This is a genomic window from Olleya sp. KKT75, from assembly GCF_055635485.1.
In genome coordinates this window covers 1,433,943-1,491,613 of sequence record NZ_CM145759.1, presented here as the reverse complement: position 1 = coordinate 1,491,613, position 57,671 = coordinate 1,433,943, and the positions used below count along the sequence as shown (strand labels likewise).

Here is a 57,671-nt window from a genome sequence, read left to right as displayed (position 1 = left end):
CTGGAATCAACCATCTACAGACGAGTCTGAGAATTTATATACAATTTCTGACGAGGTTGCATCAAGAGCAAACTCTGCTTCAAAACGCGCAAGAGATACTTTTGAGATTTTAAAACCTGAAGAGGAAAAACTAAGCCAATGGGACAAAATTATGTCCAATGCTTATGTAGTGCCTTTCACTATTTCGTTTATTGTAATTTGTATTTTAGAATACTACTTTAGTCGCGAAATTTATCGTGATATCTTACCACAAGCCCCTTGGGTAATTGGGATTGGTATTATTTTTATATCTATAGTTATTGCTGAACTTTTAGTAGGTATGTTAAGTTCTCATACAAGAAACAGACGTTTTTTTGAGGACAAAAAGATAAGCGCTAATGCGTCTACACCAGATTCTGATATTGTAAGAGGTGTATTTAAGCATGCTAGAGGTCAATTTATCTTTGGTGTTATTTTATTTATCGCAATTGGAGGTGCTATTTTCTATTTTTCTAAAGAACGTGTTGCCAGAGAGATTGCAGCAGGAATTAGAGAATCAGCTTTCGGAATTCAAGATATCCTACCCGTATTATTTTATGTTTTAGAGGTATTGGCTGGACTATTTGTATTTTACTTATTTAAGCGCTCTGTAGTGGCTTATAAAAACTATAGTAACAGAAAAAAATATAGTAAAGAAGTGGAGATTGCAAGATTACATACTAGCGAGTCTTGTAAATATTTTGATAACGCAGAGAAAAAAGGATACAACACCTTTTTAGATGATGTTAGTAGCAACTTACATTTAGGTTTTTACAGAAACAAACACCAAAACACAAATCAGCAACATTTAAACTATGTTAATGAGCCTGAGATTGAAGCACAATCTTTTAAAGCTAAGTTTTTAAATGTAAACGGGCAACCCGCACAAGTTACTATTGACGTACTAACGGAATACAAGTTTAAAGAAAGTAAAACTAGCGACTCTAGTGGCTTAATAAACCTAAGTATTAACTCGTACCCTCAAGATCAGATAAAGCAGTTTAGAATCACTTATTTTAATACTAGTGACGAGAAAGTTATAGAAGATATATCGGGTAACTACTCTTTAAACAACACCGTTCCTTACGAGATTATTTTAAAGTAGAGTATTAAAAATTAAACCGTTTAAAAAAGCCCATTTGAAAAATCAAATGGGCTTTTTTAATATTAAATTCTAAGCTATTCTAGTTTACAATACAAGTATAATCTATATCGTCAACATTTAAAAAGGTATTAAAAACGCTGTTGTTTTGTGTACTAACCAATGCTTTAAGCTCTTTTATTTCTTGTCTATTAAACATCAACACTAAATTATCTTGTTTTGTTGGCACGGGTATTTTACGTTTGACGTTAGCATTAGCATACTTTTGTTCCCAATATTCCGCTTCAATAAACAGCACGTAGTTTCTAAAAATAGTATACTCGGCTGGAGTAAACTCAAAATAGATGTTATTAAATTCTAAGTGAAACTGTACGCAGTTTTTACAAAAATTTAATTCGCCTTGAGATGTCTTATTAATTGATTGTATACGCTTACACATAGTTTGAATTTTAAGATTAATAACAGTCTGTTACAATCTGATTATTGTGTTCAAAAACACTTAAAGGTTGCTGTAGTCTGGATGTTGTTATTTGATTTAAAGTGTCTAATACTTGATTTTGCATTGCTATTGATCCACAAATCATAATCACTCCGTTGTTTTTTAAAACTTCAGTAATAATAGACTGTTGTTTGGCAATGACATCTTGAACATATAGTCTAGTATTGTTTTCTTGCGATAATGCCATATTAAAACTAGTTAAAGACCCGCTATTTAAACTCGCATCAATACTGGTTTTATACAACTGTAAAGACTGTGTGGTACGTCCACCCCAAAACAAATGCTTAACTACAGGATTTGTGTCTTGCATCATTCCTAAAAATGGACCAATCCCTGTGCCATTAGCAATCAAAACCACACTTTTAACAAGTTTACTTTTAGGTAAATTAAACGTTGGATTTGGCTTAACTACACCTTTGATTTGGTCGCCAACCGTCAGATTATAAAAATAATTTGAGCACACACCAAATTCGTGCTTTTTAATACTTATTACTATAGCACCTCCTATTTTCCCGATAGAATACAGACGCGCTACGCCATCCTGTTCAGGAATAATGGATAGTAAATCTCCAGATTTAAACGACAACCTTTTATTAGGTTTTAAGGTCAAAACAAAGGTATTGTCTATATTAATTTCGGTTTTACTCACCACCGTAAATGCTTGTTGCTTCCGTTGTGTACTGGATACTTTTATACGTGCTACATCTAAATCCAAACCAACAGACTTAGACCATTGCAATACCCACTTTTTAAAATCCATTTCTGACTGGTTGTGTATTTTACACAACTCCAAATTAGGCTGAAACTGGGGATGTAATTGCAAATTAGCATCTACTAATTGTGCGTATTTACAATACGCTGCATAATTTAAAGATCCAAATCCAACAACTGCGTACTGTATTTGTTGTTTTTGCGGGACCGTATTTAATACCGATAAAAACTGCTTTGCATTTATAGGTGCTTCTCCTTCTCCATAAGTAGAGGTTAAAACAATCAATTGCTTTGCATTTTTATAGGTCGTGTAACTGTTTAAATCTGTAATAAAAACAGACTGTCCATTAGCTAACAGCGCGTTATAAAAGGCGGTTGCTAATGCGTATGTGCTTCCTGTTTCTGAGCCCACAAGAATGATATATTCGGCTGTATCCTTTCCTATTTTATTTTTAGGCAATACGGCATTTTGCCTTCTTTTAATGGTCATTTTAAAACCTGAATAGATAAAAAACAGAATGTTTAAACAAGCAATCAATAAGACTATAGACCACCAAATACTGCCTTTCCCGGTATGTAATACTAAACTCCAATCTGATAAGAAAGTCGTCATTGGATAATTTACTTGACTTAAAATCTGACCTGAATATTGATGCACCAGAAGCTCCTTACTATCCTGTTTTAAAGTGTAATAATCTTCTTCATCTTCGGAAAAAGGAAACTCTAAACTAACAACCTCAGCCAATGTCGTCGCATTAAAAACGGTTCCGTCTGGCTGTATTTCCGCGAAAGCGTTATTATTAAAATCGATGTTATGCGCAGGCTTATTTTCTGTAATAACATCAAATTTTAGCAGCGACAAATAGACGCCTGTAAGGGTTATAATTACAATAGGAATAAGGGATAACCGACCCAAAACAACATGCCAATATTGCGAAAAATCTTCTTTTACAATTTTAGCAAAAAACCGTTTAATACCGCTTTGGCGTTTAATAATTAAAATGGATCCCGAAAAAGCAATTAGAAACAATAAAAACGAACCCAAGCCAACTAAAAAGCGCCCCGTACTTTTTAAAAATAACGAACGGTGTAAATTGGTTGTAAACTTAAAGAGGTTGGATACCTCAGGCTTTTCGCCTAAAAAGGCAGCTGTTTTTGGATTAAAATACCCATTTAAAGCAGTCCCATTTTTAGTAATCACAGAAGCAGACACAAATTGATTTGCATCTACTTCTATAGTAATAACTTCTGGATATTGACGTTTAAACGTAGCGACTGTTTGATCTAAATCAAGCTGACCTAAAGCTTCTATTTTATAGGATTGCAGTTGTTCTGATATAGGCTGAAACGCTAAAACAATACCCGTTATAGTTGCTAAAAAAACAAATACAAACGATGCTAGTGCCAATGTTAAGTGACTATACCTCCAAATAGAAAGGGTCATAAATACGCGATTAGTTTGGCATTAAACGTACGTAACGTATAAATCCTGTGCCTTCAGTTTTACTTTTTACGCTTTCTGATGTTAGTACAAACTGGACATCTTTAGTGTAATATTCTTGATCCTCTACTGCCGACTCAAAACGGATGCTGTACCCTGCATTGATTTTAGAATCTTCAATCTCAATAACACTTATTGCACGCTCTCCGCCAGAAATAGTTGCACCTGTAAAGGCATCAATTTCTGCTCTAACCTTACCTTGAAACTTCCACCATTCTGTAATGTCATGATACCACTCTTCATCATCTCCTTGGACGTATAATGTTTTTTCATATGCTCCCTCTGGATTAATTAAAGAGATGGCTATATACGCCCCTTCTCCGCTATAATTGGTCATTTGTACCATACACTTATATTTGGAAGTTGTTGGTAATGCGGTAAAAGAGAACAGTACTAAACACAGGACTGCAAGGCTAACTATTAGTTTACTTTTTTTCATTTTATAAATTTATTTTAAAAAACTTAATGCCACTTTATTATGAATTAAAATTTCGTTTTCAGATGCTAAATCATAAGCTGTTTCTTCAAAACTTGTTGTTGCTTTTTTATCCGCACCAATAGATAATAAGTATCTTATAATAGTCGTGTTTGTTGCCTTCATAGCAGCCAAATGTAAAGGTGTATAACCTTCAGTATTAGCTGTATTTACATCCACTTCAAACTGATTAATTTGCTTTAAAAAATCAACATTATTTTTATCTAAGGCTAAATGTAATAATGTGTTTCCGTTTTTCTGAGGTTTAGTAAACTCAAAATTGGCTTGTTCTAACACTTGTAATTTAGCAGTAAAGTCTTTTTCCGTTCTTGGACTAAAAGCATTGATTAAATAGTATGCTAAATTATTTCCGTTAGCATCCACCAACGTTGTACTAGCCTTTTTAGATAATAGTAGTTTAACCAGGTCTGTTGTGTTATTTTGTACTGCTAACATTAAAGCAGATTGCCCTTTTTTATTAGTATAATCAATAGTATCCACATGTTTTAAAAGCGCTGCAACAACCTCAATACTATTATTACTTACTGCGTTTAAAAATGGTGTATTTCCGTTTTTGTCTGCCGCATTTACAGCAATACCTTTTTTGATAAAATAATTAATAACCTCTAAATCTTGACTTCTGGAAGCGACATTATGTAACGGTGTAATATTATCTGCTGTTTTAGTATTTGGGTTTAAACCAATACTTTCTAAATAATTATAAACCTCTAATCCGTTAGTTTTACCTCTAGTACCTTGGCTTGCAAATATAAACGCTTGATCGGTACCTTTTTTACCTTCTTTGATTAGTCCTTTAAGCAACTCTAAATTACCTGTTTTAGCGACGTAGTTAAAAATTCCGTTTCCGTTATTATCAACACTCTTATCGCTTAAACCTTTGTAAATAAAGTAACCTGTTAATCTAATATCATTAGGCGCTGCTAGCAATAACGCGTTAGCACCATCATGATTAACATCGTTTTTTAAATCTGCTCCATTTGCAATACAAACGTCATACACCTTAGTGTTAGTCTGTCCTGCGTTTGCTGCAAAATTTAAAGCCGTTAAACCGTGATCATCTAAAATATCTGTCTTGGCACCTTTGCTAATAAAATATTCCATTATTTTATCGTTACCAGCGTACGCTGCCCAAAAAATATAAGTACGTCCATCGTGCGTTAATTTGTTAACATCATTCCCTTTTAAAGACACTAGATATTCTAACACCTCATTTGGTGCCTGCTGTAAAATAGCGTAGACAACAGGATCAAAATTGTTATCATTTAACTCCGTTGGATTATTACCTGCATCTACTTGTGCCTTAACAGCATCAATAGTTACGGTAGGATTCCAAAACCCTCTATTTAAAAACACATTATCTTGCGCACTTACTGTAATGCTTACAAGTAGTAAACTTATTGCTATTATTTTTTTCATATTAATTATATCTATTTTTTAATAAAACGTTCAATTATTGGATCTATTTGCTCTGAAGTCGAGTAATTTTCGTCATCAAACAAATATTTGAATAATACTTTATTATCCACTTTTGCTTCTAACGCTAAATCTTGGTGTCTTGCAAAAACAGACGCCCATTTAGTACGGACTTTAGCCCATTTTTCTTGTCCTTCTTTCCACCAATCTTGTGCTGCTTGACACTTACTATCGTCTACCTTTACATAAGTATTATAGCCTTTTTCTTTGGCTAAAACCACATCTTCTTTTCCTGCTTCTCTAATAATTTTCTCATTGTCTTGATCATGTACCCAACCATAATCCATAGTTTGATGCCTGTTACCTCTTAAGGTAATATTATAATCGCTTCTTTTAGTGTATTCGCGTCTTGGTAATGGTGCTGTTGTAGCGTTTTCCCAAAAGCTTTTTCCATCTACATGTACCCATGTTGCAGACCCTTCGTAACGTGGACTATCATCCACCTGATATACTTTTTGTGTCCATTGGTTTTTTACGTCGTCTTTAGATTTTGAAACATACGTCCATTGGTTATCGCCATTAAACATATAAAAATCTGTGTTTTCAAACAACCAGTCTTGTCTCCAATGCTTTACAATATATGGCGACTCAGGAGTACCTACTTGTAATAAATGCTGAATTACAATTTTATCGTCACTATCCTCAACCAATTGTGCCCACTCCAAACCTTTATCTACTTTAGTTTCTGATGGCTTGTATAAAGAGTCCTGGCTATAGTTAAAAGTCTCTGTAAAGTTAAAAGTTACCTCATAACACCCACACATGTTTTTAATGGCGTTTTGATCTAGTTTTTTCTTGTCTTGCGCATGTAGTGCTATAGAAAATGCTAAAAGTAATACTGGTAAAACTGCTAATTGTTTCATTTTTAATGGTTTGTTTTTTTTATTAAAAAAATATTGTTCTTATTTAGACTGAATTAAAATAAGATATATATTTGCAGCAAATTTAATCAAGAATGATTCTAAATAAAAACTATTTAACGATTTATTTTTCTTTTTTTTTAGTCGGAATAACTTTCGCTCAAAAAAACAAAACGGTTGTTAAAGATTCCACAATAGTCGAAACACTAGACGAAGTTGTTATTACTGGTCAGTATAATCCACAATCGATAAAAAAATCTGTGCATAACGTGATCGTTATAGACCGAAAAAAGATTGATCAACAAGCTGCTAATAATTTAGCAGACTTACTAAATTTTAACCTTAATTTAAACATTATTCCTAGTGCCCAAACGGGACGTTCTACTATTTCATTTTTTGGCTTAGACTCGCAATACTTTAATATTTTAGTGGATAACATCCCTTTAGTCAGTGATAATGGCGTGGGGAACAACATAGATTTAACGCAAATAAATTTAGACGATATAGAGCGTATCGAAATTGTCGAAGGTGCAGTAGGTGTCGACTATGGAGCCAACGCAGTCTCTGGTGTTATTAATATCATTACTAAAAAATCTATTGCCCATGACTGGGAAATCCAAGCCTTTGTCCAAGAAGAAACAGTAAGCGATGAATATACCTGGTTTGACCAAGGACGCCACATACAAGCATTTAATATTGGTCATAAAATAAACAAAAAATGGTCCGCTAAATTAGGCTTTAACCGTAATCAATTTGCAGGGTTTTACAACCAACGCGAAGGACAAAACCATTATACAAATGATGGATTACGGGGTTATGATTGGTTACCAAAAACCCAATTAACCTCTAAAACCAATCTTAATTACTCTGGCACTAACTTTAGATTGTTTTATAAGTTCGAATATTTTAATGAAGACTTAAACTATTACGATGCTGCCGTAAGAGCAAATATAGATACACAGTCACAAACCAGTAATCCCTCTGCAACAGATAGAATATACACTACTAATAGGTTTGTAAATAACTTAAGTTTAAGCGGTAGTTTAACTTCTGGAGCTAATTATAATGCGTCGTTTTCTTACCAAACACAAAAACGAGATTTAAACGAATTTAACTACTATATCTTAACCAAAGAAAAGTCTAATCAGACCGATGAAACCTACCAATCAAGTGATGTGTTTTTCTCTAAAGGAACCATTAATAATTTATCAAAAAGCGATACGTTTAACTATCAATTGGGTTACGAAACTAGATTTATAAAAGGATTTGACACACAGGCATCCGGAGAAGTTACACAGCAAGATAAAACACAACAACAGAATAATTATGCTGTGTTTATGTCTTCAGAATATAAACTATCTAATAAACTATCACTGCGTCCTGGTGTACGATATGAGTACAACTCAAAATTTAAATCGCAAGTGTTGGGGTCATTTAGCGCTAGATATTTACTAAACAAAGGGTACGAGCTAAGAGCAAGTATCGGATCGTCTTACCGTACTCCAAATTTTGAAGAGTTGTACTACTATTTTGTAGACTCTAACCACGATGTAAGAGGAAACCAAGACTTAACTCCAGAACAAGGGTTTTCTACTTTTTTAAATCTGAAAAAACGCAGTTGGTTTGGCGACATCACTATGACCAATAATATAAAATTAAGTTATATCAACTTAAAAGATAAGATTGAACTAGCACTAGCAAATACAACCCCCTTACAATACCAATATATAAATATTGATGCCTATCGTTTAATTGGATTTACATCCGAAAACACTATAAAACAAGATAATTGGACTTTTAATTTAGGTGCAACACTACAAGGTGTCTCTAGAATTATGAACACTGAGGTTAATGCCGAAAACGACTTTTTATACGCCTTACAGCTTAATACAAGTGCTACGTATTTAGTTAAAGATTGGGACACTGCGTTTACTGTACTTTTAAAACATAACGGAAAACAACAAAACTACATTGCCGAAGGTAGCGATACTGAAGGTCGCACACTATTTAAAAAATATACCACTGATGCTTACAGTTGGATGGATGCCTCAATAAAAAAGTCCTTTTTAAACAACAAACTACAAGCTACAATTGGAGGTCGAAACTTGCTAGACATTACGACTGTTGCTACTAATGGCAACACGATAACTGGCACCCACAGCACAAACAACAGTAGCCTTTTACTAGGTTACGGAAGATCATATTACCTAAAACTATTATATAATTTAAATTTTTAAACAACAATACCATGAAAAACAAACTATTTACTTTAGCCCTTTGCATGACTGCATTAGTTTTTACTAACTGTAGTAGCGATGACGATAATACACCATCACAACCAATAAGCGTTGTCATTGAAGGTGCTGCGGTAGCGCCAACAGTTGGTGGACCAAACCAACAAAACCAAGTGTATGTAGACTTAAGTACAAACACAACTACAAGTGTACAACGCGATACTTGGGATTTAGGATTTTATTCTGGATCTGATTTTAAAGTCGTTATTAATGGATCGCTTTATATGGCAGCCGCACAATTAACAGAAACTAATATTGATGCTATAAGCAGTACTAGTCAAGAAGTACAAGATTTACAACCACAAGTAGCGGTTGGTACTTTTGATGCTTCAAACATGGCTTATGTTGATGCTCCAAATGGAGATATAGCAACTACAGCTATTGCTGAAATTTCGGCAACAGCCTCTAATAACAAAGTCTACCTAGTTAATTTAGGAGATACTATTGGAACTGATACACCTGCAACTGGAAGTGTAGATATTTCTGACGATAGTAGAGGTTGGAAAAAAATAAGAGTCCTACAAAATGCAGGGAGTTATGTATTACAATATGCAGATTTAGACGCTACAACACACCAAGAAGTAACCATCTCTAAAAATGATAATTACAACTTTACTTTTTTTAGTTTTGATGCTAATAGCACTGTGAGTGTAGAGCCAACAAAAACCGAATGGGACTTGAATTTTACTGTATTTACTAACGAGATTTCTGGTTATGGATCATATGGTTATTCTGATTATGTAGTAAATAACGTCAAGCAAAATGCATTAGCTTATATGATTGATACGGATGTGGATACTGCATTAAGCTATGAAAACTTTATGCTATCGGATGTTGTCAATTCTAACTTTGCAACAGACCAACGTAATATTGGAAGCAGTTGGAGAAACGGTGGTGGACCAGGAAGTTTACCATCTTTAAAAGACAATGTTTTTTATGTTGTTAATGATACAGACGGAAACTTATATAAATTAAAGTTTTTAGCATTAACAAATAATGATGGAGTACGTGGTTATCCAGAATTTGTATATAGTTTACTACAATAAACCCACTATAAAACACATAAAAAAGCCTTAACATTAGATGTTAAGGCTTTTTTTTATAATTGTACTATTCCATATACTGGTTAGTGTAATTACTGCTAATTATTCCTTTTAAATTATAAATAACTAAGTGTTTAAACAAGTCTTCTTCAGTATATAATTCGAATAAATTAGTGGACTTAAACAATAAATTGTCCACTCTAAAAAAGTAAATTTTTACTACCAATTCTATATTGACATCTGCTTTAATATTGCCTTCAGCTTTAGCTCGGGTTAGAAGTTCAAACACTGTTTTATTAGACAGGTCTTCTATAAAACCATCAAACAACTGGCTAGCTTTTGGGTAATACTTCTCTAATCCAAATAAAAAAGAGGGCTTAAAGTATTTTAAATACTCAAACCCTCTACGGTAAATTAATATAACACACAAAATAGGATCTTTACCATTGCTATTAACAATCCCATTTATATCCTCTCTAAACTCATTTAATAAACCTTCAAGACTAGCAGTTACTAGATCTTCTTTGTTTTTAAAAAAAGAATAGATTGTTTTTTTTGATATCCCGAGCGAACCTGCTAACTCATCTAACGTCACATGTTTACTACCACATTGCGTAAACATAGTAATAGCATGTTTTAGCAACTCCGCTTTGGTTATCATTGTTTTCTATTTTATCTCCATCCACCACCAAGTGCTTCGTATAAATCGACGATAGACACTAGTTGTTGTAATTTACTATCAATAATATTCAGCTCTGCACTTAAGGCACTTTGTCTTGCAGTTAACAGGTCTAAATACGTTGCGTAACCATTTTTAAGTAGCTCTTCAGAGTTTGCTTCTGCAGTACGTAATGCTTCCACTTCATTTTCTCTAAATTGAAATTTCTTAGTTTCAGACTCATAAGAAAATAACGCATTTGACACTTCACTTCCTGCAATTAATAACGTCTTTTTAAACTGAAGCAATGCTTGTTCTTGTTGTGCAATTGCAACTTCCTTTTGTGTTTTTAAAGCACGTTTATTAAATAATGGTTGCGTTAATCCGCCCACTATATTTGCAAAAATTGAGTTTGCATTAAATAACTTATCTATTTCTAAACTTTGTAATCCACCTGAAGCTGTTAATTTTAAAGAAGGATATAAATTACTTTTAGCAACATTTGTTAACTCAAAAGATTGAATCAAATTATACTCTGCAGACATCACATCTGGTCGGTTACTTAATAGTGTTGCAGGAACACCTAGTTTAAGGTTTTCTTCAATTTTCTGAATATCTAAATTACTTCTCTCAAAATCTTGTGCCGATTTACCAAGTAAGATACTTAGCATGTTTTCTGTTTTAAAAATCGCAGTTTCAATATCTACTTGCAACGCTTGTGCACTATTGTATTGCGCCACATTTTGATCTACAGCAACTTGTGTTACTTGTCCCGCTTCTTTTAAAGCTTTAATAGTTTCTACACTTGTTTTTCTAGTCGCAATAGTTTGTTTAGTTACTTCTAATTGTGCATCTAAAGCTAATAAGTTGTAATACGTATTTGCAATGCTTGAAATCAATTGCGTTTTAACCGCTTGATGTCCTGCTACACTTTGTAAGTAAGCCGCTTGCGTTGCTCTTTTATTACTACGTATTTTACCCCAAATATCTGCTTCCCAAGATAAATTTGCAGTTACGTCAAATTGATCTGTAGACGTGTCCGTTAAAAACGCACCAAATTGTGTGTTTTTAGACAACTCTTGATGTGTCCAATTAGTCCCAACACTTACAGATGGTAAGTATCCTGCTTTACCTTGCTTTGCATAAGCTTGGGCAGCTACCATTTGTTGTATTGCAATACGCACATCCATGTTGTTTTGTAAACCTTCCTCTATGTACTGTTGTAAATATTGGTCTGTAAATAAGGTTTTCCAAGACACATCTGCAATAGACACGCTATCAGTTGGTAAATTATCTGTTCTGTAAAGCGCATCGCTTACTGGCAGCTCTGGTCTTACGTAATCTTGTGCAACAAAACAACTTTGTAATGTTAGCGCAACGACTAATATTAGTGCTCCCTTACTAAAATTTCTATGTTTTATATTAACTTTCATTGTTCTTATTCTTGAATAGTTTGTACTGCTGGTTTACTAGAAACTTTTTCTTGTAACCACTGAAATAATATAAATAGGACAGGGATTACAAAGACCCCTAAAATGGTTCCGATTAACATACCTCCTACAGCTCCTGTACCAATAGAGTTGTTTCCTTCAGACCCTACACCTTTTGCAAGTACTAATGGCATCAATCCTAAAATAAAGGCGAAAGACGTCATTAAGATTGGACGTAAACGTGATTTTGCACCATCAATTGCTGCATCTACAATACTTTCTCCTTGTTTACGTCTGGCTAATGCAAACTCTACAATAAGAATCGCATTCTTGGCGAGCAGACCAATAAGCATTATCAGGGCAATTTGGAAGTAAATGTTGTTTTCTAAGCCAAAAAGATAAGTACTGATATATGCTCCAAAGACACCAAATGGTAATGATAATATTACTGCAAATGGTAGTAAGTAACTTTCATATTGTGCACTTAATAAGAAATACACAAACAAGATACTTAAAGCAAAAATAAAGGTGGTTTGGTTACCTGCACTAACTTCCTCTCTAGTTAAACCAGAATAAGCTACTGTGTAGTTACTTGGTAGTTTAGCAACTTCCTCTTCAATAACTCTAATCGCATCCCCTGTACTGTATCCATCATTGGTAGCACCTGATATACTTGTCGAGTTAAATAAGTTGAAACGCGTTACCGATTGTGGCCCATACACACGTTTTAAGTTTACAAACTGTGTAATTGGTGACATTTCTCCAGAATCTGTTCTAACAAACATGCTATTTAAAGCATCTACATCTGCTCTGTCATCTGGTAATGCTTGAATGTATACTCTAAATTGTTTACCAAATTTAGAGAAATCCGAAGCATAAACCCCTCCAATATACCCTTGTAATGTTGAAAATATACTATTAATTGGCACCCCTTTTTCTTTAGCTAAAGGCACATTAATTTCCATTTCGTATTGTGGGTAGTTAGTACTAAAAGACGATTGCGCATATTTAATTTCTGGATGACCCATTAACGCCATAGAGAAATCTTTATTTGCTTGATCTAAATCTGTAAACTCGCCACCAAACTTATCTAATAGGTTAACTTCAAAACCTGCCGAGTTACCAAAACCACGGATACTTGGAGGTGAGAAGAAAATAATTTTGGCCTCTGGCATTGTTGCTACCACACCAAATAATTTTCCTGTAATAGCTTGTACAGACGTTGAAGGATCTTCACGATCACCCCAATCTGCTAATTTTATTATCCCAAAACCATAGTTACTACCTGCACCACTAATTAAACTTCTTCCTTTAATAAAGTTAACTGCAACGATACCATCAATATCGGTAATTTTCTCGTATAAATCTCTTGACACAGCATCTGTTCTATCTAAAGACGCACCAGCTGGCAACTCGATGTTTGCGAAAATAATTCCTCTATCTTCATTAGGTACAAACCCTGTAGGTGTGTTTTGCGATGCCCAGAAAATCCCAACAATAGCTAATCCTAATAACACCACTGACACCCATTTTCTTTTGTATAAAAAATGAAGTGATTGACCATAGCGTTGAATAGTTGCATTAAAACCACGGTTAAATAATCTATAAAATCGTTTTAATGGACTTTTACCTTTTAACTCTTCGTCGTCCTTGTGCGATTTTAATAATAAAGCACATAATGCAGGACTCAAGGTTAAGGCATTTACTGCCGAAATAAGAATGGCAATAATTAATGTTACCCCAAACTGTTCGTAAAAGACACCCGTTGGCCCGGTTATAAACGTTACCGGAATAAATACCGCTGCCATTACTAAAGTAATAGAAATGATGGCTCCTGATATTTCATTCATAGCAGTTATGGTCGCTGTTTTAGGATCTTTCTCTCCTTCATCCATTTTAGCATGGACTGCTTCCACAACTACAATCGCATCATCCACTACAATACCAATAGCGAGGACTAATGCAAATAGCGTTAATAAGTTAATAGAATATCCAAATACGTTCAAGAAAAAGAACGTACCAATAATAGATACTGGCACTGCAATAGCCGGAATTAATGTTGAACGAAAATCTTGCAAAAAGATAAACACTACTAAAAACACTAATAAAAAGGCTTCCATTAACGTACTAATTACCTTCTCGATAGATGCATTTAAAAACAAACTTGTATCATAAGGTACAAATACATCCAATCCTTCTGGCAGGTCTTTTTTAACACCTTCTAAAGTTGTTTTAATGTTTTCAATAATTTCTCTTGCATTAGATCCTTTAGTCTGGAAAATACCCATAAATACGGCAGGATGACCTTTACTCATCGCGTTAGACGCATAAGATTGCGCATCCAACTCGATAGTAGCTACATCACTTAAACGTAAAAACTGTCCGTTACCTAAAGCTTTTATAACAATATCTTCATACTGTTTTTGTTCTTTAAAACGCCCACTATACGTTAATGTATAAGAAAATGATTCTCCGTTATTTTGTCCTAAAGATCCCGCTGCTGCTTCTAAGTTTTGTTCCGCTAACGCTGCAGAAATATCTGAAGGTATTAATTTATAGGCTGCTAATTTCTCAGGCTTTAACCAAATACGCATAGCGTAATCTTGTTGTGAGAATACACTAACATCACCAACACCACTAATACGTTGCATTGCAGGAATTACGTTAATTTTTAAGTAATTCTGAATATATGTAGCATCATAATCCTCGTTCTCCGAGTACATTGAAATAAACATCAAGGCACTTGTTTCTTGCTTTTGAGTGGTTACACCCGTTTGAAGTACTTCTTGTGGAAGTAATGAACTTGCTCTAGACACACGGTTTTGCACGTTTACGGCTGCAATATCCGCATCCATCTCTTGATTAAAGTATACTGTGATTTCTGCTGTTCCTGTATTTGACGCAGTAGAAGTAATGTATGTCATCCCTTCTACACCGTTAATTTGCTCCTCAATAGGGACAATTACACTTTCTAATACCGTTTCTGCATTGGCACCAGGGTACGATGCAGTTACCTTAATTGTTGGCGGTGCAATATCTGGATACTCCTCTATAGGTAAGCTTGTTATACTAATAACCCCTAGTATGACTATGATAATAGAGATTACTGTTGAAAGCACTGGTCTTTCAATAAATGTTTTTAACATGACTAATATATTTGTTAGTTACTAGTTTTTAAATAATACGGCTACTGGTTTAATAGCCTCTTCAAAAGATGTTTCTTGTGGCGCAATTGCCATTCCAGCTTTTAATTTACCAACACCAGATACGATAATCTTATCCTTTAAGTCTACTCCAGACTCAACCACATATAAATTATCAATTGTTGCTTTTATTTTTACTATTGAAGTCACAACCTTATTATCCTCTCCAACTTTAAATACCATCACATTTCCTTGTTGCTCATATGTTGCTTGCTGAGGGATAACGATTGCATTCTCATATACTGATGGAATTTGGATTGTACCACTATTTCCATTAGTTAACAATTGGTTTGGGTTATCAAATACAGCTCTTAAACTTACTGTACCCGTATTTTTATTAACCTGACCTGTACTTGTTTCGATTTTACCTTTTTCGGAATAAGTGCTTCCGTTTGCTAAAACCAAATTGATATCAGCATAATTAGCTAATTTCTCTTTTAAGTTTTTACCTTCTGCGTTTTGTAAGAAGTCTAAGTACTGAGATTCTGTTAAACTAAAAAACGCATACACCTTACTAATATCACTTACACTAGTTAAAGGTGTTGGATCAGCAGGGCTAACTAAAGCACCTTCTCTATAATTAATAGCACCAACGTAACCATCTACTTGACTTCTAATTGTACCATAACCAATACTTGCAGAGACACTACTATAATTAGCTTTTGCTTGTGCTAAATTAGCTTTAGCAGTTTCTAACTGTACCCCACTAATAATATTTTTTTGCACTAATGGAATTAATTTATCAACCTCTACTTGTGCTACATTAACACGTGCCTTTGCTGCTCCTGCATCTTGATTTAAAGACTGTGTTTCTAATTTAAATAACACTTGACCTTTACGTACTTTTTGACCTTCGTCAACCATTACTTTTTGAATGTAACCAGATACTTTAGCTCTAACATCACTGTTAACTATACCTTCTAAATTTGTTGGATACGCTTTAAAACCTGTTACGGTTTTAGTTTGTACTTCTGTTACAGGAAAAGGTGAAGCTGGCGCTTGAGCTGCTGCTGCTGGAGCCTCTTGCTTTTTACCACAACTTAAAATGACTAAAAAAGCACTTAATGCTAGTAACGTTACTATTTTATTATGTTTCATTTTTTACTTAGTTTAAATATCGAATTGATTGTCTGTAATTTTTTCTCTTAAATCTTTAATAGAAGCGCTAGCTCCGTCTATAAATTTGATGTAATCATCATGAAAATTTAAATCAAATTTTTCATCTTCATTTTCTATTTTAGTGTTGTTTATAGTCTCCTTATAATCCTTGATTTCTAGATGTATTATGCGTTCTTCGTTCCAATGATTTACCATTTTATCAATATGTTGAATTATGGTATCTTTTTTAATTACAAAATACTTTTTACGGTCTCCTGTTTTTGTGAAGTATTGAATCTTGTTTAAATCCTGTAAATGATTTAAATGTGTAGAGATTGTACTTTTGCTAGCACATAGTACGGTAACCATATCTTCAAATGTGGTTCCTTTTTTACCCGTAAGAATTATATAAGCCAATATACGCGCAGCAACAGGCGCTAATTGCTCTCTGTTTTCTAAATGGACGCCTAGCTTTTCTACTAACGCCATTTTTTCTTTGCAGATATCTTCTTTCATTTTTAAACAATTTAATTTCTAAAATCTTAAACACAGCTTTTTTTAAAACTATATTCCGTGCAAATTTATAGCTTAGTTCGGAACTAACCGAACTAACCGAAGTTAAAATGTTGTTAAATAAAAAAGCCAACTGTTAACAGTTGGCTTTAAATTGTAATTAATTGACGTTTAGACTATAATGCAGATTTAAACTGATTTAAGAATCTAACATCGTTTTCGCTTAATAAACGAATATCGCTAATTTGATGTAGTAACATTGCTATACGATCGATACCTACTCCAAAAGCAAATCCAGAATACGTTTCTGCATCAATACCGCAATTGGTTAAGACATTTGGATCTACCATACCACAACCTCCAATTTCTAACCAACCGGTTCCTTTGGTGATTTTGTGATCTGTTTCTGTTTCTAATCCCCAATACACATCTATCTCTGCGCTTGGCTCTGTAAACGGGAAGTATGATGGGCGTAATCTAATTTTAGATTTCCCGAAAAGCTCTGTTGTAAAGTATTGTAAGGTTTGTTTTAAATCGGCAAAGCTTACGTCCTTATCTATATATAACCCTTCCACTTGGTGGAAAAAACAGTGCGAACGTGCAGATATTGCTTCGTTACGGTACACACGTCCTGGTGATATTGTACGGATTGGTGGTGGATTATTTTCCATATAACGTACTTGTACAGAACTGGTATGCGTACGTAATAAGATATCTGGATTAGTTTGCACAAAAAAGGTATCCTGCATGTCTCTTGCTGGATGATATTCTGGCAAATTAAGTGCTGTAAAGTTGTGCCAATCGTCTTCTATCTCTGGACCTTCGCTTACATTAAATCCAATGTTAGAAAAGATATCGATAATTTGATTTTTTACGATAGATATTGGGTGGCGTGATCCAATAGTTATTGGCTCTCCTGGTCTTGATAAATCCCCACTTATACCTGCGTCTTGTGTATTATTATCTAGCTCTTCTTTTAAAGCGTTGACTTTATTTTGAGCGGTATTTTTTAAGGTGTTAATTACTTGACCAAATTCTTTTTTCTGGTCGTTTGCCACATTTTTGAATTCGGCAAAATAGTCATTAAGTAATCCTTTTTTTCCTAAATACTTTATACGAAACGCTTCAACCTCTTCTTTGGTTTGTGCCTTAAAGGCTTCTGCTTCTGCTATAAGTTCTTTTATCTTGTCTATCATGATCTTCTAAATGATTGGCAAATTTATGAATTTTATCGTGATTTGCGTTAGCGATGGAGGCATTTGTTGAAGCTCTTTTATTTGCCAAAAAGCAAATTAAAAGCGACTGCCGATAGCGCGACCCTTGTGGTAACGCCCAAATATTACTTTATATATTCTGTTTCTAGAAAGTAGTTAACTATTGCTTCTTTCATTAAAACACTTTGTTCTCCTGCTTTTAGGTTTGGTAACTCGCCTATTGTTTTATAGTGTGGCCAACCGTCTTCATCCACAAACTCAAACTCATAATACCCGTAAGGCACCAATAATTTACAGATTGCAATGTGCATTAAATCTAGTTTGTGGTCTTTTTTAAACGTACGCTCCAACTGACCTAATTCTTGCACTCCTATTAAATAAATTATTGCATCTAAGTCTAGTGTGTCTCCGTCTGCAAATTGGTTGGATAGTTTAGTCACTATCTCCTGCCATCTCTCTTTTAACTGTTCGTCTCTTGCCATAATAATTTTAAAGTCGCAAAGTTAATTTATATTTGCCTAAAATCTAACTTTATGGCTGTTATTGATATTGTTTTAGGTGCTTTACTATTATTTGGTTTGGTGCGCGGATTGTTTAAGGGACTTTTTGTGGAGCTTGCCTCTATAGTTGCCTTAATTGCTGGTGTGTATGGCGCCATCCATTTTAGCTATTTTGTTGCTGAGTTTTTGATGGATAAAACCTCTTGGAACGAGAAAACAATTAACACCGTTGCGTTTGCTATTACTTTTGTAATTATAATTTTAGTAATTAGCTTAGCCGGTAAAGCCTTAACAAAGTTAGCGGATTTTGCCTCTTTAGGAATTTTAAATAAGCTTTTAGGTGCCGCTTTTGGAGCACTAAAAATTGGGCTTATCTTAAGTGTTTTATTAATTGTTTTTGATAAAATGAATAATGCCATCCCGTTTGTACAGGATGAGGATATTGAAGATTCTATATTTTATGCGCCAATTAAGTCTTTAGCGCCTATGGTTTTTCCTAGCATTATTAAATCTGATGCTGATGAGGAAGACAACCAAATTATTGATCCTGCAGAGCCTACAGATGAGTCTGAAGCCTAGGGATTAATCTAGGTGGTAGATTTCCATAATGTCTTCTAAATAGTGCTCAAAATCTATTTTTAAGTCTATTAACTTACCGGTGTGCACATCAAATACCCAACCGTGTACTTTTAGGCCTCTATCTCTGTATGCTTTTTGTACTGCTGCTGTTTTTAGCAAGTTTACACATTGCTCCTTGACGTTAAGCTCTACCAAACGATCGTACTTTTTCTCTTCGTCTGTAATTGCATTTAATTCGTCTTTATGTATACGATACACATCACGAATATTACGTAACCATGAGTTTAAGATACCTAAATCTGCAGATTGCATAGCTGCTTTTACACCACCACAGGCGTAATGCCCGCAAACCACAACATGGTTAACTTTAAGATGCACTACTGCATACTCTACAACAGACATGGCGCTTAAGTCATTACCTGACACCATGTTTGCAATGTTACGATGTACAAAGACTTCTCCTGGGCCTAAACCCATTAAATCTTCGGCTGTTACACGACTATCACTACACCCTATATAAAGTAATTCTGGGCTTTGTCCTTTTCCTAAATTTTCAAAATAGTCTTTGTCTATGGATAGTTTTGCTTTTACAAATCTTTGGTTATTTTCAAACACTTTTTTTATATCCATCAGATCGCTTTTTAGAATTGGTCTTTTACATTAGTTTTAACCCATTGTAGACATGAATTAAAGTCTTTAAAAATATGTTCCTTTTCTACTAAATCTGGAATAATACCAATACGTTCCATCATATATCTTGGCTGCTTTAATAGATTTACAAATAACACGTCTATGTTTTGTTTTCTTAAATCCACCAACACATCTTCCATTGCATAAAGTCCAGACTGATCCATATACTGCATACGTCCTAACCTAATTACAACTGTTTTAGCAGTACTTGGTATTTGCTTTGCCAATTGCTGAAACTCTGACGTTGATCCGAAAAACAAAGGTCCTTTAATATGCTTGATAAATACTTCTTCTGCTAAGTTTGAAGGAAAACCAATCTCATCCGACCAAGCTTCTTCCTTTAATGGCTTAACGTCTGAACGTTGTGCTGTTAAATCTCCGATTTTTTTCATGAATAATAACGATGCGATAACCAACCCAATACCAACTGCATAAATTAAATCCCACATACTAGATAACACTAATACAACCAACATGATTAATACTTCAGAGCTAACTTTTACGGGTCCAATCTTCATGTCTTTTGGTAATGCTGGAATAGCTTTTAAGCCTTTGTAATCCATTACTCCAATACCTACCGTAAGTAAAATACCTGCTAATACTGCTGCCGGAATTTTTGATGCTACAGGTCCAAGTGCTAACAAAATAAATAATAACATAACCCCAGCAATCATACCTGATAACTTTGTACGCCCTCCTGCATTAATGTTTACTACTGTTCTAATTGTTGCTCCTGCTCCTGGAATACCTCCAAAAACAGAGGCGATACTGTTACCAATACCTTGCCCTATTAATTCTTTATTTGGGTTGTGCTTTGTTTTAGTCATATTATCCGCAACCACACTTGTTAATAACGAATCTATTGCTCCTAAAAGCGCTAAAGTAATGGCTGTAAATATATAGGGTGTAATGCTTTTTAAGCTAAACCCTGTAATAATTTCAAAATTGGGCATTGGCAGTCCTGAAGGAATTTCTTCTATTGGACGATAGCCTAAATTAAAACCATATGCCACACCAGAAACCACAACCAAGGCTACTAATGCACTTGGTATTTTTGTTGTTATACGTTTAAAACCATACACTATAAAAATGGTTGCTAATGCTAATGCTAGCTCTAACCAATTAATATTCTGAATGGCTCTTGGTAATATTTTTAGTGTCCCTAAAACCCCTGAAGCTTCAGTTTTTGCTAATGTTTTAGATTCTTTTGCAATATCTTCTGGTTTAAGCTCTCCTGCTCTTTTAATGGTTTCTTTAAAATCTTCTAAAACCAAAATCCCTTCGCCTGCTTCTTCTTTAAGTATGTTTTGTAAAATCAACTCTTCCGCTTGCGGCTTAAATTGACTAACATACTCTGTATCTTCTTTTGGATAATATCCAATAGATGGTAATATTTGTGTGACTAAAATTATAACACCAATAGCAGTCATAAAACCAGAGACCACAGGATAAGGTATGTATTTAATGTACTTTCCAAAACCTAACACGCCTAATCCAACTTGGACTAATCCTGCCAATAAAAAGACGGTTAAAATGTATGGTAAGGCTTTAGCTACATCACCATCGTGTGTTGCAATAATACCTGCAATCACAACCATACTTACGGCTGTCATTGGTGCAGTAGGCCCCGAAATCTGTGTTGGTGTTCCTCCAAAAAAGGCTGCGAAAAAACTGATAAAAATAGCACCATATAAACCTGCGCTTGGTCCTAAACCAGACGACACACCAAATGCTAATGCTAGTGGCAAGGCAACAATACCTGCTGTTATCCCTCCAAAAGCATCTCCCTTTAAATTTGCGAAAAATTTCTTCATAGCGTAATAGTTGGTTTTATACTAAATTAACATTTTTTCTTTACAAAAAAAGCGCGGTGCTTTGTAACACTACTAATTAACAGTAAATTATGATTTTAACAGTCTCTAAAAATTAACGAATGCAATAACGTTTATTTGATCTCTGCTTGAGGTTTCAAAAAACTGATTCATATACCCGATTTCTAACCTTAATTGCTTTGAAAATTGATATCCTAATCCACCATACAATCTGTTTCTGTCAAAGATTGCACTTTTAGTGTTTAGAAAAATCTCATTATAAGCGGAAAGGTACAATGGATTATTACCATCTTCGTTGTTTTGCAACGAAACTTTTAAGCCTAGAAAATACCTGAATCGCATTTTAAAATCAGACTCTACAAAACGTTGTTCAAATCTATAACGGTGACTTAAACTAAGCATCCCTACCTTCTGTTTTGTTGTAAACTGCTGAAAGATTCTATGTTCGTTTACAGCTACTTTTTGATCCATGTCTCCAACATAGTTTTCAGACAAAATATAGCCATACCCTAGTAATAGATTATTATTGTTTTCGGTTAAATTATAACCTAACCCTGTTCTTAATAGCAATTGCTCTAAATCTCCAATTGCATCGTAATTACGGTATTGGACTTCGTTATGAATATTCCAACCGTTTTTAAGTTCTTTACTTCCAATATAGATCAACCAGTTTCCTAGATTACTGTCTTGGCTTAGCCCATAAAAAGGCAACACCAGCGATAGAGCTAGTGTTGCGATTATATTTTTCTTCTTCAATTTACTTATTCTCATCAAATAGGTTTGTTATTAGTAAAACGCTACAGCACCTGTATTAATATCATACATAGCACCAACAATTTTAATTTCACCGTTTTTCTCCATCTCTGTTAAGATTGGACTTTCCGCGTGAATACGATCCATTGTTAACTCAACATTTTTCTTTGATACCTCATCTACAAACGCTAAGTTTTTAGACGTACGTAAGCTTTCATCTTTAGGCTCAGTCACCGCGTTTACTGCTGGTGTGATTTTTTGGATTAACTTGGTAAGGTTACCCATTTCAGCATGATCACAAGCACCTTTTACAGCACCACAACTTGTATGACCTAATACCACGATAACTTTTGTACCTGCTAATTTACAAGCAAATTCCATACTCCCTAAAATGTCTTCGTTTACAAAGTTACCTGCAATACGTACACTAAATACGTCTCCAAGACCTTGATCAAAAACTAACTCTGCAGAAACACGAGAGTCAATACAACTTAAGATTGTAGCAAAAGGGAATTGCCCATCACTTGTATCATTTACTTGTTCTAAAAGGTTACGATTTGCTTTTAAGTTATTTTGAAACCTTCCATTTCCTTCTACTAAAAACTGTATTGCCTTGTCAGGTGTTAATGTTGCCTGCGTTTCTTTTGTATGTGCTTTCATATGTTTTTAATTTTTTATTAGTTAATTGAATACTACCTGTGTAGCATCGTTGTGTTTTTTCCTGTTAGTAATAACGAAACATCAAGTTTGTTAATTACATTTTTTATACTTGTATTAGATTTATCATGATTTGAATTATCAAAACACATTAAATTAATATTGCTTTTTGAAGCGTACTTAGAAACATTATCTACTGCCGAATCGCCTTTTTCAAAAACAAATTCTACTGTCTTATTAGCCTCTGCATTTTCTAATCCAGACAACTGAGATACTATTTTAAATGATTTTATAGGTTGACTGGTTTTAGTAATCAATCCTGCTATAAAATTAGCATCCAAAGGGTGATCGTTGGTGTTTAAAACACCTAAAGTTGCTTCTTGGTTAGGTTGTAACGCTTTATTTTGATTTGCAATCATAATAGACCCTTTATGCGTTTTTAAGACATAATCTGTAATATTATCTCCCATAAAGTTAAGAGTTTTAGATTTTCTTTTCCCTAAAACAATAATATCAGGTTGATAAGCATTGATATATGTTTCTATTTCATGCTTTACATTACCAATAGCCACATTATAACCAATATTTAATTTAAAGTCCTGACTAATAGGATTAATTAAATTTTCAATAGCTTTATTAGTTACAATATGCTCTTCGTTAATAGATCGCATGGCAGATAACTGACTTTCTCTCTCTACAATGTCTGTTGGTTTTTTAACATGAAACAATGTAATGTCCCCATCAATCATTTTTGCTAAACTTACCGCACTTTTTAATTCTGAAGTTGCAGACTTATTTAAATCCGAAAGCAACAATATTTTGTATTTATTGGTTTTCATGATTTTAAGTTTAGGCTGATTTTGGTCTTAGTTTAAAAAACTCGATAAAACTATCTGGATTTTCAACAATACCGCGTTCAGAAGTTAATTGAATATCAATATTACGTTCTTTCGCTTTAAAAGCGAAATCATCTAAAATTTCGATAATATCATTATCTAAATAACGTGTTTTTCTAACATCTAACTCTAAGTAAGTATCTCTTGGTAAACTATCTAATTCTTTTAAAATAGCACCTTTGTTAAAGAAAGTAACCTCTTCTGCAAAAGTCATTTTTATTTTATGCTTTCCATTACTCTTATCTTCAATATGTAAAAAGTGAGAATTCTGGTAACTCTTAATTAATATTACAACAATACCAACTAACAATCCTAAACCAATTCCCCATAATAAATCAATAAAAACAATACCTAAAACAGTAACCACAAATGGCACAAACTGCTTCCATCCCATGTCGTACATTTTTTTGAATAATCCTGGTTTTGCTAGTTTATATCCTACAATTAAAAGTATAGCTGCTAACACCGATAAAGGAATCATGTTTAACAACTTAGGAATTAATACTACTGAGATTAATAGTAAAAACCCGTGAATAATAGCAGACATTTTACTACGCCCACCTGACTGGATATTTGCAGAACTACGTACAATTACCTGTGTAATTGGTAAACCTCCAATTAAACCAGAAATAATGTTTCCGGTACCTTGCGCTAATAACTCTCTATTAGTTGGTGTTACATTTTTATCTGGGTCTATCTTATCTGTTGCTTCAACACATAATAACGTTTCTAAACTTGCTACTAATGCAATTGTAAATGCTACAATCCAAACCTCTGGGTTTGTGATGGCACCAAAATTAGGAAAACTAAATTGACCTAAAAAAGAATCTAAACTATCAGGAATTGGCACACTTACTAAGTGTGATTGATTAATACCTAAGCTTGTCCCTTGTGTTACTGCAAAATAAACAATACCCAATACTACTGCTACTAAAGGACCTTGTACAATTTGGAAGATCTTACCTTTTTTAGATAATACCTTATCCCATAATAATAAAATGGCTAATCCAATTAAACCTATAACCATAGATCCCAAAGTTATATTATCTGTGATATTTAAAATTGCAGAGAATGTGTTTTCTCCAGACATTTCTACAAAACTATCTGCACCTTCTGGCTCTGAATCGTAACCAAAAAAGTGAGGGATTTGTTTTAAAATAATAATAATTCCAATACCGGTTAACATCCCTTTAATTACAGAAGACGGGAAATAATACCCAATAACTCCGGCTTTTAAAATTCCAAATACTATTTGAATAATTCCACCTAACACTACTGCTACTAAAAAGTTTTCATACCCTCCTAAAGATCCAATTGCAGTTAATACAATAGCTGCTAATCCTGCTGCAGGACCACTTACTCCAATTTTAGAACCACTTAAAGCTCCAACAACAACTCCACCAATAATTCCGGCAATAACTCCTGAAAAAAGTGGCGCACCACTAGCTAAAGCAATACCTAGACATAAAGGTAATGCTACAAAAAATACAACGATACTTGCTGGCAAGTCGTTTTTTAACGTTTTAAACATATATAAATTCATTTTGACCATTGAGCGCTCTCAATGGTTATATTTTAATAATTTTTGAATGGACTAAGTCGTCCGCCTAATAAATTACAAAATGAATTCGGGAGGTGGGGAAATTAAATTAAGATGTGGTTTAGGATACGTTTTGAAATGGTACCTTAAATAATCAGTAGTTTTTGAAGTCTCAAAAAAGGCATCTTCTAAGTTTTGTATAACAAAAGTTAGATTTACATTTTTGTTTTCTTCCTCTTCCTCTGACAAGCTGTAAAACACAGAAACATCCACAGAATCATCTATAGCAACAATTATTGATGGAGCTGTAATAAGCGCCAAAAACAATACTGTAAAGAAGATGGATACTAACTTTCTGTGCATTTTTTTACTTTGAGAAAAGCAAATATATAACTATAGACACAGTAATGTGTTAAGGAATGGCTAAAAATTGTTTAACAATCTTATATCTTTTGCCGAGATCCAACCGGTTTTACCATCTGCTAATTTGATTTTTTTCCAATTATTAATGGTGTCTAGAACTAATACTTTAGTTCCTTCATGTAGTGTAAAAGCTTCGTTACCGCTCAAATTCGGTTCGGTTTTAACTTCACTTTTTTGCGCAAATACAATTGCTGGATTATCTCTATAATCTAATGCTTGTTTCTGAAAAGCCAATCCTATACTAGATAAGCTTAAAAACAAAAACACAAATCCTAAGATAAAAGAAACACGCTTACTTTGCGTACTATAGGTAAAGTAATAAACCAGTAATAACACCACAAAAATAACCATCAGTGCAATTGCTAATTTTGCCCAATCATCAAAAGAAAAAAGGTTAGTTACTTTATTGAAAAATCTAGAAAACCCCAATTCAGGAACTTCCTGAACAGCATCTACCGTCATCTGTTTAGCATACTCCATATTATTTAAAATATCAGCATCCTCTGGTTTAAGCTGTAACGCTTTTTCGTAATAATAAATACTTGGTCCTACATTATTAAGCTTGTAATGCGCGTTTGCTAGATTAAAATAGACTTCTGCCGAGTGTTGATTACCGTCAACAATAGACTGGTACTTATCAATAGCGTCCTCAAATTTTCCGTCATTATACAATGCATTAGCTTGATCAAAAACAGATTGGTCTTGAGCTGTAATGCTTCCGCAGAAAAATAAAAATATGTAAAGTATGTATTTCATTTATACTAATTTCCGCTTTAGCGAAACTAAAAATAAGCGTTATTTAATTTGTTTATCTATCTGATTAATAGTCGTTGCTGCCTTGTCGTAATCTTGTTGCATTGTTACGTCTGTAATTGGCGTATAACGGGCTAAATCACAATTTTCAAGTATAGCCTCAAAGTCTAACACAACAGATGTATCTACACCTCTTTGCGTTAATAAGCCTGTTATCTTGTCTTTACTTAAATCTGACGTTGTGATACTTAAACGCCCTTTTAAGTAATTATGCAATGCTTTTTCTAAAGCGATATAAAAAGATTCTTTTTGTCCAAGTGCCTTTTTAGCTTCTGACAAATACTTTTTAGCTAATCGGTCTGCTTTACGTTTTCTATTACCAGAAACATCGGCTTGCCTTTCGTCACGTTTTCTTCTATAAAATAATGCTAAAGGAATTGCTAATAATGGTCCTAATAGGCTTGTCCAAAATATAGGAGAATTTAAAAATGTTTCGTTTTCCTTAGACACAAAACTAGTCCTTGTTTTGATAGAAGCAAATTGCTTTTGGTTTAAAACATTAGAATCTTTACCATTAGTTGCTAGTGGCAAATTGTTATCTGCTTCTGCATAAATTGGCCCTTCTAATACATTAACAACAATGTCTTGAGACGTTACTTCTACATATTTTTGGGTTTTTAAATCAAAATAAGAAAAGCTTATTGGCGGAATAGGAAACTTACCTTTATACTGCGGAATTATAGTATAACTATCAGAAATCTGACCTTGCATACCCGCTAAATTAGTACGTACATTTTCCGCATGTTCAGGGTCGTAAACCTCTAATGTGCTTGGTGTTGTTAATTTTGGTAATTGAAACAACTTCAAGTTTCCTTTTCCTGAAACTTCAATTTTTGCTTGTAACGACTCCGTGGCATTTAGACTGCTTTTTGTTGTTGTTACATTAAACTTAAAATCTCCAACAGCTCCAGTAAAATTAGCTGGTTTACCCTCTTCTGGAAGTGCTTTTACAGTGACACTTCTTGTACCTGCAGTAATGGTTCTATGTGCTTGATTTTTGATTTGCCTACCGTAAATATCACGTCTATTAGTTGGCACTTCTAGTGTAATATCTAAACTTAAAGGCTCAATAATTAGTTCACCCGTTTTTTGCGGATACAAGACTGCCTTTCTTAACGTCACATAACGATATTCTTCACCTTTATATGTTCCGTTTTGTATTTTAAGACCTCTGTCTTCTATGTTTTGACTCCAAAACCCATTAAACTTAGGGCTTTCAATCTCTCTGTAGTTACTAATACCAGCCTTAGGTGCCACGTATAATTTATAAACAACGGTAATGGGCTCGTTTAAATAAGGATTAGTCTTAGAGACCTCAGTAACTAAATGTATGTTTTCCTGTACAATATAATCCGGATCGTTTGGATCGTCTGGTTTTTCTTGTGCTTTGGTAACCTTAACGGTTATTGGATTGGTCTTAAAAACAACACCATCAATCTCAATTGTTGCTTCAGCAATGGTAAACACACCCATTTTTTTAGGTGCTAAAAAGTAGCTATAAATTTTAGTAAAGCGACGTTGTTTTCCATCCCAAGAGTTACTAACCGATTGATTAGGTCCTCCAACAACCACAAAATCCGAAAAGCTTGGCGTTACAAAGTTATCGCCATCCTTATTCATTTGAAAGTCGACACGTAACCGCTCATTCAATGCTAGTTTTTTCTTACTAACTTTAGCTTGAAACGATACTGCGTCTGTACCTTGCGCCATTACTAAAGTAGTAGAACAGGTTATAAAAATTAGGAGTATGTATTTTAGTAATTTCATTTAATTCTCAAATATAAAGATTTAACTACCAATCTTTATCTGTCTGTTGTTTTGCTCCTTTAACTTTTTGGGCATTTATTTTTTCCTGAACCTTTTGTTCTTGATTATTCATGGCCTCTAGTAAGTTTTTAATTTGCTGAGGCGACATTTGACCTGGTTGTGGTTGATTTTGCTGATTCTCTTTATCACCTTCCTTTGGATCACTTTCTTTATCATCCTTTGGCGCTCCTTCTTCATCCTTATCTTGATCACCGTCCTTTTTATCCTTATCGCCTTGATCTTCTTTATCCTGCTGATCCTTGTCTTTATTATCCTCTTGTTCTTTGTCCTTATCTTTATCCTTACTATCGTCCTTATCTTTATTATTCTCTCCGTCCTTATCGTCATCCTGAGGGTTATCATCCTCTTGCTGTTTTGCACACGCCTTAGCTAGCGCAAAATTATATCTAGTCTCATCATCCGACGGATCACTTCTAAGCGCGCTTTTGTAAGCCTCTACAGCTTCTTTACACTTTTTTTCTTCCATTAAAATATTACCCATATTATGGAAGGCATTATGTTTTTCTTCTTTTGTAGTCGCATTTTTTGCAGCTTGTTGGTTGCGATATAGTGCTTCTTCAAAATTACCTTTTTTAATGTACTGGTGTCCCAAATTATACGCGCCAGCTACTTGCGTTGGCTTTATGGATAACGCTTTACGATATTCCATTTCTGCCTCCACAAAAGCATCGTTAGCAGCCAAATCATTAGCCTCTGCTACAAAACTTTGTGCCTTTAGCTTTTGTTTTAATGCTGCCTTCTCCTCTGTTTTGTCTTGTGCAACAACAGTTATGGATAGTAATAGTAATATGTAAGTTAAGACGTTTTTCATTTAATTATTGTGACTTGTAAATATACTAAAGACCTAGAATTGTTGATGTTAAGGGATTTATAAATTCTCGTTAAATAAGTTTAACTTTTTAAGCCAAGCTGTTTTTCGTTCTAAAAAGAAAATATCGATAAATAACAACAAGATTGCTAAGCCTAAAAACCATTGGAATCTGCTTTCAAAGTTAGCAACCTGCTTCGCTTCAAATTCTTTCTTATCCATTTTATTTAAAAGATCCTTAACCTGACTAACAACCTTATCTGTACTAGCGCCATTAATGTAAACACCGCCCGCTTGATTAGCAATCCCTTTTAAGGTCTCTTCATTTAATTTTGTAACTACAGTTTCTCCTTGTTTATCTTTTTTATAACCTAGCAAAGTCCCATTTCTTTTTAATGGTATTGGACCTCCTGTTAACTCTCCAACACCAATGGTAAAGATTTTTATACCTTCTTCGTTAGCTTCCTCTGCAACTCTTAATGCACCTTCACCATGATCTTCTCCATCAGATATTATTACTAAAACGCGGTTGGTTTGCTCATCATCGTCGTAGTAGGTTTTAGCTAAAATAATCGCTTCGTTTATAGCTGTACCTTGAGAGGATAACATGTCTGTATTAAGATTTTGCAAAAACATTTTTGCTGCCGAATAATCCGTAGTAATTGGCAACTGCGGAAATGCTTTTCCTGCGTAAGCAATAATACCTACACGGTCACTTCCAAGGTTATCAATAACTTTAGACACCAATTGCTGCGCTTTTTCTAATCTGCTAGGTTTAATATCTTCTGCAAGCATACTTTTAGAAACATCCACTGCAAATACAATATCAACACCTTCGCGTTTAACAGTCTCTAAACTTGTCCCTACTTTAGGATTTACCAATGCTAAAGACAAACTTGCAAAAGCCAAACACAATACTATTAATTTTAAAACCGATTTAAATACGGACTGATTAGGACTTAAACGTTTTAATAACGCCTTATTAGCAAACTTTTTTTGTGTGCGTTTTTTCCAAAACTGAAGCAACAAAAAGAAGACTACCAATACCGGAATAACCAGCAGCGTCCAAAACCATATTTTTTCTTCTATTTGAAACATTATCTATACTATTCTATTATTAACCCTTGCCAATTATTCGTGCTTGGATGTTTTAATTAATCTTTTTTATTTCGCTTTCGCGGAATATTTGCCTGTTATACAAAACTCTTAAACAGCGTAATCCTTCCTATAAACTCTAACAATAACAACGCAGCTGCGACCCAAACAAACGGTCTAAAATGCTCGTCATAAGTTGTATATTTTATTTCGTCAATTTCTGTCTTTTCTAGCTTATTAATTTCAGCATAAATCTGTTCTAACTTTTGATTGTTAGTCGCTCTAAAATATTTTCCACCAGTCACCTTTGCAATATCTTTTAAAAGATCCTCATCAATTTCTACCTGAACTCTGTCATACTGAAACCTACCATTTGGCAAAATTTGAATAGGAGACAGGGCCATACCATTTGTTCCGATACCAATAGTGTATACTTTTATACCAAACTCTACTGCCAATTCACTAGCAATTTTTGGATTTAATACACCAGAATTATTAACACCATCGGTTAATAAAATAATGACTTTACTTTTAGCTTTACTATCCTTTAATCTATTAACAGAAGTTGCTAACCCACTACCAATAGCGGTCCCTCCTTCTATAATTGTATTATACCTAATGTCCTCTAGAGAGTTTAATACAATAGATTTATCACTTGTTATTGGTGTTTTTGTATAGCTTTCTCCAGCATATTCCACCAATCCAATTCTGTCATTTGGACGCCCTATAATAAACTTGGCAGCCACTTTTTTTAAAGCTTCAAGACGGTTTGGACTTAAATCCTTTGCCAACATACTTGCAGAGACATCAATAGCCATTACAATGTCTATACCTCGTGTTGTTTTGGTTTTTGTATTAGTCTCTGATGTACGTGGTCTAGCTAAAGCAACAATTAATATTCCTAAAGCTAAAAGACGCAATGCAAACAACACGTGTTTTAGTTTAGGTAAAAGAGAATTAGTGATCTGAAACCCTTTAAGACTAGATATTTTTAACTCGGCAGTCTGCTTATTGTTTTTAAAAACATACCAAGCAATACCCAATGGTAATGCTAAAAGCAACCAAAAGAATTCTTTATTCAAAAATGTAATTCCGTCTAACATTAGTTTTCTTTTTGATTAAGTTCTACAGATGCCAAAATACGCTCCACCACTTGATCCAAGTAAATGTCATCTTTTAAATAGGTTATCAAAATTTGCTGCATGACCTGTTTGTTAGCAAAACTTAATATTACAAACTGACCGTTTACATAATCCGATTTAGCATCGTCAACAGGAAAATCTAAAGTTCCAGAAGTCTTAACACCTTCTGCACCATTTGGTGTTTTAAACTTATCTTTATTAGATATTATGTTTCGACCACCTTCAGCTTCAATAGCTTTTAAATTACCTTCAATAGCCTGTAACAGATTATCCTCTGCAGATGGTCCTTTTTCGCCTGTAGGCGCATCCATAAAGGTTGTTGTTACCGTTGCAATTGTAACTTTACCTTCTAACTCATAACCAAAAGCAGACACTTTAATTTTATCTTTTAACTCTTCCGGAATTGGTGTGTTTTGTCTTTTTAAAACTTCTGGAGTAGAAATTGTTATCGGAGGAAAACCATAATCGCTATCTACCCAACCACCTTCTAACAACTGCTTTGTTTCTTTTTGAAATACCGTGTCTACCACATAATCAAAACCATATCTATAGCTAAACGCTGCAAACGTCAATCCTAGCATAAATACTAGTGCAGCAATAGTGACCCATATTTTTTGAAGATAATCTTTACGCTCTTGTTGCTTTTTGTATTCTAAATCTAAAAGTTTCTCTTCTTCAGTTGGTTCTGGCAAGGCTTCTTTTACATGATCAATCTCTTGATCAATAACTGTTCTGTCAATTTTTGCCAACTCTACGTCTGGAGCAGATTTTGCAAATTTTACTAAATCGGCACGTTTTAAAACGGTTTCTAGTTTTTTAATATCCGCTTTAGACAGCTCTATTTGACTACCATCACTTAACACTTCTAATCTTGTAATTAACTCATCTGTTGTGCTTTCTAAAGCCCTATCATAAACCTTCTCGTCTAAATATGTACGGATAGCTAATGTTAACTCTGAGTAGTAATCTTTATAGTTGTCCTGAGATAAGTAATTGCTTTCGTCTAATTTCTGTAATGCTAATTTTGCTCTATCATATGGTGGTAGTAGTGCAATTTGCTCTTCTTCTGTTAATGGTTTTTTACGCCAAACAAACCAATAAATAACAAACCCTAATAGTGCTAAAATAGCTAAAACAAGTAGTACATATTTCCACCAATCACTAGCTGGTTTTTCAACTTCAAGCATTGGTTTTATATCAAACAATTTTTGTTTTGTAGTATCTACAACTATATTGTTAACCTCAACCAATAAACTGTCTGACACGTATTGCTTTCCTGCAATAATTACTTTTTGCTGCGGAATAACGTAACGTCCAGAATCGAACTGTGTTAAACCGTATTTTTTAATTAGTTTATACTTAGCGTCTAATTTAGTTGTGTCCGTTTTATAAGACTCAATCATTTCTAGAGGTAAAAACGTTTGCCCAACCGGAAAAATAACCGAGTTTAAGGTATCCGTCTCTACTTCAATTTTATAAGTGATTTGCGCTCCAATTTTGATGGAAGTAGAATCTATTGTTGTTTTTACTTGACCAAAAGACGTTGTAGGTAAAAGCAGCAAGGCAATCGCCACAAGACAAAAACCTATAGCTTTGATTGTATTTACTGTATTAAAATGTATTATTTTTTTCACTTTTAACTAATTAATTATCCTCTTGTTTTAAAGTAACCTAATAACTTTCTTACATAACTTTCATCTGTTCTACAAGCTATACTACCTGCTCCAGACTTTGCAAAACTATCTTTAAAATAGGCTACCTTTTCGTTGTAAAACTTAGCGTAATTTTTTCTTACAGATTTAGAACTGGTATTAACTAGCATTAACGCTCCTGTTTCTCCATCTTGCATTTGTACCATTCCTAAATTAGGGATATTTTCTTCGTGTCTATCAAAAACTCTAATACCAGTAATATCATGTTTTCCAGCTGCTATTTTAAGTGTTTGTTGATAATCATCAGCAATAAAATCACTCATCACAAATACAATAGCTTTCTTTTTCATGACACTGCGTAAAAACTTTAAAGCTTCGACAATATTGGTCTCTTTGCTTTTAGGTGTAAACTCAATTAATTCTCTGATTATTCTTAAGACGTGAGAACGTCCTTTTTTAGGCGGAATAAATAATTCGACTTGATCGGAAAATAAAATCAATCCAATCTTATCGTTATTCTGAGTGGCAGAAAATGCTAATGTTGCAGCTATTTCTGTTACAATTTCGTTTTTAAACTGATTTTCAGTACCAAAAAATTCTGATCCTGAAACGTCCACCATAAGCATCATGGTCAATTCACGTTCTTCTTCAAAAACTTTAATGTGTGGCTGACTGGTACGTGCAGTAACATTCCAATCTATATTTCTAACATCGTCTCCAAATTGGTATTGCCTTACTTCAGAAAAAGTCATACCACGACCTTTGAAGGTAGAATGGTATTCTCCTCCAAAAATATGATCAGACAAACGACGTGTCTTAATCTCAATTTTACGTACTTTTTTTAGTAGCTCTTTAGTATCCATTTTTTTTAGTATGCTATGTGCAGTCTTCAGTAAGCAGTCAAAATATAATCAGTATTAATTTAGCTCAAAGCCTATAAATACTAATTACTGCCAACGCATCTATGGTACTTCAATTTCGTTTACAATCTTGTTTATAATATCTTCAGAAGTTACGTTTTCTGCTTCTGCTTCATACGTAATTCCAATTCTGTGACGTAATACATCGTGTACTACAGCACGTACATCTTCAGGTATTACATAACCACGACGCTTAATAAACGCATAACATTTAGCAGCTGTTGCTAGGTTAATACTACCACGCGGAGAGGCTCCAAAAGATATTAATGGTTTTAAATCTGCTAACTTGTATTGCTCTGGATAACGTGTAGCAAAAATAATATCTAAGATATATTTTTCGATCTTCTCATCCATGTATACTTCTCTAACAGCTTCTTGTGCTTTTAAAATTTGTGCAACGGTTACAACAGGATTAACCTTCTCCCAGTTTCCTTTTAAGTTAGCACGCATAATCAACTGCTCTTCTGCTTGCTTAGGATAATCGATAACGGTTTTAAGCATAAATCTATCAACTTGTGCTTCCGGCAACGTATAAGTCCCTTCTTGTTCTACTGGGTTTTGAGTTGCCATTACTAAAAATGGCTTATCTAATTTAAATGTTTCGTCTCCAATAGTCACTTGCTTTTCTTGCATCGCTTCTAATAACGCAGATTGCACTTTTGCAGGTGCTCTGTTAATCTCATCTGCTAAAACAAAATTGGCAAATATTGGTCCTTTTTTAATAGAGAAGTCATTTTCTTTCATATTAAAAATCAACGTTCCAACAACATCAGATGGTAATAAATCCGGTGTAAATTGGATACGACTAAAACTAGCATCAATTGCTTGAGACAACGTATTAATAGCTAAAGTTTTTGCTAATCCAGGTACACCTTCTAATAAAATGTGACCTTGACCTAAAAGACCAATTAATAATCGCTCAACCATATGTTTTTGGCCAACAATCACTTTATTCATCTCAAGCATAAGTAAATCTACAAATGCGCTTTCTTTCTCAATTTTCTCGTTAATTGACTTGATATCAATTGTACTTGTTTGTTCCATTATATGTTGTTTTTTAAGAAAATGAACCGTTATTTAAATTCAAGTGGTGCAAATTGTTAAATTTTTCGCTGTAATCGTGTTAATAATTGGTTAAAAATAGGGTGTTTATTGCACTTTTAAGAGTAATTTATGTTTTACTTTTAATGCTCAATTAACACTATGACAAAAAATAAGTATTCAAAAGTTATTGCAGGAACAATGACTTGGGGACAATGGGGCAAGCAGTTAGACAAAAAAGCCTTTATACAGCTAATGCATCATTGTATTGAAAATCAAATAACTACATTTGATCACGCTGATATTTATGGTGACTACACAACGGAAGCCCAATTTGGTAACGCTTTCGCGGAATCTAGTATAAACCGTGACAATATTCAGTTAATTTCTAAGTGCGGTATTCAATATATTGGACAAACACGCCCAGAAAACCAGGTCAAGCATTATAATTATAGTAAAGATTATATTATTTGGTCAACCGAGCAATCACTTAAAAACTTAAAAACAGACTACCTAGACCTACTGTTATTGCACAGACCTAGCCCATTACTAAACCCAGAAGAAGTTGCAGAAGCCATTACTTTTTTAAAACAACAAGGAAAAATTAAAGACTTTGGTGTTTCTAATTTTACAGCATCACAAACAGATTTATTATCCAAACATACCGCTGTTTCTGTAAATCAAATAGAATTTTCGTTAACACAACATACCCCTATGCATGACGGTATTTTAGACCATATGCAATTAAACAATACACAACCTATGTGTTGGTCTCCTTTAGGTAGCGTATTTAGAGAAGACACAGAGCAAACTAGACGCATCCACAAACAATTAGGCCTTTTATTGCAAAAATACAATGCAACAGAAGATCAATTATTATTAGCATGGATTTTAAAACATCCTGCTAACATAAAGCCCGTTGTGGGCACCACAAATACCAAAAGATTAACAGATGCTATAGCGGCAACACATATTACATTAGAATTAGAAGATTGGTTTTCAATATTAGTTGCTAGCCAAGGACATAAAGTACCATAAAAAAAATACAACAATGAGTAATACAAAAACTGCATTAATTACTGGTGCAACTAGCGGAATAGGTCGCGCAACAGCACATGAGTTTGCTAAACATGGCATTAACCTTATCCTTTGTGGTCGTCGCCAAGAACGTTTAGACACCATACAAAAAGCACTATCAAAACAAACCAATGTACATACTTTAAATTTTGATGTTCGCGATAAAAAAGCAGTCTTTGCTGCTATTGATTCGCTTCCTGAAAATTTTAAACAGATAGATATTTTAATAAACAACGCTGGTAATGCACATGGTTTAGACCCAATTCAAGATGGTAATTTAGACGATTGGGATGCCATGTTAGACATAAACGTAAAAGGTTTATTATATGTCAGCAAAGCCATTATACCTCAAATGACTGCGCGTCAATCGGGACATATCATCAATATTGGATCTTCTGCCGGAAAAGAAGTGTATCCAAAAGGTAATGTGTATTGCGCAAGTAAACACGCAGTTGTTGCAGTAACTGAAGGTATGCGCATTGACCTAAATCCATTTGGAATTAAAGTAACTGCCATAAATCCTGGATTAGTGGAGACTGAATTCTCTCAAGTTCGTTTTAAAGGAGATGCCAAAGCAGACACTGTTTACAAAGGCTACAAAGCATTACAACCTGAAGATTTAGCAGACGTTATTTACTTTGCAGTATCACGTCCAGCACATGTTAACATTGCAGATGTACTTATGTTTTGTACCGCTCAAGCTAGCTCTACAATTGTAAAAAAGGAGTAATCTAAGTCGTGAAATAAAATTACTTTAAAATATTAACCCTTAAAATAAGTCATGATTAATAAACGCTTACTTATCAAAAACTTACTCGCACATAACGACGAGAATAGTTTTTACGATAAAAAGCGAAAAATTGACATTGGCCAAAAAGAAGGTAAAGCTAAATTTTTAAAACACGTTTGCGCACTATCAAACTCCAACCCTAAAAACAATTCGTTTATAGTAATTGGCGTAGAAGATGAAGACAACCAAATTATAGGTGTTGACTTTTTTGACGATTCTAAAATTCAAAACCTAATCAATGCCTATTTCAATAATCCTCCTATAGTACAATACGAGAATATTCCGTTCCCACATTTACCCGACCACAAAGTTGTTGGACTAGTTACTATAAGGCCAAAAGAAGGGCTAACTTCTCTTAAAAAAAACATCTGGAAGTATTATGGCGGCTCTGTATTTTTTAGAGATGGCAGCATTAGTATGCCCAAGGTTTTTAAAAGCGAAATTACAGACGTAAATTCTAAAATTGTCGAAGCTATAGAAAGTCACGCGCAAAACAATATTGAATACACATTAGATGGTGTTTTTGATTTTATGAAAAAGCGCCAAGACTACAACCCTAAATACATTGTTTTCAAGGAGTACTTTGTGTTATGTTGGTCAGGCGAAAAAAAACAGGTTAAAAACGAAACCTTTTACTCTAGAGTAGATATCGAGTTAATAAATGAACAAGTCCGATTGTTTTTTTCTACTTTAGACGAAGTTTCTATTAGTTACACAGAACATTCTTTTACCATAATAGAATATTTACAACTCGGACTTCAAGACGCTTATAAATACTATCCTTTAGAAAAAACAACCATAAGTTTTTCTGACAGTGCCAGCTACAACATAGATTCTACATTACTTTTTAATGCGCCTCAATTTGATAAAAAAATTCTACATCACATATATAATAACAATAATGCGATTTTAGAAAAGTTAAAAAAAGGACAAATTTTAAATATTAACGAAACAAAAGATCTAAACAACCTACCTGATACGTATCTAATATGTTATCTAAATTTATTTCACGAAGCATTAGATAAATTAAATGAGGCTAAACCCTTTTTAAAAGCGCTTCCTGAAATTTATAGAAAATACAAAGACGTCTTACGTATTTTACGAAAAGTAAAATACAACTAAGACTAAAATGGTTAGCAATAGTATACATAGCGCACCATTACAAAGAGTTAATTAAGAACACATTTACAATGAAAGACTAAATTAATTAACTTTAAAAACCTTGATTCTCCCGACAAAGCTCGGCATTGAATATGGTTTTATATTATGTAAAAAGCCAATAATTACGATTGTAATTATTGGCTTTTTTTATTTTAATTAAGGTATTTATTACTTACCTCCGTCCAATTGGTCCTGCCAATCATTTAATTCTTTCCATAAGCCTTTAGCTGCTAAATCCGCCTGTCTTGGCCAAGTCCCTGGTTTGTGCATTTCAAAACGCTTACCACCACTTTTTAAAACCTCTTGACATTTTTCTACACTACAACTTGCTAATGCTGCCCAAGTTGTTACCTCGTGATTATGAAACAACTCTTTTATTTTTGGTCCAATACCTTCTACAACAGTTAAATCGTCTTCCTTTATCTTTTTACCAAAAACTGCTTTTGCTGCTACTGCGTCAAAAGTACTTTTTGGAGGAACAACCTCAACAGGTTTACTTTGCTTTACAGGTGCTGCACTAGCTGCAACCTCTGTTTTAACCGCAGCGCTTGTTGCTGCTCCTGCTGCAAAAGAAGACACCGTATTGCCCGCTCCAGAAGATCGTGACACAGATACTTTACTTGACTGGCAAGCAGCCAAATCTGTTTCTAGTTTACTAATTCTATTTTTATAAACATCTAAGTCAACAGTATTAGTATTACCGCTACCCGATAGTTTTCCTAAAAGATAACCTAAAATAGCACATATTACACCCACTAATAAAGGGATTAACCAGCAAGGAATGCTACTAAATATATTTAATGATAAATTCATGATTTTTATTTTTGTTAGTTAATGGTTACGACAACGCGTCTATTTTTTGCTTTACCTTCTTCCGTTGCATTACTAGCAATTGGCGAGTCCGGTCCTTTTGATGCAGTATTAATTTTATTGGCAGCAATGCCATTTTCTACTAAATAACTTTTAGCAAAATCAGCTCTTTCTTGTCCAAGTCTAACATTAGTTGTTCTACTTCCACTGCTATCCGTATAACCTGTCACGTTAAGTAAAGCGCCATCTACTTTATCCGTATACCTCACCATATCTGCTACTTTTTGACGTTGCGCTGTGGTTAAATTAATAGATGCTTCTGCAGTGTTAAAATATAAAACTAAAGGATCTGCTTTAATAGTCTCTCCTAATGCTTTTAACGCATCTGTTTCGCTACTATCACCTTCTGTCATGGTATTAATACTATAGCCCAATGGTCCATGCAGTATTGCATTACTATCTGCTATAAAATCATCATCTAGTCTACCAAACGTATTTATGTTTTTAGACGACAGTCCTTTTGAGATTAAATAATTTTTAACAGTATTAGCACGTGCTAATCCAAGGTTAGGAAAAGCAGAAGTATTTGTTTCATCACTTCTAAAATGTCCAGTAATATCAATAGACTTATCTGGCTTTGTCCCTAAATAATCTACAAGTTTTGTCAATCCATTGTCCACCTCAACTGATAGTGGTTCTATGTAATGATAGTCTGATGTTTTGAAATTAATATTATCATTAATATCAAAACTTAAATTCCCATTTGCATCGCTTATAGCAAATGCATTCATGGTAGTATCTAATTTTGCAGGAACTTCACTCTTAGCTTCTATTGTATTGGCTTTAGAATTGGCATCTGCATCCGCAGTTCCAGTATCACAATTACAACAGAAAAACCAGTACAGAATTGTACCTAGAATAATAGTCAGCAAAATACCTAGAAGATAACCGGTTTTTTTACTCATTATGGTTTGGTTTTTAAGTTAATGACTATCAAGTTATTAAAAATTTAAAAACCTTTTAACATTTATTATGATTAAAACTAATTTTAGCCGAAAAAAATCGATAAACGACACAATATGAGACCTTAAAACATAAAAAAGCCACATCTTTCGATGTGGCTTCAGTTCCGCGAAAGCGAAAAAAATATTATAAATCAAACTTAATACCTTGAGCTAAAGGTAATTCGTCTGAATAATTAACTGTATTTGTTTGTCTTCTCATGTATACTTTCCAAGCATCAGATCCAGACTCACGTCCACCACCTGTTTCTTTTTCTCCTCCAAAAGCTCCACCGATTTCAGCACCTGAAGTTCCAATGTTTACATTTGCAATTCCACAGTCCGATCCTGCAAAGGATAAGAATTTTTCTGCTTCTTTCAACTCGTTAGTCATAATTGCAGAAGACAATCCTTGCGCAACACCATTTTGAGTATCAATTGCATTTTCTACATCACCAGAATATTTAATTAAATATAATATTGGAGCAAATGTTTCTGATTGTACGATTTCAAAATCGTTTTTAGCTTCAATAATAGCTGGCTTAACATAACATCCAGACTCATAACCTTCACCTTCTAAAACACCACCTTCAACTAATACTTTACCACCTTCAGCTTTTGCTTTTTCAATTGCAGCTAAATATGTGTTTACAGAGTCTTTGTCTATTAACGGTCCAATATGATTTTTTTGATCCAATGGATTACCAATTGTTAATTGTCCGTAAGCACCAACAATAGCATCTCTTACTTTATCGTAAACTGATTCGTGTATGATTAGTCTTCTTGTAGATGTACAACGTTGACCACAAGTACCAACTGCACCAAATACAGCACCGGGAACAACTACTTTTAAATCTGCTGTTGGTGTGATAATAATGGCATTGTTTCCTCCTAATTCTAATAACGATTTTCCAAAACGCTCTGCTACTGTTGCACCAACAATACGTCCCATTCTAGTAGATCCTGTTGCAGATATTAACGGAATTCTATGATCTGTTGTCATAAATTCTCCTACTTTATAGTCTCCATTTATAATTGCCGAAATACCTTCTGGTAAATTGTTTTCTTTTAAAACTGATGCAATAATGTTTTGACAAGCTACTGAGCAAAGTGGTGCTTTTTCTGAACCTTTCCAGATACACACATCACCACAAACCCACGCTAAAGCCGTATTCCAAGCCCAAACTGCTACAGGAAAGTTAAATGCTGAGATTATTCCGACAACACCCAAAGAGTGCCACTGCTCGCGCATAACATGTCCTGGACGCTCAGACGGAATTGTTTGCCCGTTAAGTTGTCTTGATAACCCTACTGCAAAATCGCAGATATCTATCATCTCTTGTACTTCTCCGTATCCTTCTTGTAAAGATTTACCCATCTCATAAGAGACTAACTTTCCTAAAGGTTCTTTTAATTCTCTTAATTTATTTCCAAATTGTCTTACAATCTCACCTCTTTGTGGTGCTGGCATTGCTCTAAAACCTTTAAAAGCTTCTGTTGCTGTATTGATTACCTTTTCGTAATCGGCTTTAGTTGTCGTAGATACTTTTCCTATTAAGTTACCATCTGTTGGCGAGTAAGATTCAATTAACTCTCCACTTCCAAAGTTATTTAAACCTGTCGATGTTCCTTCATTTATATCTTTTAAACCTAGTTGTTTTAAGGCTTCTTTTATTCCGAAATCAGCTGAAACTGCTTGCATATTATAATGATTTTTACGAATTATTTAATTTTTAGCCAATATACTAATATTTCATCGATTTTTTACGACTTTTATTAGGTTAAAATTGATTTAAAATTCGATTAAATTTAAGCCTTAATTTTTGAATTTTAGTCTTAAATTTACTCCTCGAAGTTATATTTTACCATAACTTTAACACACTCTAAAGCACTAATAATCAAAAACCAAACGTAATTAAATTAACAAGTATCTTCTCGTTAATTTTTTTAACCCTATAAATTGTCAACTTCTATGCAACCAAAATCGCTATTTACCATTCTTATTATTTTTTTACTAGCTCTTTCTTGTAAACAAAAAGACACTGAAACCGACAACCTTTTTAAGTTTAGAGATTATATTAGTTATACCACCTCTGGACGTGTCTCTATTGCAGATAATATCAAAATAAATCTTGCAAAGGATGTTGAAGGTTGGGAACCAGAACAAGCGTTAGACAATAGCATTTTTAGTATTTCTCCGCATGTAGAAGGTAAAGCACTTGTGGCTAATAGTCATTCCATAAGTTTTATTCCGGATGAAAATTTAGACGCTGACACGGAGTATACAGTTACTATTAACTTAGGCGAGTTATACAACTCTATTCCTTCAGATTTTGGTAAATACACTTTCCAATTTAAAACTATTACGCCTAATTTTAATATTCAAACTAACGACTTACAATCCTATTCTAAAGAATGGCAATACCTTTTAGGAGTAGCAAAATCTTCTGATGTTATTACGTTACAGCAAGCCAAGCAATTGATATCTGCAACACAACAAGGCAAGGATTTAAAAATAGAATGGAATGAAAAAAGCATGCCTTCTAAATATTTCGAATTCAAAATAGATAGTATTAATCGCTTAGTTGAAGACACGGAAATACTTGTAAAATGGAATGGAAAATCAATCAAAGCAGATAACTCTGGAGAAAACACATTCCCAATTCCTGGAAAAAACAATTTTAGTATTTTGTCTGTAAACGTAGTTCAAACGCCAGAGCAATACTTGTCAATAAACTTTTCTGACCCTATAAAAAAACAACAAAATTTTGATGGCTTAGTGACTATTCAGAATAGTAAAAACCCAAAATTTATCGTTAATGGAAACGTTTTAAAATCGTACCCAGAATCTAAAATTACAGGTAATGTACAAGTTGATGTTTTTCAAGGGATAAAAAATACAGACGATTATAAATTAAAAACACCTTTTAGCGAAACCATTGCTTTTGAAGATGTTAAACCACAAGTCAAACTAGTAAACAGTGGTGTAATACTACCTAATTCGCAAGATTTAAAATTCAATTTTGAAGCGGTTAACTTAAGCGCAGTAGATATCAGAATTATTAAAATCTATGAAGATAATGTTCTTCAGTTTTTACAAGACAATAACTTAGAGAGCAGTAATTCTAATCAAATAAGACGCGTTGGTAGACGTATCGCAAAACACACAATAACACTTATTGAAGACCCTGTAGAAAATGATGGTAAATGGAAAACCTATAGCGTTGACCTTTCTAAATACATCAAATCAGATCCTGGATCTATTTACCGTGTAGAATTAGATTATAAAAAAGCATACTCCTTATACGATTGCGATGCTAATGCCAATGTTAGTAGTAATGATGACGAGGACGATTATTATGAAGACGACTATTACTACGACGATTATTACGGTGATGGCGACTACACCTATACAGATACGGAAGACGAAGATTTAAAAGAAGAAGAATATTGGGACAACATCACTTACAGCTACCGCAATAACAACTACAATTGGAGAGAGCGCAACAACCCTTGTAATGATGCCTTTTATAACAATAAGGTTATTTCGCAAAATTTAATAGGCTCTAATTTAGGAGCTATTGTAAAAAAAGGAGCTGGTAACACCTATCATTTTGCTATTACAAACATCCTGAATACTAATCCGGAACCTGCGTCAAAAATTACACTTTACAGTTTCCAACAACAAGAATTAGCTTCAACATCTACAGATAGTGACGGGTTAGCAAAACTTAAAACAGATAAGCTTGCTGCTTTTGCAATTGTGTCTAAAGGTAATAATACCACTTACGTGAAATTACGTGACGGAAACTCACTGTCACTAAGTAAATATGATGTTTCAGGAACTACATTACAGCGTGGGCTTAAAGGTTATATATATACAGAAAGAGGTGTGTGGCGACCAGGAGATTCTATTCATTTAACTTTTATGTTAAATGACATCGCAAACAAACTTCCAAAAGAACATCCTGTAAAGTTAGAAGTCACCGATGCTAATGGAAAACTTGCATTTAAAAATATCACTAATCAAGGCGTAGATAATTTTTACCAATTTAATATTCCGACTGCAACCGAAGATAAAACCGGAAATTGGAATGCTAAAATCAGTGTAGGTGGTGCTACATTTTACAAAGGACTTAAAGTCGAAACTGTAAAACCAAACCGACTTAAAATTAAAATAGATTTTGAAGATAAAGTACTTAGATCTAACGCACCATTAAACGGAAAACTAGCAGTAAACTGGCTACATGGCGCACCTGCTAAAAATGTAAAAACAGAAATAAAAGCTAAATTTACAACCTCTTATTCTAGTTTTAAAAATTACGAAGACTACCAATTTAGAGACCCTTCCAAAAAATTTAACACAGAAGAAATTACCATATTTGATGGTAAAGTAGATGCAGAAGGCTTGGCAGATGTGACCAAAAACTTAAGCATTGGAGAAGATGCACCAGGAATGCTAAACGCACAGTTTTTAGTTCGCGCATTTGAAAACGGAGGTGATTTTTCTATGGATGCTTTTACAATGCCATATGCACCCTATAACTCTTTTGTTGGTTTAAAATCGCCTAAAGGAAAAGCTTACGGTTCCTTTTTTACAGATGAAAATCACACCTTTGATTTAGTAACAGTAGACGACCAAGGAAACCCAATTAAGCGTAATAATTTAGAAATAAAAGTCTATAAAATTGAATGGCGTTGGTGGTGGAACTCGTCTTACGACAACCTATCACAATACACCTCTAGCAGCTATCACAAGCCTTTTTTAAATAGTAAAGTAAATACTAGTACTAGCGGTAAAGCATCGTTTAACATCAAAGTACCAGAAAACGAAGGCGGACGTTATTATATCACCATAAAAGATCCTATTTCGGGTCATATGACAGGGCGTACAGCATACTTTTATAAAGACTGGTGGAAACGTCAACCTTCTGGAGACAAAGAAGCTGCTAAAATGCTAGTATTTGCTGCAGATAAAGAAAACTATAATGTTGGCGAAACTGCAAAAATCACATTCCCATCAGGTACAGAAGGTCGTGCTTTAGTTAGTATAGAAAACGGATCTGAAGTCTTACAAACTACATGGGTAAAAACAAAAAAAGGAGAAACTACTGTAGATATCCCTATTACAAAGGATATGGCTCCAAATGTATTTATCAACATCTCATTACTACAACCACACGCTTCCGTTGCCAACGATTTACCGTTGCGTTTATTTGGTGTTATTCCGTTATTAGTAGAAGATCCAAATACGATATTAGAACCAGAAATTAGAATGCCAAGCGTGTTGCAACCTGAACAAGAATTTGAAGTATTTGTCTCAGAAAAAAACAACAAAGCCATGACCTATACTATTGCTATGGTCGAAGAAGGCTTATTAGACTTAACACGATTTAAAACACCAAATGCATGGCAATCCTTTTATGCAAGAGAAGCTTTAGGTGTTAAAACCTGGGATGTTTTTGATGATGTTGTAGGTGCTTATAGCGGAAGCATAGAACAAGTTTTTGCTATTGGAGGTGATGGAAATGCTGCTGATGGAAAAAACAAAAAAGCAAACAGATTTAAACCTGTCGTTAAATTCTTTGGACCATTTAAATTAGAATCTGGTGGAAGAAAAACACATAAAATAAAAATGCCAAATTACGTCGGTGCAGTAAGAACAATGGTTGTTGCAGGTAATAATACGACTGAAGCATATGGAAGTACTGACAAATCTGTACAAGTCAAAAAACCATTGATGGTATTAGCAACGCTTCCAAGAAAATTAAGTCCAGGAGAAAAAGTAACACTACCAGTTACCGTTTTTGCAATGGAACCTAATGTAAAAAACGTATCCGTTAAATTAAAATTGAGCAACGGAATTACAGTTGTTGGAGACCAATCCAAAGCATTGACTTTTGCCCGTCCAGATGAGCAAATGACTTATTTTGAATTAGACGTTAGTAAAGCAAAAGGCGTAAATACAGTAGAAGTTATTGCGACTGGAAATGGTGAGTCGTCAACTTATAAAGTAGAGATAGATGTCGAAAATGTAAATCCGATATCTTCTAAAAGTTTAGACGCGACATTAGATCCAAATGGGTCAAAAACAATAGATTTTACGACCTTTGGTGTCGTCGGCACAAATAGTGCTAGTGTTGAGTTTTCAACATTGCCTCCAATGGATTTTACTAGAAGATTACAGTACCTAATACAGTACCCTCATGGCTGTGTGGAGCAAACGACGTCTAGTGTATTTCCACAGTTATTCTTACAAGACATCTTTGATTTACCGTTTAATAAAAAGCAAGAAATACAAACTAACATAGAAAACGGAATCAAACGTTTAGGTCATTTTCAAAGACCAAATGGCGGTATGAGTTATTGGATTGGAGAAGGTAGCGCTAACGATTGGGGAACCAGTTATGCCGGACACTTCTTATTAGAAGCTGAGAAAAAAGGATTTGTACTACCATTAACTTTTAAAAGCAATTGGATTAAATACCAAAAACAAGCTGCACAAAGTTGGAGACCAAGCTACAAAACATATAACTCGGACTTAGCGCAAGCCTATCGTTTATACACTTTAGCATTAGCCGGAAGCGCTGATTTAGGAGCTATGAATCGCTTACGCGAATTTTCAGAAATTTCTAACGAAGCCAAATGGCGTCTAGCAGCAGCTTATGCATTAGCTGGTCAAGTCGAAGCTAGTAATAAAGTATCTAGTACTGCAAACATTAATTTTAAGGCACAAAAATACAATTACTACACTTACGGTTCTGCTGACAGAAACAGAGCCATGGCATTAGAAACTATGATTTTAACTAAAGACAAACGCGCTAAGGATTTATCCGAAACTATAGCAAGAGACCTGTCTAGTCAACGTTGGATGAGCACACAAACTACAGCTTATAGCTTATTGGCAATGGCTAAAATGGTTAATGCTAATGGCGGTAAAGCAATGAAGCTAAGCTATACTATTAATGGTAAAACAGAAACGATAGACACTAAAAACGCCATTGCACAACGTCCTTTAATAGTTAATGATGGCAGCAACAATGTAACCATTAAAAACGAAAGAGAAAATGTTGTTTACGTCCGTGTTTTAAACTCTGGAAAGCTACCATTAGGTCAAGAACTAGTTGAGCAAAGAGGGTTTACTACAAACGTTATTTATAAGGATTTAAAAGGTAATAGAATTGACATCTCAAAACTACAACAAGGTCAAGACTTTGTTGCAACGGTCCAAGTAACCAATACTAAAGATTATAGCGTTAATGATGTTGCGTTGACACAAATTTTTCCGTCAGGTTGGGAAATAGTAAACACCCGTTTTACAGCTTTTGGAGCGTCTACAACAAGCCAAGCAAGATTTACAGACATTAGAGACGATCGTGTTAATTTCTATTTTGACTTAGGTCCGAAAAAAACGAATACCTTTAATGTCATGCTTAACGCATCGTATTTAGGTCAATATTATTTACCAGGATTACAAGCAGAAGCCATGTATGACAATACGTTTTTAGTTAGAAATAAAGGACAATGGATTGTAGTGGAAAAATAATATATTCCCACGAAAGTGATAAAAAAATTAACGTTTTAAAGTAAAATGACCAACACGACGTTGCCCATTAATTATTAAAACATACCAGTAATCTGATGTTGGTAAAGGACTTCCATTAAACGTACCGTTCCAAGCGAATGGTGCGTTTTTTGTGCTTTTTAGAAGCTTGCCAAACCGATCAAAAAGATACACTTCTGAAGTCTCAAAAAACTCAATACCTTTTAAATCGAAGGTATCATGATGACCATCGTTATTTGGTGTAAAAAACGGAGGGACGTAAAAGTGTAAAAAACGAGTAGTTACAACATCTGCACAATTATCACCTTTAACATAAATAGTATATAAACCGCCTTCCATATCACTAAACACGTTTGAGTTTTGGTAGTTAACACCATCTACAGAATACTCAAAATCGCCAACATTACTAGTGTTAACATTAATATTATTTCCGCTTGAAATAATAGAATCAAGTATTGGTAGATCTAATTGCTCTACAGTAAACGTTATAATAGTAGTCAAACAACCGTCTGTTACCTCTACTATACAAATTCCAGGAGTACCTACTTCTAAAAACGATGTGGTTTCACTTGTATTCCAAATATAAGTTGGATTTACTATGTCTGTAATTGCTTGCAAAATAATAATTTCTCCTTCGCAAAAAACTACAAATTCATCTTCATTATTAAGCGTTTGGTCACCCATAATATCCCAAACACAAGTTGTATTATTAAATATTGTGGTTTCCCAGCATTCTAATCCTGTAGGCTGTATTGGTTGTGTCCCTGATACTTCCCAAGCGCAAGTTGTAGTATTAAATATTGTACTTTGCCAACACTCTAGAGTTGGTTGCATTGGTTGTATCCCTGATAATTCCCAAACGCATGTAGTAGTGTTAAACGTTGTTGTTTCCCAACACTCAACGGTTGGTTGTGTAGGCTGTGTACCTGTCACATCCCAAAGACATGTAGTAGTATTAAACATAGCAATTTCCCAACATTCTAATCCCGTTGGCTGCATTGGTTGCGTACCTGAAACTTCCCAACCGCAAGTTGTAGTATTAAATGTAGCAGTTTCCCAACAATCAACGGTTGGCTGTGTAGGCTGTGTACCTGTTACATCCCAAATACATGTAGTCGTATTAAACGTTGCAATTTCCCAACAATCTAATCCTGTTGGCTGCATTGGTTGCGTACCTGAAACTTCCCAAGCGCAAGTTGTAGTATTAAATGTAGCAGTTTCCCAACATTCTTGGGTTGGTTGCGGAGGTTGTGACCCTGTAATATCCCAAGTACAAGACGTTGTATTTATAGTAGCCACTTCCCAACATGCTAAAGTTGGAGCTACTCCCAAATCAGTAACAACCACTTGAAAAACTTCTGAAACCACATTACAAAAACTATTATTGACATTGGCTACAGACTGCGCCACTTTTGCTCTGTAATACGTCGTTGTATTAATACCAGAGATAATAATGTTTTGATTAATTTCTCCAGTAATATCAGACCATGTTGTCCCATCGATACTTTCTTCCCATTGATAAAAATGAGTACTAAAAACAGTATTATCGGGCGTTACAGTTAAGCTAGTACTATACGGTGTTTGATTGCTACACAAATTAACGGTGGTATTATTAGACACATCACTAATAGTAATATTATCACCGCAGCTTTTAAAAACAATATCATCAATAGCCAAGTCATTACCACAACCACCGACACCATTATTTTTCATTTTTAAAATAACAGAGGTTTGACCAGGCAATGTCTGAAACACCAAACCAAATTGCATCCAATTGGGCGTTGTTGTACTGCCAATATCTCCTGTACTTCCTGAAGCTAAAAGATTAGTATCCGTGTTATCCCAAATTTCAAAACTGACATTTATCGGAATTGCATTTGCACCGCAAAAGCCGGAAGAAGGCGTTATATTTACTAACCACGACGAAAACTCATAAGTCGTATTAACACATAACCCGCTAATTGGAGTATTATAAAATTCGCCAGACGTAAAATCAGAATTAATTACCAGCATTTTCCCGTTAGTATCGTCAGGCGTATGATCAGGAATTGTAAACCAATCAAAATAATTAGTCGTGTTACTTACAGTGTAAAACCCATCATTTGGTTCTGCTCCGTTAGCGTAGGCATAAGTTGTTGTTCCTGCTGGTAAAGCACTTTGACCTGTACCGACTCCAAAATTTTCCGTAAAAATAGGGTCACCAGAATTTCCATTACAAAATCCCAATTGTGCCACCACGATTTTTGTAGAAAAAAAAGCAACGCAAATTATGATTGTTTTAAGAGTCTTAAAGTACTTTTTCACGTTTATTATTTAAATAATCTTATCAAGTATAAATGTATTTATTTAAATTCACAATTATAAAAGCAACTAAACCACTTCTGTAGTGTTTATGTATAGGTTAATTAACTTTATTAAAAAAAACAAGATCAAATCTGTAGTGCTTTTAGCGCTATTACTAGCGTATTTACTCTGCTTACCTAAGCAACTTTTTAAAAACCCAACAGCAACCGTAATAACCAGTAATACAAACGTTTTACTTGGTGCACAAATAGCAAAAGATGGGCAGTGGCGTTTTCCCGAAAGCGATAGTATTCCAGAAAAATTTAAAACTTGCATCATTGCTTTTGAAGACGAGTACTTTTACAAACATCCGGGATTTAATCCTATTTCAATTGTAAAAGCGCTCAAACAAAATGTTAGTTCTGGTCATGTAAAACGCGGTGGAAGCACTATTACACAACAAGTTATTAGACTATCTAGACAAGGTCAATCTAGAACTTATTTAGAAAAATTAAAAGAACTTATTTTAGCCACACGTTTAGAACTACGCTATAGCAAAGAAAAAATATTAGCATTATATGCTAGTCATGCGCCTTTTGGCGGAAATGTAGTTGGAATTGATGCTGCATCTTGGCGTTATTTTAATAGAAATGCTAACGATTTATCTTGGGCCGAAAGCGCTACACTTGCAGTTTTACCTAACGCACCAAGCTTAATTTATCCAGGGAAAAATCAAAAGCGATTATTAGAAAAACGAAACCGATTACTAAAAAAATTAGTAGACAATAAAACTATAGATGAGTTGACATACAATTTATCTATTGCTGAAGGTTTACCGCAAAAACCTTATGCGCTACCACAAATAGCACCTCATTTATTGCAAACCATTTCAAAAACAAACAAAGGAGAACGCATAAAAACGACAATAAAGAAACAACTCCAAGAGCAAGTAAATACCATTGTTTTAAATCATTATAACACATTAAAACAAAACGAAATTTACAATATCTCCGTTTTAGTTTTAGATGTTAAAACACGACAAGTACTGTCTTATGTTGGTAATTCTCCAACGGATAACAAACACCAAAACAGTGTTGATATTATCAACAAACCAAGAAGTACGGGAAGTATTTTAAAACCATTTTTATATGCTGCCATGTTAGATGCAGGTGATATTTTACCTAACACATTAGTGGTTGATATCCCCACTCAATTTGGAAACTACTCTCCAGAAAATTTTAATAAAGCGTTTGATGGTGCTGTACCTGCAAAACGCGCATTATCTAGATCTTTAAATGTGCCCGCTGTTAGAATGTTACAAGAGTTTGGTTTGGACCGGTTCCATCATTACTTAAAAGATTTAAACCTAAAAGATATTAGATACAATGCCAATCACTATGGTTTATCATTAATTTTGGGTGGTGCAGAAAGTAACCTTTGGGATTTATGTAAAAGTTATGCTGCCTTCTCTTCCACAATCAATCATTTTAACGACACATCAAGCGAATACTTTTCTAATGAATTTTGTGAACCCACGTATTTTGCTTCCAAAACGATAGATTTTGGTAAAAAATCTACCCAAAAAACAGTATTTGATGCAGCATCCATATACTTAACGTATCAAAGTTTAAAAGAAGTCAACAGACCTGAAGGTGACGATAATTGGCAGTTTTTTGACAACTCTAAACAAATTGCTTGGAAAACAGGAACAAGTTATGGTTTTAGGGATGCTTGGGCAATTGGAACTACCAAAGATTATGTTGTTGGTGTTTGGGTTGGTAATGCAGATGGAGAAGGACGACCTGGCTTAGTAGGTGTCCAAGCTGCTGCCCCTATATTATTTGATGTTTTTAGTTTACTACCCAATAGTCAATGGTTTAAAAAACCGTTTGATGAAATGCAAGAGGTCGATATCTGCAGTGTTAGTGGTTACAGAGCTTCTGTTAATTGTCAAGAAACCGAATTACAACACATCCAATTAAGTGGTTTAAAAACAAAACCATGTCCATATCACACCTTAATACATGTGGATAATACAGAATCATTTCAGGTTAATACGTCTTGCGAAGATTTAAGTGGTATCCATACTAAATCATGGTTTATACTGCCTCCTTTAGTAGAGTATTATTACAAAAAAAAGAATCCATTTTACAAACCTTTACCACCTTTTAGAGCAGATTGCTTAGGACAGGACGATGTCAACATGCAATTTATTTACCCTAAAAATGCAAGTACCATCTTTTTACCAAAAGACTTTAATGAAACGATCAATGAGTTGGTTTTAAAAGTAGCCCATTCTGAAAAAAGCAGTACTCTATTCTGGTATATAGACCAAACGTATATTGGTCAGACTACAGATATACATGATATTGCCATTATACCTGAAGTAGGCCCACACACCATTATTGTTGTTGATAATTATGGAAATGAACTAAAACGAAAGATTACCATTTCTAAATAAATGACACGCCAACACTACGCCTTATCCCAAGTAATAAATGGGTTATTACTTAATTGCGAATTATAATACCTAACATCTCCTGTTACCTCTTGACCCAACCAGCTTGGCTTAGTAAACTGTTCGGTTTCAGAATTTAGCTCTACTTCTGCTACGATTAAGCCCTTATTATCTCCAAAAAACTCATCAACTTCAAAAATATGTCCGTCCACTTTTACCTCGTAACGTATTTTATCAATAACACCTTCTTCGCATAATTGTAGTAATTGCTCAGCTTCCTCTTTTGGAATACTTTTTTCCCATTCAAACCGTGATAAACCGCTACTGGAAGATTCTCCTTTTATTGTTAAAAAACCGTCGTCTCCTTTTAAACGGACTCTAACTGTGCGCTTTTTATGCGTATTTAAAAATCCTTGGACAATTCGTGTACTTTTAAATGCTTGGTCTTTAAAAACATCGGATTGTACTAAAAATTTACGTTCTATTTCTATCATTTTCACTTTCCGTGATCACGGAACTATTTTTATAGATTATTAATATTCTTTTTTTATTGAGATTACTGCCTGCGTAGGAATTAGTAAATTTACAAGATGCAAAACGATTTACCAATAAGAAAAATTATTCATGTGGATATGGATGCCTTTTACGCGTCTGTTGCACAAATGGATAATCCAGAATTAATTGGTAAAGCTATTGCTGTTGGGGGCGGTGGACCACGCGGTGTTATTAGCGCAGCAAGTTATGAAGCCAGGAAATTTGGTGTAAAAAGCGCCATGTCTGGACGCTTAGCTATAAAATTGTGCCCCCATCTTATTTTTGTAAAAACAGATTTTGAACGTTATAAAGAAATCTCTAATCGTATTAGAAAAATTTTTTATGACTACACAGATTTAGTAGAGCCTTTATCTTTAGATGAAGCGTATTTAGATGTTACGGAAAATAAAAAAGGACATCCAAGTGCTTCCATGCTTGCAGAAGAAATTAGAACACGAATTTTTAACGAAGTTGGACTAACCGCATCGGCGGGTATTAGTATTAATAAATTTGTAGCAAAAATTGCCAGTGATTATAATAAGCCTAATGGTCAAAAAGTAGTTAATCCAGAAGAAGTTTTAGACTTTTTAGAAGCTTTAGATATTAGAAAATTTTACGGTATTGGAAAAGTTACCGCCGAAAAAATGTACCAAAAAGGAATCTATACCGGATTAGATTTAAAGTCTAAATCGCTTGCATTTTTAGAATCAAATTTTGGTAAATCAGGCACCTCGTATTATTATATTGTAAGAGGCATCCATAATAGTCCGGTTAAACCGAACCAAATACGGAAAAGCCTAGCTGCAGAACGTACGTTTAATGAAAACTTATCTTCTGAAGTGTTTATGCTAGAAAAACTACAACTTATTGCTGACGAAGTTGCCAAGCGTTTAAGTAAGAGTAAAGTAGCAGGAAAAACGGTTACTTTAAAAATAAAATATAGCGACTTTACACTTCAAACACGCAGTAAAACACTGCCTTATTTTGTGGCTGATGCTGCTGTAATTTTAGAAACTGCAAAGGATTTGTTGTATCAAGAAAAGATGAGCAACTCGGTACGATTACTAGGTATTTCTTTATCTAATTTAAATACTGTGAAAAAACCAAAAAAGACAGAAGAGGACAAAGCCATTAGTGTCCAATTAAGTTTTAGATTTTAGGCTACGGACAAAATACGTTCTAACGGAATAATAGTGGACGTTTTTAAAATTACATATTTTTCTGTCACACCCCAAATAGTAGTATTTACCCTTTTTAAACCTTCGTTATCTGCAAATAAGATGCGTACTTTTTCGTGTTCTATGTTTCCTAAGACCATGGCTCTAGTTAACGTTAGGCAACGCTCTGCTTTTTCTGTTTTAGATGCTAGTAACTCTTCTTTAGGAAACTTTAAATATTTAATCTCTTCTTTTTCTATTGTTTGTATCGCTAGGTTTCTCATGTTGTTTAATCTTTAGGGTTTAGTAGATTAAATTACAAAATCATTACGTATTAAACTAAAAAAAGTATGGATTTGATACTTTTTTAACACTTCTTGTAAGTGTTTTAAAACAAAAAACCAGCTATATCTCTATAACTGGTTTTAATTTATTTTACTAGCCTTTATTTTGCGTTAGGGATGGAACGGTTTGTCTGAGCTCCTCGCAGAGAGCGAGTAGTGACAGCGCGACCCTTGTGGTAACGCCCTAAAGATTAAAAGTTACAACTTTCAATTTCTGTTACTCTTAATGTATTTACCATTCCTTTATCTTGAATTGGCATGGCTGCTAAACTAATTAACATGTCGCCTACTTCTAAGAATCCTTTTTTACAAGCTATTGCATTTACGTCCTCTATCGTTTCGTCGGTGCTTACGTATTTATCATAGAAAAATGCAGTAACACCCCAAAGTAAATTTAACTGCGTTAAAATACGCTTATTAGAAGTAAATACTAAGATATGTGTGTTTGGTCTCCAAGCCGAAATTTGGAATGCTGTATACCCACTATTTGTTAATGTAGATATTGCTTTTGCATTAATATCGTTTGCCATATGCGCTGCGTGATAGCATATAGATTTTGTGATATAACGCTTAGTACGGATATGTGGTGGCGATTGCGGAACTTTAATTAAGTCTGAATCTTCTACACTTTTAATAATATTTGACATCTGGCGAATGACTTCTACCGGATATTTTCCAACACTTGTTTCTCCTGATAACATTACTGCATCTGCACCATCCATTACACTGTTTGCAACATCGTTAACTTCTGCTCGTGTTGGTGTTAAACTTGTAATCATTGTCTCCATCATTTGAGTGGCAATAATTACTGGTATTCTAGCACGCTTAGCACGAAGTACTAATTGTTTTTGTACTAATGGCACTTCTTCTGCAGGGATTTCTACTCCTAAATCTCCACGTGCAACCATTAAACCATCACAATAAGCTACAATTTTATCGATATTTTCTACAGCTTCTGGTTTTTCAATCTTAGCTATAATCGGAATTTTATGATCACTATGTTTTTTAATTAACTCTTCTAATTGCATTAAGTCTTCTGCATGACGCACAAATGATAATGCCATCCAGTCTACTCCAATCTTACATGCGAAAATAGCATCTTCGATATCTTTTTCTGTTAATGCAGGTTGTGATATGTTTGTATTAGGCAGGTTAACTCCTTTTTTAGATTTAAGTGGTCCACCTTGTATTACTTTGGCTTTTACTTCAGACACACCATCTGTAGATATGACTTCAAAATGTAATTTTCCGTCATCTAAAAGAATACGTTCTCCTGGTTTTGCATCCTGAGGAAACTTATCGTAAGTCATGTAAACACGCTCCTTGGTCCCTTCAAAACGTTCTCCAGTAGCAAAAATAATTTCGTCTCCTGGATTAACAACAACCTCACCCTTCATGACACCAACACGTAATTTAGGACCTTGTAAATCTCCTAAAATTGATGCATTATAACCAAACTCTTCGTTTAGTTCTCTAATCATTTGTACACGTTCTTCAACGTCTTTATAATCTGCGTGAGAAAAGTTGATTCTGAATACATTAGCTCCTTCGTCTAACATACCTTTTAATACCTCTTTACTACTGGTTGCAGGTCCTAGAGTTGCAACGATTTTGGTCTTTTTTCTGTTTGGCATTAGTTGAATATTAAGTTGTCTTTAGATTTTAAGGTGTCTACATCTATTGTGTAAGCTGTAGCAACTTGTGGAATCTTTAGAATGTTATTTAAAATGATTTTTTCTTTATTCTGAAATTCGGTTTCGATTTTAAGCAAGAAATTGACTTTCTTATACTCTGGTAGCAAATAAAAATTAGTTGCTCCCGAAGTGTCTTCTCCAAATAACGAATTTGATTGCTGCTCTAAGTTAGTATATTGCACCTTGCATGTATTAGCTACCAAATGGTATGTAGTTAATTGTTTGCAGTCAAACCACTCAAAAAGCGCGTAATTTGTATTTAAACTTGGATTGGTAATATCATCCTTTCTCCTTTTAAGAGTAATATCCAATGCTCTGTTTATTAAAAATGCTAATCTATAATCTTCTATTACGCAATGAATTCCAATTAATGCGTAATGCTCTTCTTCTAAAAAGTCGTCTAAAGAGAGTTTTCGAATAGCCATTTTAATTACAAAATTAAATGTAAATATAGCATTTAAACACTAAGTATTGGTGTGTTTTACGTAATCTTAACATGAAATTATTACGAAAACGTTATAGTAAAGTGCTGAATAATAAGAATTAAAGCGTTGTAGATTTATTTAAATAAATCCTGCTTTATTGATTTGAGATTGTAATGCAAAGTAAGCACGTTTTGATGCTTTTTCTTCTGCTTTTTTCTTAGACGTTGCTCTAGCTTTAGCTATAACTTTTTTGTCTATAGATAATTTTACAGAAAAATGTTTAACATCGTCATTACCGGTATCTTCATACACATTGTAATCAAATACTTTTTTCTCTTTTTGACACCACTCAATCAACAGACTTTTGTAACTAATTACTTTGCCTTCTAATTTCTCGATATCAACGTAAGGATTAATGACGCGCTTTTGTATAAATTTATCGCAGTTTTTATAACCTCTATCTAAATAAATGGCTCCAATTAAAGCTTCAAAAAGATTACCATGGATATTATCGCCAAATTGGCCTTTAGGTATTTTACTTTCTACTAATTTAATTAATCCTAAATCCTTACCAAGTTCATTTAAATGCTCTCGACTTACAATTTTAGATCTCATTTTAGTTAAGTAACCTTCATCACCACCTGGTACTTCCATGTATAAATGATGTGCAATAACAGCGCTAAGCATAGCGTCTCCTAAAAACTCTAAGCGTTCGTAATTAATAATATGCCCTTTGTCATCTTTAATGTTCATGGAACGATGCGTAAAGGCAGTCTGATAAAACTTTAAAGTCTTAGGTTTAAATTTTAAAATCTTAGAAATAGCAATAAAAAAATTCCCATCTTGATTAGATTGGGAATTAAATATGTTACGAATTCTTTTCATTTAAAAACTTAATCTAATTTTTTAAACAATACACAAGCATTGTGACCTCCAAATCCAAAAGTATTGCTCATAGCAACTTTAATCTCTCTTTTTTGTGGGGTGTTAAGTGTCAAGTTTAATTCAGAATCTATGTTTTCGTCTGGTGTAACGTGATTAATTGTTGGCGGAACAATACCATGTTCCATTGCTAAAATAGCAGCAATAGAC

The 57,671-nt window shown here is 34.1% G+C and carries 47 protein-coding genes (2 of these 47 cut by a window edge); 10 read left to right on the top strand and 37 right to left on the bottom strand.

Features of this window, described 5'->3' with window-relative positions; all coding sequences use genetic code 11:
* Positions 1-1,123, top strand: partial view of a hypothetical protein gene (locus tag ACZ2G2_RS06615; protein WP_470394630.1) — the 3' portion only. It extends 11 nt beyond the left edge of the window; the window shows 1,123 of its 1,134 coding nt (coding positions 12-1,134); its start codon lies off the left edge, out of view; it ends in the stop codon at positions 1,121-1,123.
* Positions 1,124-1,202: 79 nt separating this feature from the next.
* On the opposite strand, the gene ACZ2G2_RS06610 is transcribed toward ACZ2G2_RS06615, so the two are convergent.
* Genes ACZ2G2_RS06610 through ACZ2G2_RS06590 form a run of 5 tightly spaced genes read right to left on the bottom strand, consistent with a single transcriptional unit; the run spans position 1,203 to position 6,663 of the window.
* Positions 1,203-1,559, bottom strand: coding sequence for a DUF6686 family protein (locus ACZ2G2_RS06610; RefSeq protein ID WP_282069677.1), 357 nt, complete (start codon positions 1,557-1,559; stop codon positions 1,203-1,205).
* A gap of 16 nt (positions 1,560-1,575) precedes the next feature.
* On the bottom strand, positions 1,576-3,774 hold the full coding sequence (locus ACZ2G2_RS06605; protein WP_470394628.1) for a PepSY domain-containing protein: 2,199 nt from the start codon (positions 3,772-3,774) through the stop codon (positions 1,576-1,578).
* Between the two features lie 10 nt (positions 3,775-3,784).
* Positions 3,785-4,270: a DUF2271 domain-containing protein gene (locus ACZ2G2_RS06600; protein WP_090836807.1), complete on the bottom strand. Its 486-nt coding sequence runs from the start codon at positions 4,268-4,270 to the stop codon at positions 3,785-3,787.
* 9 nt (positions 4,271-4,279) lie between these two features.
* Positions 4,280-5,743, bottom strand: a complete 1,464-nt coding sequence (locus ACZ2G2_RS06595) for an ankyrin repeat domain-containing protein (protein WP_470394626.1) — start codon at positions 5,741-5,743, stop codon at positions 4,280-4,282.
* A gap of 11 nt (positions 5,744-5,754) precedes the next feature.
* Positions 5,755-6,663 carry a DUF6607 family protein gene (locus ACZ2G2_RS06590; RefSeq protein WP_470394624.1) on the bottom strand — a complete coding sequence of 303 codons (909 nt, stop codon included), beginning with the start codon at positions 6,661-6,663 and terminating at the stop codon, positions 5,755-5,757.
* A gap of 92 nt (positions 6,664-6,755) precedes the next feature.
* On the opposite strand from ACZ2G2_RS06590, the gene ACZ2G2_RS06585 reads away from it, so the two are divergent.
* Positions 6,756-8,897 carry a TonB-dependent receptor plug domain-containing protein gene (locus ACZ2G2_RS06585; protein WP_470394622.1) on the top strand — a complete coding sequence of 714 codons (2,142 nt, stop codon included), beginning with the start codon at positions 6,756-6,758 and terminating at the stop codon, positions 8,895-8,897.
* A gap of 11 nt (positions 8,898-8,908) precedes the next feature.
* Entirely contained in the window at positions 8,909-10,000 is a 1,092-nt protein-coding gene (locus ACZ2G2_RS06580) for an HmuY family protein (protein ID WP_470394620.1), read from the top strand.
* Between the two features lie 64 nt (positions 10,001-10,064).
* Here ACZ2G2_RS06580 and ACZ2G2_RS06575 read toward each other — a convergent pair whose 3' ends face one another.
* The 7 genes from ACZ2G2_RS06575 to ACZ2G2_RS06545 form a co-directional block, all read right to left on the bottom strand.
* A complete protein-coding gene (locus tag ACZ2G2_RS06575) occupies positions 10,065-10,658 on the bottom strand; it encodes a TetR/AcrR family transcriptional regulator (protein WP_281846285.1) in 594 nt (197 codons plus the stop codon).
* Positions 10,659-10,669: 11 nt separating this feature from the next.
* On the bottom strand, positions 10,670-12,088 hold the full coding sequence (locus tag ACZ2G2_RS06570; RefSeq protein WP_281846286.1) for an efflux transporter outer membrane subunit: 1,419 nt from the start codon (positions 12,086-12,088) through the stop codon (positions 10,670-10,672).
* A gap of 5 nt (positions 12,089-12,093) precedes the next feature.
* Positions 12,094-15,231, bottom strand: a complete 3,138-nt coding sequence (locus ACZ2G2_RS06565; RefSeq protein WP_470394617.1) for an efflux RND transporter permease subunit — start codon at positions 15,229-15,231, stop codon at positions 12,094-12,096.
* A 21-nt stretch (positions 15,232-15,252) separates the two neighbouring features.
* Complete coding sequence (locus ACZ2G2_RS06560; RefSeq protein ID WP_470394616.1) at positions 15,253-16,386, bottom strand: efflux RND transporter periplasmic adaptor subunit; 1,134 nt, start codon at positions 16,384-16,386, stop codon at positions 15,253-15,255.
* A 12-nt stretch (positions 16,387-16,398) separates the two neighbouring features.
* On the bottom strand, positions 16,399-16,902 hold the full coding sequence (locus ACZ2G2_RS06555; RefSeq protein WP_101202143.1) for a GbsR/MarR family transcriptional regulator: 504 nt from the start codon (positions 16,900-16,902) through the stop codon (positions 16,399-16,401).
* A gap of 173 nt (positions 16,903-17,075) precedes the next feature.
* Positions 17,076-18,095, bottom strand: a complete 1,020-nt coding sequence (gene pheS / locus ACZ2G2_RS06550) for a phenylalanine--tRNA ligase subunit alpha (protein WP_101202144.1) — start codon at positions 18,093-18,095, stop codon at positions 17,076-17,078.
* A gap of 143 nt (positions 18,096-18,238) precedes the next feature.
* A complete protein-coding gene (locus tag ACZ2G2_RS06545; RefSeq protein WP_101202145.1) occupies positions 18,239-18,595 on the bottom strand; it encodes a hypothetical protein in 357 nt (118 codons plus the stop codon).
* Positions 18,596-18,646: 51 nt separating this feature from the next.
* Between ACZ2G2_RS06545 and ACZ2G2_RS06540 the strand changes: the two genes are divergently transcribed.
* A complete protein-coding gene (locus tag ACZ2G2_RS06540) occupies positions 18,647-19,192 on the top strand; it encodes a CvpA family protein (RefSeq protein ID WP_470394613.1) in 546 nt (181 codons plus the stop codon).
* A gap of 3 nt (positions 19,193-19,195) precedes the next feature.
* Here ACZ2G2_RS06540 and ACZ2G2_RS06535 read toward each other — a convergent pair whose 3' ends face one another.
* From ACZ2G2_RS06535 to ACZ2G2_RS06465, 15 genes are all read right to left on the bottom strand, one after another.
* Entirely contained in the window at positions 19,196-19,822 is a 627-nt protein-coding gene (locus tag ACZ2G2_RS06535) for a carbonic anhydrase (RefSeq protein ID WP_101202147.1), read from the bottom strand.
* Positions 19,823-19,833: 11 nt separating this feature from the next.
* On the bottom strand, positions 19,834-21,696 hold the full coding sequence (locus tag ACZ2G2_RS06530) for a SulP family inorganic anion transporter (RefSeq protein ID WP_470394611.1): 1,863 nt from the start codon (positions 21,694-21,696) through the stop codon (positions 19,834-19,836).
* 105 nt (positions 21,697-21,801) lie between these two features.
* Positions 21,802-22,485 (bottom strand): DUF2490 domain-containing protein, encoded by a 684-nt coding sequence (locus ACZ2G2_RS06525; protein ID WP_470394610.1) that lies wholly within the window; start codon positions 22,483-22,485, stop codon positions 21,802-21,804.
* A gap of 15 nt (positions 22,486-22,500) precedes the next feature.
* A complete protein-coding gene (locus tag ACZ2G2_RS06520) occupies positions 22,501-23,127 on the bottom strand; it encodes a carbonic anhydrase family protein (RefSeq protein WP_470394609.1) in 627 nt (208 codons plus the stop codon).
* Positions 23,128-23,159: 32 nt separating this feature from the next.
* Positions 23,160-23,963: a universal stress protein gene (locus tag ACZ2G2_RS06515; protein WP_470394608.1), complete on the bottom strand. Its 804-nt coding sequence runs from the start codon at positions 23,961-23,963 to the stop codon at positions 23,160-23,162.
* 10 nt (positions 23,964-23,973) lie between these two features.
* Positions 23,974-25,551 (bottom strand): SulP family inorganic anion transporter, encoded by a 1,578-nt coding sequence (locus tag ACZ2G2_RS06510; protein WP_470394606.1) that lies wholly within the window; start codon positions 25,549-25,551, stop codon positions 23,974-23,976.
* An 84-nt stretch (positions 25,552-25,635) separates the two neighbouring features.
* The gene (locus ACZ2G2_RS06505) at positions 25,636-25,923 is read right to left on the bottom strand and encodes a hypothetical protein (RefSeq protein ID WP_090836844.1); all 288 of its coding nucleotides are present in this window, start codon (positions 25,921-25,923) and stop codon (positions 25,636-25,638) included.
* A 60-nt stretch (positions 25,924-25,983) separates the two neighbouring features.
* A complete protein-coding gene (locus ACZ2G2_RS06500; RefSeq protein WP_470394604.1) occupies positions 25,984-26,739 on the bottom strand; it encodes a tetratricopeptide repeat protein in 756 nt (251 codons plus the stop codon).
* Between the two features lie 39 nt (positions 26,740-26,778).
* Positions 26,779-28,563 (bottom strand): BatD family protein, encoded by a 1,785-nt coding sequence (locus ACZ2G2_RS06495; protein WP_470394603.1) that lies wholly within the window; start codon positions 28,561-28,563, stop codon positions 26,779-26,781.
* 25 nt (positions 28,564-28,588) lie between these two features.
* Positions 28,589-29,434, bottom strand: a complete 846-nt coding sequence (locus ACZ2G2_RS06490; RefSeq protein WP_470394601.1) for a tetratricopeptide repeat protein — start codon at positions 29,432-29,434, stop codon at positions 28,589-28,591.
* A 57-nt stretch (positions 29,435-29,491) separates the two neighbouring features.
* Complete coding sequence (locus ACZ2G2_RS06485) at positions 29,492-30,529, bottom strand: vWA domain-containing protein (RefSeq protein ID WP_281846293.1); 1,038 nt, start codon at positions 30,527-30,529, stop codon at positions 29,492-29,494.
* A gap of 95 nt (positions 30,530-30,624) precedes the next feature.
* Entirely contained in the window at positions 30,625-31,629 is a 1,005-nt protein-coding gene (locus ACZ2G2_RS06480) for a vWA domain-containing protein (RefSeq protein WP_470394599.1), read from the bottom strand.
* On the bottom strand, positions 31,629-33,302 hold the full coding sequence (locus tag ACZ2G2_RS06475) for a hypothetical protein (RefSeq protein ID WP_470394597.1): 1,674 nt from the start codon (positions 33,300-33,302) through the stop codon (positions 31,629-31,631). Before ACZ2G2_RS06475 ends, ACZ2G2_RS06480 begins: the two co-directional genes overlap by 1 nt.
* A gap of 14 nt (positions 33,303-33,316) precedes the next feature.
* Positions 33,317-34,183 (bottom strand): DUF58 domain-containing protein, encoded by an 867-nt coding sequence (locus ACZ2G2_RS06470; RefSeq protein WP_090836856.1) that lies wholly within the window; start codon positions 34,181-34,183, stop codon positions 33,317-33,319.
* A 99-nt stretch (positions 34,184-34,282) separates the two neighbouring features.
* Positions 34,283-35,284: an AAA family ATPase gene (locus ACZ2G2_RS06465; RefSeq protein WP_090836858.1), complete on the bottom strand. Its 1,002-nt coding sequence runs from the start codon at positions 35,282-35,284 to the stop codon at positions 34,283-34,285.
* Between the two features lie 159 nt (positions 35,285-35,443).
* Between ACZ2G2_RS06465 and ACZ2G2_RS06460 the strand changes: the two genes are divergently transcribed.
* The 3 genes from ACZ2G2_RS06460 to ACZ2G2_RS06450 are packed head-to-tail and all read left to right on the top strand — an operon-like array spanning position 35,444 to position 38,270.
* Positions 35,444-36,319, top strand: a complete 876-nt coding sequence (locus tag ACZ2G2_RS06460) for an aldo/keto reductase (RefSeq protein WP_470394595.1) — start codon at positions 35,444-35,446, stop codon at positions 36,317-36,319.
* Between the two features lie 13 nt (positions 36,320-36,332).
* Complete coding sequence (locus ACZ2G2_RS06455) at positions 36,333-37,088, top strand: SDR family NAD(P)-dependent oxidoreductase (protein WP_470394593.1); 756 nt, start codon at positions 36,333-36,335, stop codon at positions 37,086-37,088.
* Positions 37,089-37,139: 51 nt separating this feature from the next.
* On the top strand, positions 37,140-38,270 hold the full coding sequence (locus ACZ2G2_RS06450) for a DUF5929 domain-containing protein (protein ID WP_470394592.1): 1,131 nt from the start codon (positions 37,140-37,142) through the stop codon (positions 38,268-38,270).
* 207 nt (positions 38,271-38,477) lie between these two features.
* On the opposite strand, the gene ACZ2G2_RS06445 is transcribed toward ACZ2G2_RS06450, so the two are convergent.
* The 3 genes from ACZ2G2_RS06445 to amaB form a co-directional block, all read right to left on the bottom strand.
* Positions 38,478-39,122, bottom strand: a complete 645-nt coding sequence (locus tag ACZ2G2_RS06445; protein ID WP_470394590.1) for a hypothetical protein — start codon at positions 39,120-39,122, stop codon at positions 38,478-38,480.
* 14 nt (positions 39,123-39,136) lie between these two features.
* Positions 39,137-40,084, bottom strand: a complete 948-nt coding sequence (locus tag ACZ2G2_RS06440; protein WP_470394588.1) for an OmpA family protein — start codon at positions 40,082-40,084, stop codon at positions 39,137-39,139.
* Positions 40,085-40,268: 184 nt separating this feature from the next.
* Positions 40,269-41,822 carry an L-piperidine-6-carboxylate dehydrogenase gene (gene amaB / locus ACZ2G2_RS06435; RefSeq protein WP_470394586.1) on the bottom strand — a complete coding sequence of 518 codons (1,554 nt, stop codon included), beginning with the start codon at positions 41,820-41,822 and terminating at the stop codon, positions 40,269-40,271.
* 270 nt (positions 41,823-42,092) lie between these two features.
* Between amaB and ACZ2G2_RS06430 the strand changes: the two genes are divergently transcribed.
* Positions 42,093-47,666 carry an alpha-2-macroglobulin family protein gene (locus ACZ2G2_RS06430; protein WP_470394584.1) on the top strand — a complete coding sequence of 1,858 codons (5,574 nt, stop codon included), beginning with the start codon at positions 42,093-42,095 and terminating at the stop codon, positions 47,664-47,666.
* A gap of 27 nt (positions 47,667-47,693) precedes the next feature.
* Here the strand turns inward: ACZ2G2_RS06430 and ACZ2G2_RS06425 are convergent, their stop codons facing one another.
* A complete protein-coding gene (locus tag ACZ2G2_RS06425) occupies positions 47,694-49,988 on the bottom strand; it encodes a T9SS type B sorting domain-containing protein (RefSeq protein WP_470394582.1) in 2,295 nt (764 codons plus the stop codon).
* 88 nt (positions 49,989-50,076) lie between these two features.
* Between ACZ2G2_RS06425 and pbpC the strand changes: the two genes are divergently transcribed.
* Positions 50,077-52,428, top strand: a complete 2,352-nt coding sequence (gene pbpC / locus ACZ2G2_RS06420; protein WP_470394580.1) for a penicillin-binding protein 1C — start codon at positions 50,077-50,079, stop codon at positions 52,426-52,428.
* Positions 52,429-52,442: 14 nt separating this feature from the next.
* Here the strand turns inward: pbpC and ACZ2G2_RS06415 are convergent, their stop codons facing one another.
* Positions 52,443-52,919, bottom strand: a complete 477-nt coding sequence (locus tag ACZ2G2_RS06415; RefSeq protein ID WP_090836875.1) for a CYTH domain-containing protein — start codon at positions 52,917-52,919, stop codon at positions 52,443-52,445.
* A 96-nt stretch (positions 52,920-53,015) separates the two neighbouring features.
* Between ACZ2G2_RS06415 and dinB the strand changes: the two genes are divergently transcribed.
* On the top strand, positions 53,016-54,119 hold the full coding sequence (dinB, locus tag ACZ2G2_RS06410; RefSeq protein WP_090836877.1) for a DNA polymerase IV: 1,104 nt from the start codon (positions 53,016-53,018) through the stop codon (positions 54,117-54,119).
* Here the strand turns inward: dinB and ACZ2G2_RS06405 are convergent.
* The 5 genes from ACZ2G2_RS06405 to fabF all read right to left on the bottom strand — a co-directional run.
* Positions 54,116-54,400 carry a hypothetical protein gene (locus tag ACZ2G2_RS06405; protein ID WP_090836878.1) on the bottom strand — a complete coding sequence of 95 codons (285 nt, stop codon included), beginning with the start codon at positions 54,398-54,400 and terminating at the stop codon, positions 54,116-54,118. The two genes, dinB and ACZ2G2_RS06405, sit on opposite strands and share 4 nt — an antisense overlap.
* A 251-nt stretch (positions 54,401-54,651) precedes the next feature.
* Positions 54,652-56,094, bottom strand: a complete 1,443-nt coding sequence (gene pyk, locus ACZ2G2_RS06400) for a pyruvate kinase (RefSeq protein ID WP_090836880.1) — start codon at positions 56,092-56,094, stop codon at positions 54,652-54,654.
* Entirely contained in the window at positions 56,094-56,579 is a 486-nt protein-coding gene (locus ACZ2G2_RS06395; RefSeq protein WP_090836881.1) for an IPExxxVDY family protein, read from the bottom strand. Before ACZ2G2_RS06395 ends, pyk begins: the two co-directional genes overlap by 1 nt.
* 138 nt (positions 56,580-56,717) lie before the next feature.
* Positions 56,718-57,464: a ribonuclease III gene (gene rnc, locus ACZ2G2_RS06390; RefSeq protein ID WP_090836883.1), complete on the bottom strand. Its 747-nt coding sequence runs from the start codon at positions 57,462-57,464 to the stop codon at positions 56,718-56,720.
* An 8-nt stretch (positions 57,465-57,472) separates the two neighbouring features.
* Positions 57,473-57,671: the final stretch of a beta-ketoacyl-ACP synthase II gene (gene fabF / locus ACZ2G2_RS06385; RefSeq protein ID WP_090836884.1), read on the bottom strand. It continues 1,052 nt past the right edge of the window; only the last 199 of its 1,251 coding nucleotides appear in the window; the start codon falls outside the window, past its right edge; its stop codon occupies positions 57,473-57,475.

Coding starts and splice junctions, on each gene's coding strand:
- ACZ2G2_RS06610 (WP_282069677.1), bottom strand. CDS start 1,559: ATGTGTAAGCGTATACAATCAATTAATAAGACATCTCAAGGCGAATTA.
- ACZ2G2_RS06605 (WP_470394628.1), bottom strand. CDS start 3,774: ATGACCCTTTCTATTTGGAGGTATAGTCACTTAACATTGGCACTAGCA.
- ACZ2G2_RS06600 (WP_090836807.1), bottom strand. CDS start 4,270: ATGAAAAAAAGTAAACTAATAGTTAGCCTTGCAGTCCTGTGTTTAGTA.
- ACZ2G2_RS06595 (WP_470394626.1), bottom strand. CDS start 5,743: ATGAAAAAAATAATAGCAATAAGTTTACTACTTGTAAGCATTACAGTA.
- ACZ2G2_RS06590 (WP_470394624.1), bottom strand. CDS start 6,663: ATGAAACAATTAGCAGTTTTACCAGTATTACTTTTAGCATTTTCTATA.
- ACZ2G2_RS06585 (WP_470394622.1), top strand. CDS start 6,756: ATGATTCTAAATAAAAACTATTTAACGATTTATTTTTCTTTTTTTTTA.
- ACZ2G2_RS06580 (WP_470394620.1), top strand. CDS start 8,909: ATGAAAAACAAACTATTTACTTTAGCCCTTTGCATGACTGCATTAGTT.
- ACZ2G2_RS06575 (WP_281846285.1), bottom strand. CDS start 10,658: ATGATAACCAAAGCGGAGTTGCTAAAACATGCTATTACTATGTTTACG.
- ACZ2G2_RS06570 (WP_281846286.1), bottom strand. CDS start 12,088: ATGAAAGTTAATATAAAACATAGAAATTTTAGTAAGGGAGCACTAATA.
- ACZ2G2_RS06565 (WP_470394617.1), bottom strand. CDS start 15,231: ATGTTAAAAACATTTATTGAAAGACCAGTGCTTTCAACAGTAATCTCT.
- ACZ2G2_RS06560 (WP_470394616.1), bottom strand. CDS start 16,386: ATGAAACATAATAAAATAGTAACGTTACTAGCATTAAGTGCTTTTTTA.
- ACZ2G2_RS06555 (WP_101202143.1), bottom strand. CDS start 16,902: ATGAAAGAAGATATCTGCAAAGAAAAAATGGCGTTAGTAGAAAAGCTA.
- pheS (WP_101202144.1), bottom strand. CDS start 18,095: ATGATAGACAAGATAAAAGAACTTATAGCAGAAGCAGAAGCCTTTAAG.
- ACZ2G2_RS06545 (WP_101202145.1), bottom strand. CDS start 18,595: ATGGCAAGAGACGAACAGTTAAAAGAGAGATGGCAGGAGATAGTGACT.
- ACZ2G2_RS06540 (WP_470394613.1), top strand. CDS start 18,647: ATGGCTGTTATTGATATTGTTTTAGGTGCTTTACTATTATTTGGTTTG.
- ACZ2G2_RS06535 (WP_101202147.1), bottom strand. CDS start 19,822: ATGGATATAAAAAAAGTGTTTGAAAATAACCAAAGATTTGTAAAAGCA.
- ACZ2G2_RS06530 (WP_470394611.1), bottom strand. CDS start 21,696: ATGAAGAAATTTTTCGCAAATTTAAAGGGAGATGCTTTTGGAGGGATA.
- ACZ2G2_RS06525 (WP_470394610.1), bottom strand. CDS start 22,485: ATGAGAATAAGTAAATTGAAGAAGAAAAATATAATCGCAACACTAGCT.
- ACZ2G2_RS06520 (WP_470394609.1), bottom strand. CDS start 23,127: ATGAAAGCACATACAAAAGAAACGCAGGCAACATTAACACCTGACAAG.
- ACZ2G2_RS06515 (WP_470394608.1), bottom strand. CDS start 23,963: ATGAAAACCAATAAATACAAAATATTGTTGCTTTCGGATTTAAATAAG.
- ACZ2G2_RS06510 (WP_470394606.1), bottom strand. CDS start 25,551: ATGTTTAAAACGTTAAAAAACGACTTGCCAGCAAGTATCGTTGTATTT.
- ACZ2G2_RS06505 (WP_090836844.1), bottom strand. CDS start 25,923: ATGCACAGAAAGTTAGTATCCATCTTCTTTACAGTATTGTTTTTGGCG.
- ACZ2G2_RS06500 (WP_470394604.1), bottom strand. CDS start 26,739: ATGAAATACATACTTTACATATTTTTATTTTTCTGCGGAAGCATTACA.
- ACZ2G2_RS06495 (WP_470394603.1), bottom strand. CDS start 28,563: ATGAAATTACTAAAATACATACTCCTAATTTTTATAACCTGTTCTACT.
- ACZ2G2_RS06490 (WP_470394601.1), bottom strand. CDS start 29,434: ATGAAAAACGTCTTAACTTACATATTACTATTACTATCCATAACTGTT.
- ACZ2G2_RS06485 (WP_281846293.1), bottom strand. CDS start 30,529: ATGTTTCAAATAGAAGAAAAAATATGGTTTTGGACGCTGCTGGTTATT.
- ACZ2G2_RS06480 (WP_470394599.1), bottom strand. CDS start 31,629: ATGTTAGACGGAATTACATTTTTGAATAAAGAATTCTTTTGGTTGCTT.
- ACZ2G2_RS06470 (WP_090836856.1), bottom strand. CDS start 34,183: ATGGATACTAAAGAGCTACTAAAAAAAGTACGTAAAATTGAGATTAAG.
- ACZ2G2_RS06465 (WP_090836858.1), bottom strand. CDS start 35,284: ATGGAACAAACAAGTACAATTGATATCAAGTCAATTAACGAGAAAATT.
- ACZ2G2_RS06460 (WP_470394595.1), top strand. CDS start 35,444: ATGACAAAAAATAAGTATTCAAAAGTTATTGCAGGAACAATGACTTGG.
- ACZ2G2_RS06455 (WP_470394593.1), top strand. CDS start 36,333: ATGAGTAATACAAAAACTGCATTAATTACTGGTGCAACTAGCGGAATA.
- ACZ2G2_RS06450 (WP_470394592.1), top strand. CDS start 37,140: ATGATTAATAAACGCTTACTTATCAAAAACTTACTCGCACATAACGAC.
- ACZ2G2_RS06445 (WP_470394590.1), bottom strand. CDS start 39,122: ATGAATTTATCATTAAATATATTTAGTAGCATTCCTTGCTGGTTAATC.
- ACZ2G2_RS06440 (WP_470394588.1), bottom strand. CDS start 40,084: ATGAGTAAAAAAACCGGTTATCTTCTAGGTATTTTGCTGACTATTATT.
- amaB (WP_470394586.1), bottom strand. CDS start 41,822: ATGCAAGCAGTTTCAGCTGATTTCGGAATAAAAGAAGCCTTAAAACAA.
- ACZ2G2_RS06430 (WP_470394584.1), top strand. CDS start 42,093: ATGCAACCAAAATCGCTATTTACCATTCTTATTATTTTTTTACTAGCT.
- pbpC (WP_470394580.1), top strand. CDS start 50,077: ATGTATAGGTTAATTAACTTTATTAAAAAAAACAAGATCAAATCTGTA.
- ACZ2G2_RS06415 (WP_090836875.1), bottom strand. CDS start 52,919: ATGATAGAAATAGAACGTAAATTTTTAGTACAATCCGATGTTTTTAAA.
- dinB (WP_090836877.1), top strand. CDS start 53,016: ATGCAAAACGATTTACCAATAAGAAAAATTATTCATGTGGATATGGAT.
- ACZ2G2_RS06405 (WP_090836878.1), bottom strand. CDS start 54,400: ATGAGAAACCTAGCGATACAAACAATAGAAAAAGAAGAGATTAAATAT.
- pyk (WP_090836880.1), bottom strand. CDS start 56,094: ATGCCAAACAGAAAAAAGACCAAAATCGTTGCAACTCTAGGACCTGCA.
- ACZ2G2_RS06395 (WP_090836881.1), bottom strand. CDS start 56,579: ATGGCTATTCGAAAACTCTCTTTAGACGACTTTTTAGAAGAAGAGCAT.
- rnc (WP_090836883.1), bottom strand. CDS start 57,464: ATGAAAAGAATTCGTAACATATTTAATTCCCAATCTAATCAAGATGGG.